Here is a 55423-nt window from a genome sequence, read left to right as displayed (position 1 = left end):
TCCCCACGCCTGCGATCGCGACGCGTACCTTATTGTCACCCATGTTCGGGATCTCCTTCTTTCTGGTGAAGCTCGCTGGATGGCTCAGTAGGCAGGGTGGCATCTGCGCTGCGGCTAGCTGCCCTGGCTTCGGCTGTGATGAGTTCGTTAAGCCACCGCACTTCCCTCTCGCTGGATTCCAGGGAGAGTTGGTGCAACTGGCTGGTGTAGCGGTCGTGGCTCGTGGCGCGGCGAATCGCGTCGCGAAGGCCTTCCCGCCGTTCTTCGACTTGCCTGCGGCGTCCTTCGAGGATCCGCAACCGTGCATCGGCCGGTGTGCGGCTGAAGAACGCCAGGTGAACCCCGAATCCATCATCGCTGTAGTTCTGTGGCCCGGTGTCGGCCACAAGCTCGGCGAATCGGTTCCGGCCCTTTCCGGTGATCTCGTACACCTTCCGGGCGCGTCGCCGAAGCCCTGTCCCCTCGGATTGCGGATCCTCCTCGATGAGCCCGTCCGCCTGCATCCGACGCAGCGCCGGATATAGCGAGCCGTACGAGAACGCCCTGAAGGGCCCGAGGAGTCCGGTGAGCCGCTTGCGCAGCTCGTAGCCGTGCATGGGCGCCTCTTGGAGGAGGCCGAGAATCGCGAGCTCGAGCACTGCCACCTCCTTCAGGCGCTCATGGGACAGACCTAATGTGTATGCCACGTGCAGGCGTGGCGATGCGATGCCCAACTGTATCGCACCGATATATTGACCGCTACCAGAAGTGTCAGCGGGTCGCCATTTGGGAGGCGGTGACACGCCCGGCGGTAGTCCCACTACCGATGCGGCACGATTAATCCCGAATGCCGGAAACAGGCTATTCAAATTGACTGGTGAATTACTATTTCACATCCCGTAACGCCAGGTAGCGCCCGTCGGCATCCGTATTGTGAGGCACTAATTTAAATGGGTGCTTTCTGCCTTTACATCATTCAGGTACGGTGGGGGCAGCAGGGGTCGATTCTGGTTATGGCGGGATCATGCCAGGTGACGTCTCTGCTATAGGTAACGAGCACTGACGACGCGAATAAGGAGAGCCGATGAATTTGAAGAACCCGCGTGTAGCATTTGCCGCGTGCGGTGCTGTCGCCGTGCTGGCACTGTCCGGCTGTGGGGACGACGATGGCACAACGGACGACGGTATTACCGACAACGGCACAAACAATGGCGTGATGAATGACGACGGCGGAATGTACGAAGACCCCGGCATGGACCCCAACGAGGGGGGCATGTACGAAGACCCGGGTATGTATGAAGACCCAGGTATGCAGCCTGAAGATGGCGGAATGGGCACCGAGGGCGGATCCGGCTTCTAGCCGCTGGCGCATGGGATCCTGACCTCGGAGGTGTGTTCTTCCCCCGAGCGTGCGTGCAGGCGCATTCATAATTCCGTGTCGACAATCTGCTGAGCTGGCATCAGGAGTCGCATAACTCCCAGGGAATAGTTTCCCCGGGGGCGAGTAATGGCTTCTTGGCGTGACTCGCGAAAGACACGGAATCGTTTAAACGTTCAGGATAGTTTCACCGCCTGATTAGTTCGTGTATGTTGGCGGGCAGTCAGGGATGGCGGTAGTTGCGTTTGGCTGCATACGTGCACCACGCGTTATTGTCCTGCTGACTTACTGCATTCGGAGATTGCCCGGAACCAGATAAGGAGTGCGAATGAACCTGAAGAATCCCCGCGTGGTTTTTGCGGCCTGCGGTGCGGCAGCGGCGCTCGCGGTGGCTGGCTGCGGTGACGACACGAACGGCAATGACGTGCTCGAGGACACGGGCGACACGCTTGGTGACATGGGTGACACTGCAACTGAAGGCGTCGAAGATTTCTTCGGCCAGGGGGGTGACACCACGTGCGGCGAGTTTGCGGAGCAGGATCCTGAGACCCAGCGGACCACAGTGACGGACTACCTCGAGCAAGAGGGCCAGCAGGACCCCAGCGAGGCGGAAATTGATTCGGCGCTGCTTTCGATCGATGCGATGTGCGCGCTCGAGGGTGACGAAGAAACCCCGATCAGTGAAGCCGGAGTGACCGGTGGTGATACGGGAATGCCTGAGGAAGAAGGGACCGGAGGGACCGGCTACTAAGTCAGGTACTCAGGTTCTCGAAAAAGCAGCCCGGAAGTGCACAAGTATGCACTCCGGGCTGCTTTCGTCTCGCTAGTCGGTGAGTGTCAGACATCACGACGGTGGCTGGTTTACGAATTGCGCCACCAGCCTGACTGCTCGTAAGACCGCGGACGTACTCTGGTCTATGTGCGATCGCAGCGGCAGACCGTGGACTACGCGCTCCAGCGTCGCTCCGTCCTGGCTGAAGTGTTCGCTGGCCGGGTCGGAGTTGCTGAGGTGTGCGATGCGAGCCCTTACCTCCTTAGGGCTGCAAAGTTTCACGGACGGCCAAGTACTGTGGTGTGCCCGATTTGCCGTAAGGAACAGCTAACGATCGTATCCTGGGTGTTCGGTGACCGCTTGGGAACCGTATCGGGTTCCGCGCGGAGCAATGATGAGATCATTCGCCTGGCACAAACAAAAGATGAGTTCACGGTTCACGTCGTCGAGGTTTGCCGGACGTGCAGCTGGAACCATCTGGTGCAGTCGTACGTTCTCGGCGAGGCTCCGCCGCGGCGATCGCGATCGACAAGGACGCGGCGCAGTGCCCGGACCGCCAGTGAGTGACGCGGGCCGGATGTTGACCGCGAGGACTGGAGTTTCATCGTGAGTTCGACCAGAAGTGCATCCGCTGGGAAAAGGCCAGTGGCGACGAAGGGCACATCGCGCAAGGGCCTGATACTACGGCTCATCGCGGTTGCGTTCGTCGTCATGCTTGTGCTTCCCATCGGAACCTTCATGGCCTACTACGTTGCGGCGAGCGTTCCGCGGCCGGGCGACATTCCCACTAACCAGGTGGCGACCATTTTCACTGATGATGGTGAAACTGAGCTCGCTCGCATCGTGCCGCCGGAAGGCAACCGGGTCGAAGTGTCGATAGACCAGATTCCGGACCATGTTCTGAATGCGGTCATCGCCGCGGAGGACCGCGACTTTTACACAAACCCGGGGTTCTCTGTGACCGGCCTCGCGCGAGCTGTTAGGGACAACGTTCTCGGCAGTGACGACGCAGGCGGCGGGTCGACGATCACCCAGCAGTATGTGAAAAACGCATTGGTTGGCGCGGATCGCTCGCTCGTTCGCAAGATGCGGGAACTCGTCATCGCGACGAAGATGGCGCGGGAGTGGTCGAAGGACGACATTCTGGTCGCCTACCTCAATACGATCTATTACGGCCGCAACGCGTACGGAATTGCTTCCGCAGCCGAAGCGTACTTCGGGAAACCCGTCAGCAACCTCACCCCTGAAGAAGGCGCGGTCCTTGCGGCTACCATCCAGCAGCCGTCGCGTCTGGATCCAGCGCAGAACCGCGAAGCCGCCGAAACCCGCTGGGGTTATGTACTCGATGGCATGGTCGCTATTGGTGCTATGAGCGCCAGTGAACGCGCTGCGGCGCAATACCCGGAGTACCGGTCGTTAGAGGAGGCGACGGCCGCAACCACGACGCCGGGGCCGAACGGCCTTATCAGGTCCCGTGTCATTGAGGAACTGCACTCGCTCGGCATCACGGAGCAGACCCTTAACACTGAGGGCCTGCAGATCACGACCTCTATCGACAGCACTGCACAGGAAGGGGCGGTCCGCGCAGTCCAGAACAACCTGTCCGGACAGCCCGACAATCTTCGTTCCGCAGTGGTGTCTGTGGATCCCCGCAGTGGCGCCGTGCGCGCTTACTATGGCGGCACTGACGGTACCGGCTTCGACTACGCGCAGGCACCGTTGCAGACAGGCTCTACCTTCAAGGTGTTTGGTCTCGTTGCAGCCCTGGAACAGGGTATTCCGGTTACCCAGCCCTTCGACAGCAGCCCGGTCACAATGCACGGCATCACCGTCCGGAATGTTGGTGGAGCAAGTTGCGGGCGCTGCTCGATCGCTGAAGCACTGAAACAGTCGCTGAACACGTCCTTTTATCGGCTCATGCTTTCGCTTGATCGCGGGCCGCTCGACGTGAAGGAAGCTGCGCACAAAGCAGGCATTCCCCGCGAGATCCGCGGACTGAACCACGAAGCTCTCACCGAAAATGGTGATCCGCCGAACAACGGTATTGTGCTCGGGCAGTACCAGGTCCGCCCGATCGACATGGCGTCGTCGTATGCGACGCTCGCGGCGTCGGGTGAGTTTCATGAGCCGTACTTCGTCGAGCGGGTCGTTACAGCGGACGGAAATCTCCTGTTCGACCGTGGGAATCCGAATGGTGAACGACGGCTCCGGGCTGCTGTCGCGGACAACGCGACGTCCGCGATGGAACCGATTGCGGCCTACTCGAACGGCAACGCGCTCGCTGGCGGCAGGCCTTCGGCATCAAAAACGGGGACCACGCAGCTCGGTGACACTGGCTTCAACCGCGATGCCTGGATGATTGGTTACACACCCTCGCTCTCCACAGCTGTGTGGGTGGGCACCAACGATGGTGATCCGCTTGTGAACGCTTGGGGCGGCCAGATCTACGGTTCGGGAATCCCCGCGACGATCTGGAAGTCGACGATGGATTCCGCGCTGGTCAACACCGAATGGGAATCGTTCCCGACGCCCGACCCCATTGGTGGTGTCTCTGGTGTCCCAGTCTACGTACCGCCGACTGAGACTGAAGAGCCTGAAGAGACCGAAGAGGCGACGGAAGAAGAGGATGAACCGGCATCCACCGCGACAATCGAGATCGCCCCAGGTCTGACCGTCGAAATCCCGATCCCGGGTAACAACAACGGCGGAACACCAACTGAGCCCGAAGAAGGTGAAGCTGGCGAGGGAGAGGGCACCCCCGGCCAGGGTGGTGCTACGCCGGGCGCAGGCGGCGGCGTCGTACCAGGCGCTGGTCGCAATCCGGCAGGACAGGGTGAGGGCGTGACAACGACGCCCGCACCGGCGACCACTGACGCTGCGTGACGGCCAGTCGGCGACGCCAATCAGGTCAGGCGAGACGATCAGGGCTCACAGAGCCGGATCGGGACCTGCCGAGTCTCACCGACCCGACGGTGCGCCGCCTCAGTACCGTCATCGGCGGCCCGGTGGGCAAGCACGCGCTTATCGGCCGGGCCCGTTTCCTCACGCCGCTACGCGTTGTCCTCGTGATCGCTGTCGCGATTATGGCGCTCGGCTGGCTCGGCAAAGCCGCATGCATCCAGCAGTATCCCGGGGGCCCGGACGGAGCGCAGACGATCGATTGGCGTGACGGGCGGCAGTATGTCGCCTTGTGCTACTCCGACACGGTTCCCCTCTACGGAGTGCATCGTCTTAATCAGCTTGCCTTCCCTTACAAGACCGCTCTGGAACAAGAGGCGGCGGACGGATCGATTACGACCCGGTACATGGAGTATCCGGTGCTCACGGGTCTCTACCAGTTCGCTGCGGCGGCGATCGGGAGCGTCTGGTCAGAGGGTGCCCGCGCAGGTCTTCTACCGGGAGCGCTACCTGTAGTTGTGTACTTCAATGTCTCGGCGGTGGGACTCGCGCTGGCCTGGCTCGTCACGGTCTGGGCGACAGCGCTGCTGGCGGGCCGGCGGATCTGGGACGCTGCGCTTGTCGCGATCTCACCACTTGTGATTGTGCACCTTTTCACCAACTTCGACGCCATCGCGACGGCGTTCGCCGCTACCGCGCTCCTCGCGTGGAGCCGCAAGAAGCCAATGCTCGCGGGCGTCCTCCTCGGGCTGGGTACTGCGGCGAAGCTCTACCCATTGTTCATACTCGGAGCGTTTCTGGTACTCGCGATCCGGTCTGCGACTCTGCGCTCGTGGCTGCAAGCAGTAGCGACGACCGCGGCGACGTGGCTGGCAATTAATTTGCCCATCGCAATGCTGTATCCGAATGGCTGGAATGAATTCTTCCGCCTCAATCGTGAACGTGGAATGGACCCTGACTCCATTTACAACGTCATCCGCACGTTCACAGGGTGGCAAGGTTTCGATGGCCCCCTTCTTCCGGGGGAAAGTCCATCAATCCTGAATTTGGTGTCCCTGCTGCTTTTCTTGCTCGTGTGTGCCGGGGTCGGATATATCGCGCTGACGGCTCCGCGGCGGCCACGTGTCGCGCAATTGTGCTTCCTGCTAGTTGCGGGTTTCTTACTGACGAACAAGGTGTGGAGCCCTCAATACTCTCTGTGGCTCGTGCCTCTTGCAGTTCTCGCTTTGCCGCACATCCGCATCCTCTTAGCCTGGATGGCCGTTGACGCCCTAGTGTGGGCTCCGCGAATGATGTACTACCACGGGATCAGCAACAAAGGGCTGCCAGAGCAGTGGTTTACGGCCACAGTCGTCGTTCGTGATCTCGCGGTTCTTGCCCTCTGCGCGCTGATTATCAGGCAGATCTACCGGCCGCAGGAAGACCTGGTTCGCCAGCATGGTGTAGACGATCCTGTCGGTGGTGTCATCACTGGCAAGCCTGACGCGCCCCCGCGATGGCTGCCGAAGTGGCTGCATCCGAGAGGACATCAGTCGCGGCAGAGGCAGCCAGAACTGCGGCCGTGAGTTTCTGTGCGATTGGGTCGTCGGCTAGCGACACGTTCTGGGTGCGGAGGAGATCGTCGAGCCGGTCCTGAGCCGTCGTCCCGATTATGCGTGCTTCAGGAGGTAGCCATGGACAGGCATCTTGCACCGCAACTACCGTCATGGCGGCCAGGGGCGGCGAGTTCTCAGGCAGGCTAACGTGGCCCGCGAGGGTGCGGGCGTCGTTGCTGTGAACGACGGCTGTATAGCTGGGTCCGGAAGGCAGGCTGCGGTTCTCGAAAGTCGAGTACCAGCGCGCCGCGGCGTCGCCGGAAGCTAGCAGGGGAGTTGAGAAGCGCGGCGCGATGCTGACTACGGCTTTTACTGCGGGGGCGGTGGAAGGCCATTGGTGCAGTGTTCCCAGCGCAATCGTGGCGCCATCGTCGGAACCGACCACGCTGATACGGTCGCCGTGGACCGCCTCCATCGCGCGCACCGCGTTGACGACATACTCGGAGTAGAGATGCGGCTTGCGCGCATGGATATCCGGCGGTGTGAGAACGCACGCGGTGTGACCAGCGGCAAGCAACTCGTCGAGGAGTCCTTGACTCACGGCAGCACCTGCCCCGGGAACGAGGAGCAGTGGTTCGGGCCGCCTGCTCAGCTGTACCTCTTGACCGGCGTGGCACGAGACCGCCTGACTAAGAGCGTCGCTCGGGAGGGTGAGGTCGGGTTCTTCTCTTGCGGTGGCTGGTGGCGCTGACGCGATGAGCAGGCAGATGGTGAGTATGGACATGAGGATTCCTGCGCTCCGCGCGCTTATCGCGCGTATCGGGTTCGCAGGTTCGACCACCATGCCCTCCAAGTGCTGTGGTGCAGATCACATTAACACTTTGCGCCGGGCGGATCATCGATTGGCGTGTGTACGAGACCATCTCGGCTAGGCGGGGCCCTCGCCCCGCAGCAAAAAGAACAAGTTTGACGGGTGTTCAGCAAGTCGCCGCATGAAGTAGGGGTACCACTCCGTCCCGAATGGGACGTAGACGCGCACTTTCGCACCTTCGGCTGCAAGTCGCACTTGCTCTGCAGGGCGGATGCCGTAAAACATCTGATACTCGAAATCGCCGCGCCCGCACTTCGTGCGAGCGGCGAGGCTCGCCGCAAAATCAATGAGAACGGGGTCGTGCGTTGCCACCATCGGGTAGGTATCGGAGCTCACGAGGATCGAAAGGCACCTGCGAAAGGATTCACGGACCTCCTCGCGGGTGCTGTAGACGGCGTCCGCTGGGTGCTGGTACGCGCCCTTGCAAAGGCGCACCCGGGTGCCAGAGTTGGCGATCTCGCGGCAGTCACTTTCGGTGCGGCGCAGGTGGGCCTGCAGAACTAGGCCAGTCTTCGGGAAGTCCCGACGAAGTGCGCGGACAACGGACAACGTGAGATCCGTAGTCCCAGCTCCTTCCATGTCGACGGTCACGCATGTCCCCGCAGCGTCCGCAGCAGCGCAAATCTCCTGCGCCGCAGCCAGCGTCGCAGGAAATGCATCGCGAGTGAGGGCTGATCCAAGTGAGGAGAGCTTGACGGAGAGCTCGACACGATCAGCGATCCCGTCGTCAGCGAGTTTGTCGAGTACATCGGTGTAGAGGGTGACCGCATCACGCACGATTGAGTCGTCAGTTGTGAATTCACCAAGATGATCAAGACTCACGTACCGGTCCTGGACGAGCTCGCGAACTGCGGGCAACGCGGCCTCGAGTGAGTCGCCGGCGATGAACCTGCTAACAAGCGGGCGCGCCATACGGCTGTTCTCGGTGAAGTGCCGGGCGCGCGGCGAATCCGATGCATTCAGCAATAAGCGGCGGAGCATTCTTTTACCCCTGAAGTCAAATTTGTCGGTATTGGTTAGTCAGAAAGTCCTCGTAATTACCAGTAGCTCCTCTCCCGGGTTTTGCTGAAGATTATTCTCGCAGGTGTACCGGACCATCGCGATTGGACCCACGTCCACCGTGGTGTGACCGATTCTGTGGAATTAACTGAAGAGTGCGCCCGCGTTCGAACTGACCGCACGGACCCGACAGCGGTGCCGTGTTGCGGGGTACTAATCGTGCTGCCCATGATCCGATTGTGCGCCTATTTCGGCGATCATGTGTCGGTTCTTTGTCCGACAGCAATATTGCCGGATTGTGCATGTCCGTTCTGTGGCGTTCAATGCAGGTAGCGTACGCGTCCAGCAGATGCCTGCGGCGTAACTGATCCATCGGGACGCGCAAGCGAGAAGGGCAGTGAGGAAGTGAGGCTTGTCGAGGCGGCAGCAGTGGGCAAGTGGATCGGAATCGTGGGACGCGGCGATTTCCTGGATGACGCGCTGGCAGCACTGCTGAGGGAACGCGGATACCGGGCCGCACAAGTAGGCGCGGGAAACGGATCATCGACATTCGACCTCGTCATCTACCGCACAGTCGGTGCAGGGCGTGACGCGGACCGTTTCCGGGTGCTGGCACCCCGCGACGCACCGGTGGTCGTTTTGGGTGCGCGAGACCCCGAGATGGCAACTGCAGTACCAGATGCGGCGTGGCTGCACTATGCAATCGATACAAAGACTGTCGTTTCAACCGTAGAGCGGTTGATCGGACCAGCGGACGATGGATTTGCGCGGCCTGCGCCGCAACTTTCCGCGCGAGAGAAGGATGCGGTTATCGCGTACACAATGGGCATGACAGTGCGCGAAGTTGCTGCGGAACTTGGCGTTGCCCCCACCACGGTGTCCACGCACCTCGACAGGGCGCGAGCAAAGTACATTTCTGCTGGTCGCGCTGCTGAAGGGAAGGTGGGCCTGCTGCGATGCGCGCTGGAAGACGGGCTTATTCCGTGTCCATGCCGCAACCACTGGTCGTCCGTCTAGAGTTCCTCGAGCTGGACGAGTCCATCCTGGAGGGCGCGGGCTACAAGCGCGGCCTTCGTGGGCGCGGTGCGGCCAACCGCTGCGTACTTCGAGCGAACGCGCGCAAGGTGGGTGTTCACTGTACCGAGGGAAACTGAAAGATTACTGGCCACCGTGGTTTTCGAATCGCTTGCGAACCAGGCGCGCAGAACTTCGATTTCGCGGGGGGACAGTGCGGGGCGATTTCGGGCTGAGCGGACGAGTGCGAGGTGCCGAAGGGCGGGCTCAACCGTGCGAGCCTGGCCGGCCTCGTGCTGAGGATGCAGAGGTGATGGGGCACTCATGAGATCGGACCTCACTTCTGTGTTGTCAGTCTTGCCGGAGTGAGGGCAGTACCCGCCTCCGATAATGCCAAACATTAGGCGATGTCCGATTAGTTGGAAATCCCCTAGTTCTAGTGCCCCTAAAACTAGGGGCAACATCCAGGGCGTTTATGGGACGCATTGTTGCGATTAGTTTTGATCGCCGGCCGATCAAATTCTCCGTGTGGTCTCCTGGTCACAATGTTGGAGAGACGCGGGTCGGTTCACGGCTCCACTCTGTTTCGCCGTGTCTGTTAATTGTGATTCTTGTTGTGAAATCGTTGCTTGTACTGAGAATCGTCGCCAATACGTCGCGCCCATTCGGCAATACCCGGGCCGTGACCCGGCCGTTCAGCGCGTCGTCGAGAACTGAACTGATCGCTTTGCGCACCCGGGACACAATTTCGGCGCTGGCTCCGGTAAGACCACCGTCATCGAGCAGGACGACGTCGACCCCGCGCTGCCTGGCGTGCTTCGCTGATTCCTGGATGGGAGCGACGGCGAGTGCCCTCGCCCGGAGCGAGTCCCGCAGCTGGCCTTCGATCAACCTGCACTCTTCTCGCTCGGCCGCAGTGAGCTCCGTGCCTGACGCGATGAGTTCGAGGAGTGGGCGGACAAGCTCATTGAGACGCTGCAGCCGCTGGTCGCGCTCCTCGAGTATCGCGGTTGTCGATGCTTGTTCCGCAGCTCGCTGCAGCGCCCCCTCTTGCAGCGCGAATACCGTCCGCGCGACGGGCCGCATCGTGAATGCGAGGATTGTCGCGAGTAGTAGCAGGTTGGCTGAGAATGCGGTGCGCCAGAACCCGAACGCTAGCCCCTCACCGTGGCTGAGCCCCCACCACGTCAGCACAACAGCCATCATGCCCATGCTGATCCACGCAATCAGGATCCGTCCCCGCAGTGCGGTGAAACACACGATGAAGGTCACAGCGTTGACGTACCAGGTGGCGTTATGCGGGAACTCTCCCGGCGTTAACTGAAACGAGAAAAGCAGTGCCAGCACCGGAGCGATGGCGCCAAGCGGTAGCGCAGCGCGCAGAGGCAACGGGTCGCTCTTGGCGAATACGATGGCGAAGCCGCCGAGCGCGATCGCCGTGATAGCCACTGCTGCGACGACGGGATATTCGAGGCCGCTGGAACTGCGGGCGGCGACGATGACGTATGCCGCCACCACGAACACGACCACAATCCACGCTGCTGAGCTGCGAAGACCCAAGATGGCGGGGATATCACGGTGGCGGAATGGGCTGTCAATCATCGCTGCTCCGCCAGAAAAGTGTGACGTTGGTGCCGCCTCCGGGGGTGCTTTCGACTCGTGAGCTTCCCCCGGGTACACGTGCCATCCTGCCTCGGATACTCACCGCGAGTCCTAGGCGGTCAGCAGGGATGCTCCGTGGGTCGAAGCCTCTGCCGTTGTCGTGCACGGAGACGCGGCACCGTTCTGGGTACATCGATATTGACACTGTCCGGTGCGTCGTGCGTCCCGGCACGTCGGCGTGCCGAATGCTGTTGGTCAGCGCTTCAGCGAGTCCCGCACCGATCGCACGCACGGCGTGCGCGGGGATTGTGAAGCTGTCCATCTCGCGCGGGGCATCGAGGTTGACGATTACATCTTCCGAGATGTCCATTGCCGCTGAGCGTAAGTACGCGACTGCTTCAGAGCCGCGGAAGGCCCGCGCTGCCTCTACGCCGGCGCGCAACCCGTCGATTTGGTCGAGAGTGCGGCGCGACTGGCGCGCTAGCACCGCAGTGTCACCGCCCTGTGAAGCGTTGAGAAGCGTTGAGATCACGCCATCGTGGATCAGCCCGTCGATGCGTTCACGTTCCTGGTTGCGAGCCGCGGTTGCGGCTGCTTTCGCTGCGCGTGCTTGTGCGCTCGCTTTGATTTCGTCCAGCCGCCAGCCTGTGTTGAGACCGATCAGGCCCATCGAGACGTAGACAGTCGCTGCTGTCGTTGCCATCGCAATGTCTTCGATGACGTTGCCCCATTCGGCGTGCTCGGCGGCATACGCGTTCAGCAGCACACTCCCAGCTGGGATCAGCGCCAGGTAGGGCAGAGCTATTCGGGGTGGCCAGGCGACGGCGGCTGCCATTGCCGCGAGCGCGTTAACCGACCATAACCAGCAGCGAAAGTCGTCCTCGAGTGGGGGGCCAGAGTAGGCGAGTGGCCACGTGATCAGCGCCAGGACATAACCGATGGAAATGGTGCGGAGCAGGACGCACAGAATCCGGATTGGAGCGAAGTACGCGGTCAGAGCGAGGACAAGGGTGGAGGCGAACACGGCGGACAAGGCGGGGATGCTCCACCACATCGGCAAGATCTCTAATTCGCGCGTCACACGCTGCTGATTGAGCAGGCCTAGGGAAACACCAGCGACGCCCAGTACCAGCGCGAATGTGCGGAAGACCTTGTGGTACGCGGCCGGAGTTATCGGCTCGGTTTCGGCGGCAGCCGATTGTTCCTGAGAGTGCGGCTTCGCCAGCACTGCGGTAGACACGGCAGCATCCTCACGAGCCGGGATGTTCGGGTACGGGCAGCCAGCCGTCTTCGACCGCCCGCTTGAAAAGATCAGTTTTGGTCGGCGCAGGCCGACCCGCCTCCGCGTACTTTTGACGGATCCGCGCTAGGTAGTCATACACGGTCTGCTCAGCGAGGCCGGTGAGGTGCGCAACGCGGGTCGCTTTCTCGCCGGACGCGTACAGCGCCAGCACTTCCTGCTGGCGTGGGCTGAGGCCCACGTTGGGCAGGTGCGGATCACCATCGATGGCGGCGGCCCAGTCGGTGGTGACGACCTGCCCGCCTGCTGCCGCGCAGCGGATGGAATCAACTACCGCCGCAGCCGGCTCGGATTTGCGGACGACGCCAAGAACGCCAGCTCGGGCAGCGGATCGTACTAGGAAGGGATTTTCCGCCCCGGTGAACGCAAGGACCTTCAGGCCGTGCGAATGCAATGTACTGACGTTGCTTTTTGGCGAGGACCCGTCGCCGAGCCGCAAATCAAGGACGACCAGATCGAGGTCCTGCTCCTTGTCCAGAAGGTTCTGGACGGTGCGGGCCGCGACCACAAGTTCCAGATCTGGGTAATCCGCCAGGATGGTAGCGAGTCCGATCGCCACCGACTCGTGATCCTCAACGAGGCCGATTCTCCGTACGCGTGAGTGTGCCTCCGACGTGTGCCCAGTGCTCGCCGACATCACTACCTCCCCAGCGCGTCCCGCCACGACGCTGCCCATTGTCATTCAAACAAATGATCGTACTACGGCAATGAGAACACAGGATTACGGGCTGTGCGTTTTGGTATATGCGTTCACGGGTGAGGTATCACGCGTTATTGTGTCGTTTTCGTCCGGCACGTAGGACGCTCGCAGGAAGAGTGCGTAGAAGATGACAAGGCCAGCCGCTCGGCCCCAGACCCCCACCTGTGTCACAAGTTCTGAGCCGCCAGTTGGATCGATGCCCGCTCCGAGATCGTAGAAATACCGGAAGACACCGATGCCAATTGCGATGTCGGCGAGAAGATATGCGCCGATCAGTTGCCACGGAACGCGAAGGAGAATGAAGAACGGGATCAGCCACAGAGCAAACTGTGGTGAGTGAACCTTGTGGAAAAGCAGGAAACCGCACAGCATCGCCGCCGAGACTCCTACCCACGGGTACGTTCCGTGCCGGTGGTAGGTCCACCATCCGACTGCGACCGCGACGGCGAAGGAAGTAAGGATCAGTGCAGGTGAAAGCAACTCCACCCAGGCGTCGTAGACAGTCTCGTCTTCCATCCTAGGGAGGAGGCCCCAGTACCAGATCGAGTTTGTTGTGATATCAGCCCGGCGGAGTGACTGGAACTCGAATGATGCCCGCCAGCCCTCGAAGCCAGCAATAGCGAATGGCGCATTTATCGCGGCTACGGTTGCCACCGCGGCACCCGCGACAGAAAAGGCCCCCCGGAAATCGAAGTGCCCGCGCTCTTTCTTCCCCTCTGTCAACACATAGAGAGCCAATGGGAGAACAAAAATTCCGGGGTACAACTTCAGGCACAGGCCAATGCCGAGCAGGACAGCTGCGACAATACCGCGCGTTCGAATGCTCCACGTTTGGGCCGTCGTCACGACGTATATCGCGGCCACAGCGGTGAAGACAACGGGCAATTCCCAATTGTGGAAGCCGTACATAATGAGCGGAGGAGTTGCGACAAACAGCAACACGCGGTGGCCGCCCAGCTTGGCGAGCATCCACGCCGTCAGCAAAGCGAACGGCGTGAGCAAGAGAGCCGAGTAGAAGAGGAACTCCGCGTCGTTGGACGAGGGGATGGCGCCGAGCCACATCAGTACGCCGGAGAGCACCGGGTATTCAACGGTGCCACCGAAAAGCCGACCATCAGGGGTTATGCCGCCCTCGATGAACGGGAAAACGTGGCGGTCGATGTCACGTCCGAGCCACAAGAGCTGAATATCCGAGTAGCAGACCAGCTGATTCTTGTACAGGTCGAAATTCTCGCTGCGCCCGAATTCGCTGAACACGGGCCCGGCACACCGGGCCTTGTTGAGGTATGCCAGCAGCAGGGAGAATGCCGCCAGCACCACCGCAATCAGTGGCAGGTGCCTGCGCACAGCTGTCATCACCACGAAACTCCTCGCAGACGTCTTGATGCAGCTTAATTGCTGGCGGGTTGTGACTGCGAAAGCGTCTCACGCAGAAATTCGATGTCGTCCTCGAGTCCCTCGGCAGGCGTCTCGAGAACCACAGGTGCACCCGCCTGGCGAACGACTTCGGTGAGTAGTTGCGGGTCTATCGTTCCGTCGGCGAGATTCGCGTGACGATCTCGCGCGGAGTTGAACTCATCGCGCGAGTTGTTCAAATGGACGAGGTCGATACGGCCCGTGATCGACCTGATTCGCTCGACGGCGTCGACGAGGTTCTCCCCGGCCGCCCATGCGTGACACGTATCGAGGCAGAAGCCGGCCCCAAATTCGCCGACGTGATCCCACAGCCGAGCGATGGAATCGAAGTACCGCGACATCGCAGAATCCCCGCCTGCGGTGTTCTCGATCAGAATCGGAACAGCGAAACCGCCTTCATCGTCCTGCCGTTCGAAGAGCTTGCGCCAGTTGGTGAAGCCCTCCTCGACGGCCTCGCCCTGGCGCACGTGACCGCCGTGCACTACCAGCCCAAACGCGCCGAACTCCGCGGCCGCTGTGGCCTGCTGCTGGACGGCTTTGCGGGAGGGGATCCGAATACGGTTGTTCAAGCTCGCCACGTTAATGACGTACGACGAGTGAACTACTACGTCAATGCCACTTTTCCGCAGCTGATCGGCTTGGGGGTGCGGCTTGGGCTTGTTCCACTTCTGAGGGTCAGTGACGAAGAGCTGAACAACCTCAGCTCCATATCGCTGAGCGGAACCAAGGGGATCAGCATCATCCCGGACGTGGGCACCGATACGCATGCCACCAGCCTAAGCGACAACTGCCCATGGGGCCGGCCGGAACCCCCTGGGGCGATGGCCGGGCGGGCGAATTCGCTTTGGCCGGGACGAACTGGTAGCTTTCGGGGGTTACTGACGTAACGACCCTCCTGCCACGGAACGTCCGTGGCCGTACAAGCCCGTAGGAGGTGATGTGGTCCCGTGCGTCAATACGAACTGATGGTGATTCTCGATCCTAGACTGGACGAGCGCACCATTGCCCCTTCACTAGATACTTTCCTCAACGTCATCCGTCAGGGCGGCGGCTCCATCGACACGGTCGATATCTGGGGTAAGCGCCGCTTGGCATACGAAATCAACAAGCACAGCGAAGGCATCTACGCAGTCATCAATGTGTCGGCTGAGCCTGCAACCGTGAAAGAACTTGACCGTCAGCTCGGGCTCAATGAGTCAGTTCTGCGTACCAAGGTCCTGCGGGTCGCGAGCTGATTTACCCAGATCTAGACCCAGTGCCCTGTGGCCCACCCGGGCCGTACGCCCGGGGCCGCCGACGAACGGAGGATTCATGGCAGGCGACACCGTAATTACGGTGATTGGCAACCTCACCGCAGACCCAGAACTCCGCTTCACTCCTGCGGGTGCAGCCGTCGCGACGTTTACCGTTGCGTCGACACCGCGGAAGTACAACTCGCAGACCAGCCAGTGGGAGGACGGCGACGCGCTGTTCCTCCGGTGCAACATCTGGCGTCAGGCTGCGGAGAACGTCGCGGAATCACTGCAAAAGGGAATGCGCGTCATCGTGAACGGACGTTTGCGTCAGCGCAGCTTCGAAACCCGAGAGGGTGAGAAGCGCACGGTGATTGAGCTTGAAGTCGACGAAGTCGGTCCCTCGCTCCGTTACGCGACCGCCAAGGTCAACAAGGCGGGCCGTAGCGATGGTGGTCAGGGAGGCGGCGGACGTGGTGGTGGCTTCACAGCCGGTGCCGCAACCGCAGCCAGCGATCCCTGGGGCAGTGCTCCTCCGGCTGGCGGATTCGCTGCACAGGATGACGAACCGCCATTCTGAGCAGGGTCTGGGTCTGACCTTCAGACACCAGGAATACACGGAGAACGACCATGTCCAAAGCGCTTATGCGCCCGGCAAAAACAAAGGTCTGTGCGTTCTGTAAAGCTACAGAAGCGCAGATCAACTACAAAGATTCGACGATGTTGCGGAAATTTGTCAGTGATCGCGGCAAAATCCGTGCACGTCGTGTAACCGGTAACTGCGTCCAGCACCAGCGGGACGTTGCTACAGCAGTCAAAGTTTCACGAGAGATGGCCTTGCTGCCGTACACCTCAACGGCACGCTAAGGAACGGGAGGACCCAAGAATGAAGCTCATCCTCACAGCTGACGTTGAGCACCTCGGCGCTCCTGGCGACACCGTCGAGGTCAAAGACGGCTACGGCCGCAACTACCTGTTGCCCCGCGGATTGGCGATTCGTGCCACCCGCGGTGCGGAAAAGCAGGTCGAGGAATTGCGGAAGGCACGCGAAACGCGCGCTGCCCGCGACCTCGAGGCGGCCAAGGAAGGCCAGAAGAAGCTCGAGGAGCTCGGCACCCTCACCCTTGCTGTTCGTACGGGTGCGGGTGGCAAGCTCTTTGGCTCAGTCAGCGCTGCCGACGTCGCAGACGCACTCAAGGATGCCACCGGCCTTGCGGTTGATCGCCGCAACGTCGAACTGCCCTCAGCTCACCTGAAAGCAGTTGGCAAGTACTCGGTGGCAGTGCAGCTGCACTCGCAGGTATCAGCGAAGCTGAACCTGCAGATTCAGCCAGCTAGCTGAATTAGCCACATCATCTAGCCCCAGGGGTTTCCCCTTGGGGCTAGATGTGCTTGTGGATAATCTCCGTGCGCCGAAGTTTGATCACTCCTCAGCAACGCGTGCGCGTGTCCCCTTTCATTTGTCACATCCGTGTTTCGACGCGCTCATCGTCAGCCGCTCACTACCTCAAAGTGTGGTCTGTATCACTGCAGGTAGACGAACATTTGGAGACAACACGCCGAAATCCTGGAACTCAGCGACACGCCGTACACAGGGTTGTCCACAGTATCAACAGCCCATTTCTTGTCCTTGCCAGCGCTAACAATGTCCAGCGTGCTGATTGTCCCCAAGTTATCCCCAGGCTGTACACAGATCGCTCCTGGTCTATCCACAAACTGTGCACAGGTCTGTGCACAGGTGATCTTGCGGTTATCAACATGAGTCCCTAGCGTCGAGCGCGCAGAGCCGTCCGGCAACATGTCGTACCCCTCGGGTATGAAAGTTTCGAGCGTTCACGATCGGTGCTTAGGAGGGGTGCGTGGGGGTAGTCGACGACCGGGGTTATGTCGCACCGAGCGACGGAGACGAGGCCCCGGGTGATGGCAGCAGCCACAGCAGCAATGGGAACCGCACAGACTCCCGCGCTGACGGCCTGCTTCGTCAGCCGCCGCAGGACCTCGGCGCTGAGCAGGCCGTGCTGGGCGGCATGCTGCTCAGCAAGGACGCGATTGCGGACGTTGTAGAGAAGCTACGCCAAGGGGATTTCTACCGCCCGGCCCATCAGGACATTTACGACAGCATCCTCGATCTGTATGGGCGAGGCGAACCCGCAGACCCGGTCACGGTCGCTGCTGACCTGGAGCGGCGTGGCGACCTGAGACGCATTGGTGGCGCGCCTTACCTGCACACGCTCATCTCCACGGTTCCTACCGCCGCCAATGCGGGTTTCTATGCGGAGATCGTGGCGGAGAAGGCCATTCTGCGTCGGCTGGTCGAAGCTGGGACGCGGATTGTGCAGTACGGCTACGCAGGTTCGGACGGACAGGACGTCGCCACTGTCGTCGACCGGGCACAGGCGGAAATCTTTGAGGTCACTGAACGTCGCACCACCGAGGACTATGTTGCGCTCGAGGAACTCCTCCAGCCCACCATGGATGAAATCGACTCGATCGCTTCCCGCGGTGGCATTTCACTCGGGGTCCCAACAGGTTTTGTGGAATTCGACGAACTCACCAATGGGCTGCACCCCGGTCAGATGATCATCATCGCGGCCAGGCCTGGGGTTGGAAAATCCACGCTGGGAATGGATTTTTTGCGGTCGTGCTGCATCAAGTACGGAAAAGCGGGTGCGCTCTTCTCCCTCGAAATGAGCAAGACAGAGATCGTCATGCGGCTGCTGTCCGCTGAGGCGAAAATCAAACTCGCAGATATGCGTTCGGGCAAGATGAACGATGACGACTGGACGAAACTAGCCCGCCGAATGAGTGAGATCAGCGAGGCGCCGCTCTTCATCGATGACTCACCAAATCTGACAATGATGGAGATCCGGGCGAAAGCACGTCGTCTCAAGCAGAAGAACGACCTCAGTCTCGTCATCGTCGACTACCTGCAGCTCATGTCTTCCGGCAAGAAGCACGAGTCACGGCAACAGGAGGTCTCTGAATTTTCGCGAAGCCTGAAGCTGCTGGCGAAAGAACTCGAAGTCCCTGTTATCGCGATCAGCCAGCTGAACCGAGGCCCTGAACAGCGCACAGATAAGCGCCCGCAGGTCTCTGACCTGCGTGAATCGGGATCGCTTGAACAGGATGCCGACATGGTTATCCTGCTTCACCGGCCAGACGCATTCGAGCCAGACGACCCGCGCGGGGGAGAGGCGGACATCATCGTGGGCAAGCATCGTGCCGGACCGACTGCGACCATCACTGTCGCTCACCAACTGCACTTCTCGCGTTTTGTGGACATGGCCCGGGGGTAGAGCAGCTTCTCTCAATGCTCGCTCTGCGGGTACAAGTCGTAGACGCTAGCGAGCTGGGTGCGAAGCTCAGCAAATGCACGCGCGCCAATATGGTCGCGTATCACCTCATCGATTCGGGTCGTGCACCTACGTGCGATCGCTAGCGCCTCGCGTCCGGCGTCGGTAAGGGTTACGAGACGAGCACGACGATCGGCTCTAGCGACCCGGCGTTCAACGAGGCCGCACTGCTCTAGATGCGTCACCAGCTCACCCATCGACTGCTGTGTCATCCCGGCGGCGTCCGCAAGTTCTGTGACGCGCACGCCCGGCTGGCTGCTTTCACTGTCCGCTTCTTCCATCCGAGCGGAGTCGAAATATCGGAATACGGCGAAATGCGCGGGCCGCAAACTGTCGTCGAGCACCGCGCGCAGCTCACGGTTCAGTTCACGCTCAACGGCCCGCGACGCGAGTGTGAGCAGCTTCAGCAACGATGCATCGGGTGTAGCTATTGACACAATACGAAGGTTACCTTTATATCTTGAAGGATGGAACAGCGGCCCGAACTCGTTTTTCGTAGCGGTCATCGGATCCGGCTGCTTGCGGAGGGCTCCGATGGTGAAGGCGACTATCTGCGGCTCGAACATCAACTGCCACAATGTGGCCGGCAGGCTGGTCCCCACTGGCACCCTGTTCTCGGTGAGCGCTGGACTGTCCGGGAGGGCAAGTTGCGGTTCCGCATCGAAGGAACTGAGACGGTTGCAACTCCGGGAACCACGGTGAGTGCCCCCGCGCGCGCTGTCCACGAGTTCTGGAACGAATCCGCCGGCACAGTCATTGAGCACGAAATTCGCCCACCGCTTCGTCATTGGGAGATGTTCACCCTCTGGCGAAACCTGGACGTCACAGGGAAGACCACACGTTCTGGCGTGCCACGCGACCCGCTGGCACTATCGCTGCTGTGGGACTACCAGGACGGTTACATTGCCGGGATTCCGGTGTGGATTCAGCGTGTCGCGCTGGGAACTCTGGCACTCATCGCGCGGCTAGCCGGCTATGAGCGCCGGTGGGCAACATCAGACGCAGCCTGAGTTGGAACCAGCAGGCCTTGCCGCGGAATGTGTTAGCTGAGCAAAAGGCGGCTGGCGATACGGCGAACGAGGTCGCTCGCTCTATGTGGCACAGAATCTCCCGACTGCAGGTGGCTGCCGACGATGGCGAGTGGCAGGCCGAGCATCGCGAAGGCAACCTCGTCACGGCGGTGCCCGGATCGTTCTGCGATTGCGGCGACGACCGTTGCGAACTCGCGGTCACGTGCGCATTCCTCGGCCTGGTTGGCCGCAATCTGGTCGGCTGACCAGGTCTCGGGTGAGAACGCCCGCATCCCGGAATGCAGCACCGCCGCGCGCTCTGGATGGATGCGGCACCACTCGACACACCAGACGGCTACGGTGATGGCGGCGTCGGGCGAGGGGTCCGAACCGAGCTGGTCGCGGTAGCCTGCTTCAAAATCGCGGGCCGTGTGACGCCACACTGCCGAGAGCAGCGACGGCCGATCTGGAAAGCGGTGGTACACCGAGCCGCTTGGCGCGCCGGTCATACGCGCGATCGCCGCCATGGTTACCTCGCGTGCTCCACCACGGGCGAACAACGTTATTGCCGCTTCGATCAATGTCTGTGCGGTGTGCACTGAGTGTCGGCCCATATTTTAGAGGATAGTCTCTAGCCGTTATAGAGATAAGTCTCTATTTTGGTAGTTATGAGGATCGCCAACACGTCGGTTGCTTCCGACTCACTCGCACTCGCTCAAAAGGTCCTGGCGGCGCAGCCCTTCAATGGACAGATCGGTGCCAGAATCACGGCGTTCGGTGAGGGTGCCGCTGTTCTGGAGATAGATATTGAACACAGGCATCTTCAGCAGTACGGCCTCGTCCATGGCGGTGTGCTGGCGTACGCGGCAGACAATGTCCTCACGTTCGCGGCTGGAAGCGTGCTGGGGCCGAATGTGGTGACAGCCGGAATGACGGTCAACTATTTGCGCCCTGCACGTATCGGCACGCTTCGCGCTACAGCCACCGTGGCCCACCACACCCGGAAACAGGCGGTCGCGACCGCATCCATCGAAGCGATCCAGCCAGACGGGACCGTCACACTCTGCGCAATTGCGCAGGGCACCGTATGGGCAACCTCTGGGGAACGCTAGAGACCAAGCGTCCGAAGAGATGCCGCTAGAGTGTCGGCGGAGCGGTGGAGCAGCGTGAGTTCATCTGCTGCGAAGGGTGTTTCGGTGACTGGGACGGCGCCTGATGCGCTGACTACGGATGGCACTGACAGCGCAATGCCATCGACGCCGTACAAGCCGCCCAGGACCGTACTCACCGGCATGATTGCGTGCTCGTCCCCGAGGAGGGCTTCGACGATGCGTGCCCCCGCGAGACCGATTGCGTAGTTCGTTGCGCCTTTTCCCTTAATCACCTTGTATGCCGCGTCACGGACATCAATCGCGATGCGATCGAGTTCCTCAGCGGCGAACGGTGGGACGCTTTCCGGGCTGCGCCAATCGAGGATGGGAACTGACCCGATTCTTGCGTTTGACCACACTGGGAATCCGGTGTCACCGTGCTCACCCGCAATGTAGGCGTGCACGCTGGCGGTTGAGATTCCGGCACGGTCGGCGAGCAGTCTGCGTAAGCGTGACGTGTCGAGGACCGTCCCAGATGAGAACACCCGGTGCGGGGGGAGCTCGGACATGCGGTGCGCGGCCACCGTGAGCACGTCGCACGGATTCGTCACGAGTACGTAGAACGCCTCGGGCGCATGCTGAACAAGGTCAGGCATGAGTTGCTCGAGCAGACGGACGTTCGTTGCGGCGAGGTCCAGCCGGGTCTGTCCGGGATGCTGCTTCGCGCCCGCGGTGATGACCACGACGTGCGCGCCTTCGACGGCGATGAGGTCCTTGGAACCCACGATGTCGCTCACGCCGGTGAACTGGGTGCCATGCGCGAGGTCCAGCACCTCCGCATCTACCTTCGCCTCATTGATGTCGTACAGCGCGACGTGTCGTGCCGAACCGCGGATCAGCGCCGCATAGGCAAGGCTCGCCCCGACGCTGCCTGCGCCGACAATCGCTAGTTTCGAATTCTCCACCACGCCCATGAAGATCATTGTCTCAGTCATTCTCACTGAAGCGAGATACGCGCCCGGGGTAGGCTGGCAACCTGATGACGACGCTGTTGCTGGCGCTACTGGGGTTTTCGCTCCTTGATTCCCTTGACGTTCTGTTAGTGGGGGCGACCGCTGCGATCGTCTACGATGCACGCCTCGCCCGCAGGTCGCCAGTCCCAGGTGGGGTCGGTTTTCTGCTCGGCGTTTTCATGGTCACTACTGCCTTTGGTCTTCTGACTGTGCTGGGCGTGAGCTTCCTGGCTGACCACTTTGAGGTCAGCTTCACCCCAACGATGCGCTACTGGGCCGAGTTATTGGTGGGCGTCGTACTGATCGTCATTGCGCTGCTCCCGGCTTCGGAACGAAAGCAGCCCCCGGAATGGACGGCTCGGCTTCGCCGGAACCCCTTACTCCTCCTCGGCGTCGGTGTCGCGATCGGTATGGCTCAAGCCCCCACGGCGGTTCCGTACCTTGCGGGATTAGGCATGATTGTGGCTCACCAGCCGCTGCCGGGGTGGTGGCCACTCATCGTTGTCGTGTACTGCCTGGTCGCTCTGATTCCGCCAGCTGTTGTCCTCATCATGGCGACTCGTTCAACAACCGCCGCCCGACGTCGGTACCTGGCGGTCATTCGTTTCGTGACTCGCTACGGACCACGAGCGGTACGTGTCGTGTTTCTGGTTGCGGGCACGGCACTACTGGCCGATGCAGCGATGAACTACCAGCATTTGCTGTGATTGAGCACCGGCCGGCAAATTTTGAAGAAATTTTGCGGGAATGTCGATCCACTCGTTTCCCAGTCGACGTCAGAGTAGAAGGAGCCACGAGGGCACCTCAGAGAGCAAAGGGAACGACGATGAAGTACATGCTGATCATGCGATCCACCGATGCGGCTATCGAAGCGTCGAAGGACATGCCGTTCGAAGAGATCATCAACGCGATGGGCGCCTACAACGAATCCATGATGAAGGCAGGAGTGCTGCTTGGTGGTGAGGGGCTTTCCGGGGCTGAAGAAGGTTTCGTCGTTGACTTCTCCGCTGAGGAACCCATCGTGACTGACGGTCCGTACGGTGAAACGCACGAACTCTTCAACGGTTTCTGGCTCATTCGGGCATCGTCGAAGGAAGAGGCTGTGGAATGGGCCAAACGCTGCCCGTTGGGCCCCGGGTCGAAACTCGAGGTCCGTCGCGTCACGGATGAAAGCGATTTCGAAGACTTCTCCGACAATGAGTACGTCCAGAAAGAAGCTGGATGGCGGGAAGAACTCGGCACCAACTGATGAAGCGAGCTGCGAGATGACTGATATCCGCCGAACCCTCGATGCGATCTGGCGCATCGAGGGGGCGCGAGTGGTCGCCGTACTCGCGCGGATGGTCGGAGATGTCAGTCTCGCTGAGGACCTCGCGCAGGAAGCCGTGGCCGACGCGCTGGTCCAGTGGCCTGAGTCGGGTGTGCCCCGAAATGCCGGGGCTTGGCTCACCGCTGTAGCGAAACGCAAGGCAATCGACAGTTGGCGTCGGCGTGAGCGGCTTGACGAGCGCTACCGCACGATCGCTCGTGACCTTGAAGCGCACATCAGCGGCGAGTGGGAACCGATTGATGATGACGTGCTGCGGCTCATCTTCACTGCGTGCCATCCGGTGCTCGGCCGGGACGCTCAGGTGGCGATGACCCTCCGCATAGTCGGTGGCCTGGCCAGCGAGGAAATCGCGCGGATGTTCCTAGTCGGAGTGCCGACGATGCAGCAGCGGATTGTGCGGGCAAAGAAGACTCTCACGGCCGCTCGAGTGCCGTTCGAGGTGCCCGAACCTGAGGAATGGTCCACTCGCTTGAGTGGAGTGCTGAGCGTAATTTATCTGATCTTCACTGAGGGTTATGCCGCGACATCGGGCGACCGCTGGATTCGCACGGATCTCGCCAACGAGGCGTTGCGTCTCGGGCGTATTGTTGCGGAGCTTGCGCCCGGAGAACCGGAGGTACATGGACTCGTCGCACTCATGGAGTTCCAGGCTGCACGGTTCGCGGCGCGCATAGCGCCGGACGGATCACCAGTTTTGCTCGCCGACCAGGACCGGGCTCGATGGGATCATGGTCAGATCGCTCGCGGAGATGCGGCCCTCGCCCGAGCGGATGCGCTCCACAGGGGGCGCGCCAACTACGCACTGCAAGCGGGGATTGCGCAATGCCACGCCCACGCGGCGAGTGTTGAGGCCACCGATTGGGATCGGATTGTGCTGCTATACGAGGCACTGGGAGAGCTCACAAAGAATCCAGTTGTCGAACTCAACCGTGCAGTCGCGGTCTCGATGACCTCGGGGCCTTTAGCGGCGCTGGAGATTGTTGATCGGCTCTCCGCTGGCGGCGCGCTGCGCGGCTCGCACCTGCTGCCGAGCGTGCGCGGGGAATTGCTGGCGAAACTGGGTCGCATCAGCGAGGCACGCGCCGAACTCACGACGGCGGCAGAACAAGTGACCAATGAGCGCCAGCGCGCCGTGCTCCTGGCAAAGGCGAAGGCACTGTGACCAGGGAGCGATGAGATCTGTGTGATCCCCTGGTCTACATGACATCACCGAAGCCGAACCGGAGGTCTTGAACGTGAGCAGCGCACCAATAACCCAAACCCTCGATGTCTCCGGCGCAGTGCTGCACTACGACATCCGGGGCGAACTGCCCGAACGCGGTGCTGCCGACAGGGTGCTCCTACTCGCAGGCTCACCGATGGACGCGTCAGGTTTCGGTACCCTCGCGTCGCATTTCGAGGAACGCGCCGTTGTGACGTACGACCCCAGGGGCACCGGCCGGAGCCGCCGGACAGACGGAACTGGTGAACTGACGCCCGAAACCCACGCGGACGACTTGCACCGTCTGATTGTTGAGCTGGGCGTCGGACCAGTGGATATCTTCGCGAGTAGCGGCGGCGCTGTGAATGCGCTCGCACTGGTTACCGCACATCCAGATGATGTGCGCACTCTCGTTGCGCACGAACCGCCGCTCGCGACTGTGGTGCCTGATAGCGACGTCGTGCTGGCGGTATGCGAGGACATTTACCGCACCTATCAGCGCTCTGGCAGTGGCCCTGCGATGGCGAAGTTCATCGCCCTGACCGGCGTGAAGGGCGAGCTTGCGCCGTCGTATCTGGACGAGCCAAGTCCCAGCGCCGCGGACTTCGGTTTGCCGACGGAAGATGACGGCGCCCGCGACGATCCGCTTGTGGGACAGAACCTTCGAGGCTGCTGCGGATATGAGCCTGACTTCAATGCGCTAGCAAACCACCCCGCGAGGATCATCGTGGCCGCTGGTGAGGAATCCGCGGGTGAGTTCGCTGCGCGTGCCGCCGCTGCGCTTGCCCATCGACTTGGGACCGAACTAGCTGTGTTCCCCAGCCATCACGCTGGTTTTCTCGGTGGCGAGTATGGCATGACGGGAGAGCCAGAAGCGTTCGCGCGCACCCTTCGTGACGTCTTGACGGCGCAGCGGTGAGCTCAGTCCGTGCAAATATTGACGACATGGGGATATCGAGGTTGATGATCCGCGATGCCACCGCTGCGGACGCCGCAGCGTGCGCTGCGATCTACGCACCATATGTCACCGAAACGGCGGTTTCTTTCGAGACCGAGGCCCCATCCGTTGCTGACATGGCAGCGCGCATCGCGAGCGCCCGCGATGAGTATGCGTGGATTGTCCTGGAAGATGACGGCGTCGTGGTCGGATACGCACATGGGGGTTCGCACAAGGTGCGCGCTGCTTATCGATGGTCGTGCGAGGTGAGTATCTACATGCAGATGGGGCGGCGCCGCACGGGAGGTGGCCGCCTGCTTTATCGCGAGCTCTTCACGCGACTGGCAGCCCGCGGCTACCGCACGGCGGTAGCGGGCGTGGCACTTCCGAACGACGCCAGCGTGGGCGTTCACACGGCGATGGGCTTCGAGCAGGTCGGTGTGTACAAGCGGATCGGATGGAAGAACGGCGCGTGGCACGATGTTGCCTGGTTTCAGCTGGCCCTCACGGATCACGAGGACGAGCCACCGCAGGCGATTAGCTGAGCAGCCGTCGGCCACCACTTGTCCGATTGGGACAAATGCGAGGTAACTCTTGCGTGTGGCCACAAATAGGCAGAAACTGAACTACATGGTTCAGTATCGGGAGCAGCTCGACTGGGGTTTCGCGGCACTGGCCGATCAGACCAGACGCGGCATCCTCGAGCATCTCGGTGCCGGTGATGCATCGATTTCCGAACTCGCAGAAATGTTTCGAATGACCCTGACGGGGATGAAGAAACACATCCAGGTTCTCGAATCAGCTCAATTGGTCACAACGCACAAGGCCGGAAGGGTCCGGTACTGCAGCCTCGGGCCCCGGCGGCTAGACGCCGAAACCGCGTGGATCGAAAACTACCGCCAGATGCTCGAGATGCGCCTTGACCGACTCGGCGACTTTCTCGAGCAAACGAAAGGACAAATGTCATGACTACCTCAACGCCCGCGGACTCACTCAGTGTGTCAACACCAGGCGACCGCGAAATCCAGATCGCACGAATCTTCAATGCGCCTCGTGTCATAGTCTGGCGCGCTATGACCGAGCCGCAGCTCGTCGCGCAGTGGTGGGGGCGGGGCAACAAACTCGAGATTGAAAGGATGGTTGTAGAACGTGGCGGGCACTGGCGGTTCGTCGAGCACGCTGACGGTGAGCAGCACGGATTCGAGGGCCGCTATCGCGAGGTCACGCCACCCGAACGGCTTGTGTACACCTTCGAGTGGGACGGCATGCCCGGCTATGTCGTCGTCGACAGCGTGACTCTCGAGGACCTCGGCGATGGGCGAACCCGCGTAGTCACGCACTCGATTTTCCATACCAGCGCAGAACGCGACGGAATGCTCGAGTCTGGGATGTCGCAGGGACTCAGTGCAAGTTACGTCGCACTCGACCAGCTCCTCGACTCCCTGAAGTAGCAGCCCTTTGGAGATCCGCCCGCACATCTGAATAATCAACTCCAGCAAGCTATTTCAGAATGAGGGGTTGTTGTGGCCGTATCTGCACGCTGGACTGTCGGAGCTGTTGTTGGAGCGGTTGCCCTGGGAGTTGTCGCTTGCCAGCCGTCGAGCTTCGAGGACACGCTGGACGAGTGGTTCGATTTCATCGATACCGGAAGCCTCACGCCCGAGGAAGCACCCCCACACTATCCCGATGATCGGGGAGTCCTGGCCCTCATCAGCGAGCTCGAGATGGCTGCTGAATCGACCATGGCCGATTACGACCGAAGCGACTTTCCCCACTGGGAACGCCTGGACCCGCAATTCGGGTTCGGCGCCACTTACAGCTTCATCGAAGGGCGCTGTACCTCCCGTGATGCTGTCCTCCTGCGCGACGCTACCGGCGATGTCACCCTCGATCCGGACACCTGTGACTTCGCCGTCGGACCAGGTGGCGGGTGGTTGGATCAGTACGGGGTGATCGACCGGGAATCTGGCGAGTTGCGCGACTACAAGTGGATGACCAACTCTTCCGATGTCGATGCGGAACACATTGTTGCCCTCGGTGAGGCATGGCGTTCAGGTGCAAGCGAAATGGATCTGGAGACGCGAACGCTGATTGCGAATGACGCGCTGAACGTGGTGATTTCGGACCCCTCAGCAAACCGGTCGAAAGGTGATCAGGATCCGTCGACGTATTTGCCGCCGGGAAACTTCCGTTGCGAGTACGTTGAGCGCTACACGCAGGTCAAGGTCAAATACGGCCTGACGGTAGATCCGGACGAACACAGTGCGCTGAGAAATGCAGCGACAGAATGCATCACGAAGGGAGAGCTTGAATGAGCGAGTGCGTTCCCGTTCCCGGCAAAGTGGTGGTGATGACTGACGAGGAAGGTTCGATCTCCGGCGAACTCGACGTTCAGCTCGACGGGGACGGCCATGGCCTGGTGCGCTACCGCAACAATGCAACCTGGCTGACTATTGGCAACCTCGACGGACGGCCGCCGCGCACCTGGGACAGTATCGACGAACTCGCGAACGCGATCGACGCCAACAAGGGAGCCGTAGACGCGGCAGGCAACACCATCCCGTTCGAGGCGTGAGACCACCGGGGCAGTCTCCAGCTACGAAAATCCATCTGCGGTAGTCGCTTTTGTCGGCGATTTCGGGCAGGTTCTGTTGACTTACGCAGATGGATTCGGGGAGGTCTGTTGCTGCTTGAGGACAGCTGAATGTATCTCGCGGACTTCCTTCGCGATTGCATCGAGTTCCCCAAATTTCGCAGTGAGTTCCGGAACTTTGCCCAGTACTTCTCGCTCCTCATCCAACCGGGAGAGCAGCTTCTTGACATCACTGAGCGTTGCGGACGATTCAGTGAGGGTCGTGTCGACGTTGCCGAGCACGCTGCTCAGAGTCCTGCCGATCCCGGTGAGGGTCGTGTCGACGTTCTGCAGTGTGCGGCCCACGTCAGTCATGAGTTTGTCGACTTCAGCTAAGGTTTGGGCGACCTCGCCCATCGTGTGCTTGACCTCGCCAAGTGTGGCGTCGACTTCCTCCCGAACATCCTGGAATTCCCGGATTGTCCGACTGGGTCTGCTGAGCGCATCGGATAGAGCCTGGGGCAGAAATCGTGCCATCACGACTCCTTCGCTGTACGTATGTCGTGACCAAAGGTGCGATGCGCTAGCGGGGACTTACCCTAGCACGCGGCCGGTGACGGGATCCGCCGTTCTCACGCTCATCTGCGCGGTGTCGACAGTAGCTGCCGCCGGTAGCTATTGCGCCACGGCCCGGAGGAATCGTCCAGACGCCGCGACAGCAGGTGCGGAAGAGTCTCCACCTTCGACGAACGTAGCAAAAGCGATGTCCCCGGCGATGCCGACGAACCAGCCGTTGGAAGCGGCACCGCCGACTTCCGCGGTTCCAGTTTTTCCGCCGAGGCCGGCAATGTCGGCGAGCGCGGTGGCGGTTCCGCTGCTGACGGTTTCGCGCATCATTTCGCGGATAGCGTCGACGACACTTACCGGGAGCGCGGCGGGTTCTGCATCCCCCGTCGTCTCCTCATCCTCGAGGAGGCCAGGCATGATCATGGTGCCGTCGTTTGCGAGCGATGCGACTGCGACTGCCATCCCGAAGGGGCTCGCGAGTACTTGTCCCTGTCCGATCGCAGCCTCGACGCGCGCGGGACCACTTTCGGTGGTGGGGACGCTGCCCGTGACTGTAGTGAGCCCTGGGATATCGAAATCCACTCCGAGGCCGAGTGATTCAGCAGTCTGTGTCAGCGCTTCAGGCTCCAGCTGGACGGCAAGCATCGCCTGTGTGGTGTTGCATGACCGCGCGAACGCCGTATGTAGCGGTACTTGCCCCAGGTCGAAGCCTTCATCGTTGGGTATGGTGCGGCCTTCGACAGTCGCCTCACCGGGGCAGGGCAGCAGCTCATCGGGCGAAGTGATGCCAGCGTTGAGCGCTGCGGAGGTCGTGACGATCTTGAATGTCGATCCGGGTGCGTATAGCCCGGTAAGGGAGATCGGACCCTGCGAGTCTGCGGCGGAGTTTTGTGCCACCGCGAGGATTCCGCCGGTAGAAGGCTCGATAGCGACGATTGCCGCTGGCTGGCCTTCACCGTCGACGGCAGCCTGTGCGGCCTGCTGGTATTCCAGGTCCAGGGAGGTCGGCACGTTGGCGACCACACCTGCATCCTCCCCGGCGATGCGTTCAAACGAGTCAGGATTACTCGCGATGACGGACCAGCCTTGCTCGGCGCGCAGTGTCTCTTCCCACGCGTCGGGCAGGCCACGCAGGACGGGTGTCGTGAGTGCCCGGTCCTCTGTCAGCAGCCGGCCCTGCTCGCTGAGCTGCACACCCTCTATCGCGGCGAGTTGGTCACGGATCGGTGCTGCCGCGTCCTCCCTGAGCGTAACGACGGCATAGCTTTGTCCCTCAGCTTCGGCCATTCCCTCGCGGATGGAGCTCCCCGTGATTGTCGGCGCCGCATCAGAAACCGCGGATGCGACTGAATCTGCGCTTGCCTCCGCTCCAGCTGCCAGCGTGACCACGGTGACGGTTTGCCAAGTCATGACTGGCACATCGTTGCGGTCCACGACCGGGGTGTCATAGTCGAGGAGATCCGAGTAGACAAGGCGGCCTCCAGGTTCGAGCCTGGTGTCGATGAGCTGGGGCGACCACACCAGACGCATGCCCTCCGCGGTTTCTGCGAAGTCGGCCTCGCCGACAGTTTCTGCGATACGCCCCTCCCCGAGGTCCCACACGGTCACTGTCTGCGCGACGTCTTCTTCGATGCCGATACTCATCGTCCTGCCTGCCGTGACCATTCCGTCAAGGCTGGCCTGGATGGCTTCGGCAGCGGAGTCCGGGTCGGTCGTCATGGCTGCTGCCGTTTCGACGTCGCCAGCGTTCACGGCATCGGCGAACGCCTCGAGGGTGTCGCGCCGCTCGTCCGTGAAGAGCCCGCAGGAGGTTGCGCTGATCATGACGAGCGCGAGCCCAGCCGCGAGAACAAGCCTGGAGCGGAGACGAATGTGCAGCGAGGAGTTCAGTCGCGGTGCGCGCATAGAGCCATCGCACCACGCGATCTTGCTGGTGTCGAGTGCGCAGGCGTCTGAGATATGCCGAGACGTCGACTGAGGCAAGGCTATGACCTTGCTTGGACCAGCTTCGGGCGGCGCCCGGCCGTATCTCGATCGTGTGGGCATACCCCGCGGCGCCGAGGAGGAGCCTTATAGATCCCGACGCATACAGGCGCGTGGCCAGCGGTCGAGACCGCGGGCTGCTTCTTCTGTTCTGATCGCTCGCAGGCCTGGTGTCATTTCGTCTTCACTGAGGTACCGGAAGCCGAGTTTCCGATAGTAGGGACCGTTCCACGGAACCTCAGTGAACGTGGTGAGCGTCAGCGTAGAGAGCCCCGCTTTTCGTGCCCAGTCCGCCACGTGCTCGATCAGCTGTCTGCCAAGCTTCTGGCCTGCACGATCAGGGTGGACAGATACCTGCTCAATGTGAGCGCAGTCGTCGACGACATCCGCGATGAGATAGGCGACCGGAACATCCCGATCATCGGTATAGACCCAGGCGCGGCCCGCCGATTCGTACCGCAGCAACTCGTCGAGGGAAGGCGGGTCATCTTCGGCCACTGCCCCCATACCGATGTCCGCGAATGCAACCCCCGCGGCTCGTTCAATAGCTTGCACGACCGGAAAGTCAGCCCTGCGGACTGGCCGAATCATGTTCACCGCCCCTCACATGTGCTTGAGTGAAGTATGCCTTCTGCTGTGACTTTGATCCGCTCTTCCTCATTGTCCGATATTGCCGAATACGCCTATGCCGCAACTGCTCCTGCTGACGCTCGGCTGGTTTTCCTCGCCGGCGCGTGCCCCCTTAACGCTGACGGCTCGACGGCCGCAATTGGCGACTACGCCGGCCAGGCAGTGAAATCGATCGAGAACATGAAGGTCGCGCTGGCTGAGGCGGGAGCGTCGATGGCGGATGTCATCCGTACTCGTGTGCTTGTCGCGTCCTCATCCCAGACCGACCTGGTCACCGCCTGGGAAGTGGTGCGGGACGCGTTCGGAGACCATGACGTACCGAGCACATTGTTGGGCGTAACGGTCCTCGGATATGACGACCAACTTGTCGAGATCGAGGCGATCGCGGCAATTCGCGAGCCGAACGCGTGAACTGCGGGAGCCACTTAGCGGAAGAGGGGCCTGATGCTTGAGATTGACGGGCTGTGCAAAAAGTATGGTGACATCACTGCGTTGCGGGACGTCACCTTTGACGTTCGTCCAGGGGAGATCCTTGGGTTCGTTGGCAGCAACGGGGCAGGAAAATCAACCACCATGCGGATCGCGCTGGGGGTGCTGACTGCGGATTCCGGCCAAGTGCGACTCGACGACCGGCCGATCGATTTCGCCACCCGGAAGACGATCGGTTACATGCCGGAGGAACGCGGCCTCTACCCGAAAATGAAAGTGGCCGATCAGTTGGTCTTCCTGGCCGAACTCCATGGGATGACCCGCAAAGAGGCTTTCCTCAGTATGGAACGCTGGACGGACCGTCTCGGTCTTGAAGACAAGCGGGGCCGTGATGTTCAGGAACTGAGTCTAGGGAATCAACAGCGTGTGCAGCTCGCGGCGGCTCTCGTTCACGACCCGGTAGTTCTGGTTCTCGATGAGCCCTTCTCCGGTCTTGACCCGGTTGCTGTCGACGTGATGAGTGAGGTACTTCGCGAGAAGGCACGACTCGGTGCGCCCGTGGTTTTTTCGAGTCACCAGCTGGATCTCGTGGAGCGCCTGTGTGACCGGGTAGGCATCATCGTTCGTGGTGAGATGCGAGCTATCGGCTCGGTCGAGGAATTGCGTGCGCGGGGAAAGCGTCAACTCGCCGTGAGCGCGCCGAACGCCCCGACCGTGTGGGCCGAGCAGATTCCAGGGGTTCGGCTGCTGTCATCCAACGGAAATGCAGTGTCTTTGCTTGAACTTGAGGATCACGTCGACGACCAGTCGGTCCTTCAGGCCGCGCTGGCTCACGGCCCGGTGCGGCATTTTGCTGCGCATCGCCCGACGTTGACTGAGCTCTTCCGAGAGGTGGTTTCCGAATGACCCGAAAGAATCAGTCCCGCAATGTCATATGGCTCGTATTCCGCAGAGAGTTCCTGGCGCAGGTTCGAACGAAATCATTTGTCGTAGGCACTCTGGTGACGGTCGCCATCATAGTGGGCGCCCTAGTTGCGTTCTCGATCTTCCGGGGCGACGGGGAAGCGGAGCCATCTCAGATTGCGCTGACTGGCGACGCGCCACAGTTGGCGCAGGTGATCGGTGAGACGGCAACCGCGATGGAGGTACCCGTCGAGGTCGAGGAAGCCGCCTCCGATGAGGAGGCTCGAGCGCTGGTCGAATCGGGCGATGTCGAGGCTGCACTGCTGGCCAATGCCGATGGCAGTTACACGATCGTGAGTGACGACGAACCGGATCCGATGCTGCGCACCATCCTCGAGACCGCAGTCTCGGCCCTTGCGCTGGATCAGGCTTTAGGCGCGCAGGGCGTTGATGCTGCGGCGTTGCAAAATGCAGTCGACACTGCCCAGGTTTCCGTGGAAACCATCGCCCAGCCGGATCCAGAGCGTGGTGAGCGGATCATCATGTCCTGGGTGGCGTTGTACCTGCTTTTCGGCACGGTCATGGGATACGGCATGTATGTGGCGATGGGTGTGACCGAGGAGAAGTCGAGCCGGATCGTCGAGCTGCTTCTCTCGACTATCCGGCCGCTGCAGCTGCTGTGGGGCAAGATCCTCGGAATCGGCGCTGTCGCGCTGCTGAGCGTGGTGACATATGGCGTCGTCGGAATCGTGGCCGCTCAGCTGCTTGGCTTGCTCACCGTGACGACGACGGCACTATCGGTCTTCGCTGCCACCGTCATCTGGGTAGTGCTCGGGTTCGTGTTCTTTGCGACGCTCTATGCGGCCGCGGGTTCGCTGGTTTCGCGTCAGGAGGAGATGCAGCAAGCCGCATCGCCGCTGATGATCATTCTCATGGCGTGCTTCGGCATCAGCATTCCCGCAATTTTCAACCCAGAGGGGACGTTGAGCAATGTGCTGGCTTGGATCCCGCCGTTCTCCGCGTTCGTGATGCCGGTTCGGACCGCTGCGGGGGTGACGTCACCTCTCGAACTAGCAGGTTCGATCGCGGTCATGGTGATTGCATGCCTGGTCGCGTCGATTCTCGCAGCACGGATCTATCAGCGGACGGTGCTGACGACCGGCTCGCGAATTTCGTGGGTGAAGGCGTTGCGCGGCTGAGTCATCACGAGTGTCATGGATCAGACCGGTAGTGACGCTGATACCGCGCTTTCTCAGCTTCGAACTGCTGAATCTTGCGTCCGTTTTGCAGGTCAGCGGGAAGGCCATGCCGTTGGAGCCGCCTTTTGCGGTTGGGCTCCATGTAGGCGGCGGAATAGAAGAGGGCAAGAAGCAGGCCGAGGAGGACGACCCCGCCTCTCAGAGCTAGCGGGCCCGGTAGGAGAAGACCCGCGCCAAACAGGGGCAGAAATGGGACCATGCCGCGAATGAGATGGCGGGCCACCGCGTGGTCGCCAGTGAGGTCGTTACGCACCCACTCCTGCATCGAGGGCGGCAGGGTGCGCCCGAATGAGTAGCCGATCCACTGGAGGGGTCCGGGTCGTTTCCTTGTGGGCTTTCGCGTTGCTGTCATCGTGGGAGGGCACCTGCTTTCAGGGCAGCTTGATTGATGTGTGTGAGTGCCCGGTGCAGGTCTTCGAGTGCAGCTTCGCTGACTCCTAGTCGCCCCACTACCGCTGGAGGAATCTTCTCGGCCTCCGCACGTAGCGCCCGGCCCTTTTCTGTGAGCGTGACGGCGAGTTGCCGCTCGTCGTCCCTGCTGCGTTCCCGCATGATCAGGTCCGCCGCCTGGAGCCGCTTGAGTAGCGGCGATAGCGTCGTCGAATCCAATTGGAGCGCCTGGCCGATGCTCTTGACCGTGCGTGGTGATTGCTCCCAGAGGGCAAGCATCACAAGGTATTGCGGGTGTGTGAGACCCATCGGCTCGAGCAGGGGGCGGTAGACAGCGAGTACGCCACGGTTCGCGACTGCGAGGGCGAAGCACACCTGCCGGTCGAGTGCGAGAGGGTCAGTTTCGGGGTTGCTCACGAAGGTAGCATAGCATAGCGCACGATTAGATGGTGCACGATCTAATCGTGTACCTGGCTGTTTACTCCTCGGCGGGAAGGCCGCATGCTTGCCGGCCACGTTCGGCTGCGCTGATTGAATGCTCTATTGCCATCCTTTGGTCCCCCAGCTTGTGGATTCTGTCGTCGGAAGATGGTGCGGAGTCGGGGATTGGGGTGGAAGCCACGGGGTAGACCAGATCCATGAAGTCTCCGGTGCCTGACTATCTCGAGCACGTTCTCAAGCGCTACGCGCCTGACCACAGTGGTGAGGTGAAAGATGCGTACCGGAATGCCCCCGAGTGCGACCCTGACCAACTGGCGATCGCAATAACCACGGTCGAGGGCGCGACGTATTGCGCCGGTGACGCCGACAACCACTTTCCTATCGAGTCGATGTCCAAACCCTTTACCTACGGACTCGCGCTCGAGGATTCGGGAGAGGACGCAGTACATCGCAAGATCGGTGTCGAACCGTCAGGCGATGCGTTCAACGAGATCTCTCTGGAGCCCTCGACCGGACGCCCATTTAACGCGATGATCAATGCAGGTGCGATAGCCGCACATGCTCTCGTTTCCGGTGCCGATTGCGACGAGCGGACAGCCCGAATCCGGCAGCACTACAGTCAGCTTGCGGGCCGGGAACTTAGCTTTGATGAGTCGGAGCACAACGTGGCGCATCGCAACCTCGCGATCGGGCATATGCTGCGCACAGTTGACGTGCTCGAGGAAGAACCAGCCGAAGTGGTGCGCGGCTATACCTGGCAGTGTGCCTTCTCGGTGACGACGCGTGATCTGTCGCTGATGGCTGCGACGTTCGCGAATGGTGGCCTGCAGCCCATCTCTGGGGACCGACTGCTCAGCCGCGCCACGGTGCGTCAGGTGCTCAGCGTGATGCTGACCTGCGGCATGTATGACGCCGCCGGGGACTGGATGTCAGCTGTTGGAATCCCGGCGAAGAGTGGCATCGCTGGCGGCATCATCGGCGTCCTGCCTGGCCAGTTGGGTATCGCCGTCTACTCGCCGAGGGTGGATAGCCGCGGCAACAGCGTTAGGGGCGTCGAACTATTCGAACATTTGTCCCGGGACATGGAGCTCCACTTGATGGAGACCCCGCCGATAGGCCGCTCGGTGTTCCGCGCCAGCGGTGTTCGCGGCACTGCGCTGTGCTATCAGCTACAGGGTGCAGTGCGGTTTGCAGGTATTGAAGCCGTGGTGCGCGAGGTTGAGCAACGCGAACAAGAGGACCTCGCGATCATTTTCGACTTCGTCCGCGTCACCGGCTTCAGCGATGTAGCGCGTCGCCTGACGTTCGAACTGGTTCGCCGACTTGTGACAGATGATCACGCGTCGATAGTGCTTGTTGATCCCGATGGCGTGCTGGGGACACCCGAGGACGGTGCCGAGCGCTGGCCGACTGTGGTCGATTCACTGGAAAGAGCTGATGCCCTGATCGGTCAGTGAGCGGCATCGCAATGTGACCTTGGTTGCAAAGCTCTTCAACTTACCTTTACGTGCGCATAACTTTCTAAGGGGATTCTTAAGTCATCGCGCATAAAAAAGGGAGTTGATCCGATGCAGTCGGCACAGCCAACGCAGAGTTCTCTGCCGCTACCGACTGTTGCCGTGGATGCTCCCGAACCCCAGAGAATCAAGCCACGAGTTGAATGGGTAGACCTTGCGAAAGGTCTGACGATCACACTTGTCGTGCTGCTGCACGCTGTGGGAATGCTGGTCCGGAAGGACCTCACGCCTGAGTTCTGGCGTGACATCAACGCGTTTCTTCAGCCTATCCGGATGCCCTTGTTCTTTGCGGCTTCAGGATTGTTCGCGCAGGGCATGATCTCGATGACCTGGACGAAAATGATGCGCAGCCGTGTCGCACACCTCTTTTACCTGTACACGGTGTGGTTGTTGATGTTCTTCGTTGCCCACAACTTGCTGCCTGAGGAAGTGCGCCACGGGGGTTATGCGAAATTCGAGGCGGTGATTCGCGGCCTGTATCTGCCGAGCAGTGCCTTGTGGTTCATCTACGGGCTCGCGGTTTTCGCGATCGTCGCGAAGCTGATCTCGCGGTTCCCGCTGGCCGTGCAGTTCGGGTTCGCCGTTGCCTTGTCGATCTCCGCGTACGGGCGGTACGGCTTCTTCGCCGACATCGGTTTCGGATGGCGGAACATGGCGATGTATTTCGTCTACTTCCTTCTGGCGCTGCACGCGAAGCAGCTTGTCGTAGCATTCAGTCGTCTCGCGAAGGGCTGGACGGTCCTGGTAGCGCTGGCCGCCTATGCTGCCGTGTACGTCCCCATCGTCAAGCTCAATGTTTTCGACGCGCGCGAACTGCGGCTGCTCGTCACCACCATTGGCCTGGGCCTTGGCGTTCTGGTCGCAGCCTGGCTTGTCGGCACTATGGTCGGCAATGTATTCCAGAGCATCGGGACCCGGACACTGCCGGTCTACGTGATGATGGACATTCTCATCGCGGTCGTCGTGGCGCTACTGCTGAAGGTGCCGGTCCTCACCGCACTGCCAGGCGTGGGCGCCGTGCTTCCACTGCTCGTCACAGCCTCGGTGGTCATCCTCGCGCTGACCGCACACAAGCTCATCCTCCTAGCGCGGATGGATTTTCTCTTCGAACTGCATCCGCGACTCAGGGGTATCGCTCCGGCGAAGCCGCGTGCGCAATTAACAACTCCGTAGCGGAGTACCGCGACGATTAGAACTCCTCCAGTCGGGTACACGACAAAGGACGCCCGTTTGCACTTAAGCAGTTGGCGCTGAGCCGCCTGGAGGAGGCACTGATGGCTGATGCCCCACAACCCCGCAACGTTGCCCAGAAGCTCATTGCTGAGCATCTTGTCTCGGGCGAGATGACGCCCGGGGAGGAAATCTCGCTACGTATCGACCAGACACTGACGCAGGATGCGACTGGAACGCTGGTCATGCAGGAACTCGAAGCACTCAAACTCGATCGTGCCCGCACCGAAGTCAGTGTGCAGTACGTGGATCACAACCTACTGCAGGCCGACGAGAAGAACGCGGAGGACCACGAGTTTCTGCGTACCGCGAGCCAGCGTTACGGATTGTGGTTCTCAAAAGCGGGGAACGGTGTTTCCCACCCGACCCATATGCAGCGGTTCGGCATTCCGGGGAAGACGCTTGTGGGTTCTGATTCACACACCCCGGCCGCCGGCTCACTGGGCATGCTCGCGATCGGAGTCGGAGGTCTCGAGGTCGCTTTGGCTATCACGGGGGAGCCGCTCTATCTGCGCATGCCGGAAATCTGGGGCGTCGAGGTTACGGGAGAGCTACCGCCGTGGTGTTCGGCGAAGGACGTTATTCTCGAAATGCTTCGCCGCCACAGCGTGAAGGGCGGGCTTGGCCGCATCATCGAGTATCACGGACCGGGCCTAGCGAATCTCACCGCTATGGACCGCCATGTCATCGCGAACATGGGGGCGGAACTGGGCGCGACCACCTCCGTGTTCCCCGCGGACGATGCGGTACTGGAATTTCTGCGCGTGGAGGATCGTGAAGGCGATTTTCAGGAGCTTCTTGCTGACGAGGGCGCCACGTATGACGTTGAGGAACACATCGACTTGTCGGAGATCGAGCCGCTCATCGCGAAGCCGTCCGCGCCTGACAACGTGGTTCCCGTCCGCGAGGTCGCAGGTGAGCCAGTAAGTCAGGTAGTTCTCGGCTCGTCAGCCAATCCCGGTCTCCGTGATTTCGCGATCGCGGCTGCGATGGTCGCGGGGCGCCAAATTGATTCTTCCGTGAGTTTCGACGTCAATCCGACCTCTCGCGAAATCCTGACGGACCTTACGAACATGGGGGCCACCGCGGAGCTCGTGATCGCTGGGGCGCGAATCCACCAGTCCGGTTGCATGGGTTGCATCGGGATGGGGCAAGCACCGGCAGTCGGCCGAAATTCGCTGCGGACATTTCCGCGGAACTTCCCGGGGCGCTCGGGGACAAAGGAAGATTCAGTGTGGTTGTGCTCTCCGGAAACGGCGGCTGCTTCTGCGCTGACGGGCAAAATTACTGATCCCCGCGAGTGGGCGAAAGACGTTGGTCTTGATTATCCGGCACTTGATTTGCCTGCGCGCGCCGCAGTCAACACCGCGATGCTCGTCGCGCCTCCCGAAAAGGAGGAAGCGCTGAAGATTGAGCCAGTGCGGGGCAAGAACATCAGCGCGCTGCCTGATTTCCCGGCTTTGCCGGACAAGCTTGAAGCCCCGGTGATGCTCAAGGTGGGCGACAACGTGTCGACCGACGAAATTTCACCAGCAGGAGCGCAGGCCCTGCCGTTCCGCTCGAATGTTCCAAAGCTAGCCGAATTCACGTTCACGAGGGTGGATGAGACGTATCCCGAGCGCGCCGCAAAAACCGCAGGGAAGGAGGGGCACATCATTGTCGGTGGCGACAATTACGGCCAGGGATCGTCGCGTGAACACGCGGCAATAACCCCGCGGTACCTGGGGTTACGCGCGGTTATCGCGCAGTCGTTTGCCCGTATCCACTGGCAAAATCTCGCCAACTTCGGCATCGTTCCCCTCGAATTCGTCAATCCCGAAGATTACGAGCAGATCGACGCTGACGATGTGATCGTCATCGACGGAGTTCGTGACGCGCTGCAGAGCGGTAAGGAACTAACTGTGCACAACGCGACAAAAGGGGTTGATATCCCGGTGCGTCACCGCATGTCGACGCGCCAGGTTGAGGGCGTCGTTGCGGGCGGTCTTATTCCCTCACTCGCCTTCAAAGACGCTCCGCCTCACGCTTGAGCTTGGCAAGGCCCTTCTCGAAGTCCTTCCCGATCATCTTGTCCATTCCGCCGAAGAGCACCATGACGCGCGAGAAGATGCTCTTGGCTCCCACCATTGTCCAGGTCACTTCAGAATTGTCGCCTTTCCTGGTGATGGTGAATGAAGTTGTGTTCTCCGATTTGAACGGTTTCACGAAGGTGAGCGCGATGCGGACCTTGGAGGGTGTGATGGCCTCGATGATTCTCATCCGGCCTTTGCCTGCTTTCTTGTTGCCGGACCACGAGTACTCGGCGCCCTCTCCGGCCTCCGCGCCCGAAAAGTTCCGTTCCATGTTGGGATCCAGTTCCTCCCACGGTGACCATTTCGGCCAGTTGTGGAAGTTCGACAGCAATTCGTACACGGTGGTCGGCGGCGCACCGATCGTGGCGGAACGGCTAACTGTGAAGGTGTTTTCGCCCATGATGACTCCTGATGGATCGCCAAGCGACTGGATCAGTGCTGCAGCTCAAATCTAGTGCGAGGATGGTTTCAGCACCTAACACACAAGAGTATTAAGGAGTATTGGGAAAAGCCAAGATTTTCCAAGAGAGGCGGATAATCATGAGTTCTGAGAGTGCGCCGGTGACGAGGCTCCTGCTCGATTCGTTTGGGCGAATCCGCGAGCTCGTCGAAGACATCACCGCGGACCTGCCGGATGCGATTGCGGTCTACCGTCCCGACCCCGGCGCCAACTCGATGTCGTGGTTGCTGTGGCATCTCGCGCGTGTGCAGGACGACCACATTTCAGGGTTAGCGGGGGTGGCGCAGGCCTACACCGAGTGTGGCTGGGCGGGACGTTTCGGCCTCCCGTTCGACGACGCGGACATCGGCTATGGCCACAGCAGCGACGACGTAGGCAAGGTGACCGCAGGGGCGCAACTAGTTGCGGAATATCACGCCGACGTCCACGAGCTAACTCGGCGCTACATCGAAACTCTCACCGCCGACGAGCTGGACCGCGTCGTCGACGAGGCCTGGGACCCTCCTGTCACCGCCGCCGTGCGGATCGTCAGTGTCGAAGGTGATTGTCTGCAGCACTTAGGGCAGGCAGCGTACATCAAAGGGATGGCGCTGCGTGCGGGCATCCGTTAGCTAGCCCTGGAGATCGTTCCTGTCCAGGCTGCTCCGCCGCCGATGACAATCGCAAGGTATGTGCCTTTCTAAGGTGAATCGTAGATTCCCCAAGAAAGGCATCACGAGTTTCAGTTCAGGCGCCAGGGAAGTCCGGGGGAAGTGGCGCGAAGTCTTCCTTGACTCGCGGTCCCGGTGGCAGCCCTCGCAGGATCTCGCTGATCCATACCAATGCAGGCGGGTATCCGACGACGGCGTTCGTGATGTGTTCCGGTATTGGCGAGGTGTAGAAACGCAGGTCCGCTCCGTTATCCCAATACTTTTGCACGGTCGGCAGGACCGTGGATTGTGGAACGAGTTCATCCCATACCGAGTGCCACCACAGGACGGGACTGTCCGGAACGTGCTGGCCGAGGCTGTTCGCTCGAAGAACCTCCAGAACGGCTGGGGTAGAGGCGAGCGACCTTCCCGGCTGGAAGTACTCGTCGATCGGCCGGTACACGCCGGTAAGGGCTGCGGTGTACACGCAGCGGCTCTGCAGGTCGGCCACGATCTGCTGGCCCTCGACAGTCAGAAGTTCGCTGGCGTCGAACGCATCCGGATAATGGTGTGAAAGGGCCGCGAACCCCAGCCACATTGTGAAGTTGGCAGTGCCAGTGAGTCCGGGCTGCGCTGTCGTGGCGAATTCTGACAATGCCACGAGATCTCCGGGGGTGCCCCCGATGGCGGTGCCACTCAGATGCACATCCGGTGCGTAGCTCTGCCGGAGTTCGGCAGCGCGGATCGATCCAGACCCGCCACCCGAGTAGCCGTACAAGGCTATTGCTGAATCCGACAGCCCTAACGTGGTGTCATTCTTCACCGCCCGGAGGCTGTCGAGGACCATTTTCCCCTCGTCATATGTGTTGAATGTGTTGAACTTTCCGCCGAAGTCAGGAACGTTGATGGCGAAACCTTGCGCTAGCCAACCGGCTAATAGCGGCATTTCTTTCATCGTGCCGACCTGGAGCGTATGCGAGGGGTTGCACGATGAATCGGTCGAATCGATGGCTTCCTGAAACGAGACAACTGGCCGAGGACTTCCGGTCCACGGAATGCCGGGAACAATAACCGAGGTGGCGGTCACGATCGGATTGCCGTGAACATCGGTCGAGCGAAACAGCAGTTGCCGGGTGTGGACGGGGAATGGTACACCCAGTATCCGGGTTTGGACCTCCCGTGTTCGTACGATTTGGCCAGGAGCCAGATCTGCCATATTCGGCGGGTCGGCGTACCAGGGATCTTTGTCAGGAACCGGAATGGGGAGAAGGTCGTAGAGTTCTGGTTCGGAGGGTAGCTGGGGCAGCTGATTCTGGCTGGGTGGGAATGACGGAGGGAACTCCGGGTCGGCGGCGGCTACCCCGCCACCTGCCACAACGCCCACGACGGTGAGCAGGGCCACCGTCCGCATTGCCCACCATCGGCTCGTACTGATCATCTCGGGGTATCTCCTATCTGTTTCCGAATCACCCTTCGGCGGCTCGCTTGGTGTGGATCGTGACGCTCCGGGATTCAGCGACCGGCAGGAAATCGGTGGCAGCGCCCGCGTATCACTCAGTTCGGGCTTCTGCTGTGAGCGTGGTCATCGCCCGACGATCGATTTTCCCGGCGGTGGTTCGCGGTATCTCGTCCACGAACAGAACGTCGCGGGGAACCTTGAATCGCGCGAGTTCGGAGCGGACGTAATCGCGGACAGCGTGAGCATCCAGGTCTGGATTGGACCGGACAATCACTGCCGACAAACGCTGTCCGAACTCCTCGTCGGGCACTCCCGTGACAGCAGCCTCCGTGATTTCGGGATGCGCATAGAGGGCGGCCTCCACTTCGCCCGGGAACACGTTCTCACCGCCAGAGACGATCATGTCGTCGTCGCGTCCATCCACGAAGAGCAGTCCCTGTGAATTCCAATGCCCGACATCACCGGTGGACATCAGGCCGTGAGCAACGCTCTTGCTTCCACCTGAGGAGTACCCCTGGAACGAGATCGAGTTACCGACGTGGATGGTGCCTTTGCGGCCGGGGCTGTTTACGATCTTGCCGTCCGTATCGACCAGTGCCACCGTGATGCCGAGCGGTGGTCGACCGACGGTTCCCGGCGCCGCGATCCAATCCTCGGGCGTAGCAATGGAGGCGGTTCCCGTCTCAGTGCACCCGTAGTAGTTGTAGACGACGGATCCGAAGTGGGCTATGGCCCGATCTCCGAGGCTTGGCGCCAGTGCAGCTCCGGCTGTGAAAATGACTGACACACTGTCGGTTCGCCGACGGTTGATGTCCGAGCAGTCGAGGATACGTCGGAGCATCGTTGGTACGAGCACCACTGCGTCGCATCGGTGTGCCTCGATTTGTTCTAAAGCGAGCGCGGCATTGAACCGCCCGTGAAGAACGATCGTGCAGCCAAGATTCACGGCAATGATGAATTGTGACAACGCAGTTCCGTGAAACAGTGGTGCGCACAGCAACACTGTCTGTGCGCTACGAAGCGGGACGCGGTCCAGGAACTGCGCAGCGGCGAAGGTGGACCCGACCTCGCGAGGAGCGCCTTTAGGAGTCCCGGTCGTCCCTCCGGTGAGGAGGACAAACTGGCCCTGTCTCGAAGGGCGGGAAACGGCGTCGCTGTTCTCGAAGTCTCGGTTATGGGGGACTGCAGTACTCAGCCTGGTGATGTCCGGCGGAAGTGCGGCGACCATCGCGTTGAATTCGTCATCTGATACCACTGCCGATATGCGTTCACGAGCCGCAACATCAACGAACTGCCTAGAGCTGAATCCAGTGTTCATGAGTACCAGCCTGGATCCGACTTTCGCGGCGGCGACCATCCCCTCGACGAGTCCACGGTGATCCCTGCACATCACCGCGATCACCGACGTCTCATCGATGCCAAGGGCGCGCCATCGGTGTGCGATCCCGTTGGTGAGAAGATCAAGCTGCGCGTAGGTGAGGGCGCCCTCCCTGTCTACGAGTGCGATTCGATCACCATGCCACCGCGCGCCGGTCGTGATTCCACTCGCAATTGGGCCGAGAGTTTTTAGCGCGCTAGATTTTTGCCGCACCCGCAGCGGACGTTTGAGGTCGATGATTCCACTGCGCTGCATCACGGCAATCTGTTGTCCTCGAAGCCGGGCTGATTCGACGACCGTGCGCATTGAGATCAAAGTATGTACTCCCTTGTAAACGGCTGCTGTGCTACTGATCACACATCAGGCCGGTTCGTTGCGACAATGACGAATCGACAAACTTGCGGAGCCGCGGTTGTGCAAATTGGCAACGGCTGGGAGTGTGCATTGATGGAAGCGAATTCGACGGCCGTGCCGAACTCGACATTGCGTAGCCGGCTGAAAGCCGCAATCGATTGGTATGCGAGCCAGGGCGGACCGACTTATCAGCGTGTGCCGAGCGAGCTGGTGGCAAGTGACTTTTTCGCCGGGATTTCACACAACGTGGAAGCGTTGGTCACATTTCTCGAAACCGGGAAGCTTCCGACGGCGCATGAGCTGCGAACTATCACCGACCTGGCAATGACCCGTCTAGCCAGCGGTGCCACGCTCAGTGAGCTCACTGGTGCCTACCAGGCCGTATCCGCGGCTTTGTGGCGTCGTGTAGTGGCCGAATCGAGTCCTTCTGAGCGCGCCGCGCTGGCGGAGCAAATGCCACGGGTAGCCGAGTACATTTTTCAGGTGGTATCACTCATTGCTACTGAGGCAGCGTACCGATCCGGTGACCCGCTATCGGATGTGCGTGAGCGGAACCGCGCCGCCGCCGATGCACTTCTGCAGTCGGGAGAAGCCACGGGGCTATTCGATGTCGGGCCCAACGCGAACTACACGATTGCAGTGTTCCAACTCGTCGGCTCCTCATCCGCCGGATCTGACATTGGGGACCTAAAGGCTCGGATCGAAGCTATGGCGAATGCGTATTTGCGCCTCGACCTGAACGGGTGGGTCGTCGTGCACTGGTCCTCCGGGAGCGCCGCCTCCGCGGTAGCTAGCTTCCGCGAGAAGCTCGAACATGCGCGCGCACACACATCAGTTCAGTGCTGGGCCGGCATCGCATCATCCACAACTGCCCACGGCGTGCCCGGAGCGTATCGCAGGGCAGCCGGCCTTGCGGCAACCGCGCAGAAGCTCCGACGAGCGGATTTCGTAGTGGACCTAGCGCAACTGGCGATCGAATACCTCAGTGCAACAGCAGGACCAGACATTCCGGCACTGGCCGCGATCGTGGAGCCGCTCTCTCACTCCGACCCAGTTTTCGGGGAAACGCTGCGGATCTTCTTCGACACGAACTGCAACCAGCTCGCAACTGCCCGGGCAATGCACGTCCATCGCAACTCCGTCACTTACCGATTGGCAAAAGTTCATGCCCTGACTGGCCTGAATCCGCTGAACTTCGCCGAAGCAGCATCGCTGCATGCTGCCTTGATCGCACTGCGAATGCTGCAGGAGTAGCCGACCCTCTACGTTGTTGCTGAAATGCACAACCACTGACCGTTCTAGCCAAGCACTTTGCTCATACGGCGCCGCGGTAGCAGCTCAGACTGGCCCAGAGTCATCTCGCATCACCAGTGTGAACTCCTGCGATCCACGTGAAATCCCGTTGACCTGGAGTTCAAGGAGATGAGCTCCGGGGTAGTATCGGCGCGTGGAGATTGGCCGTATGGGGTGCCGCCGCCTCACGCTCCACGTGTCGCCCGGTGCGACAGTGCGAGATGACAGCTTGAAGACCTTCGGTGAGCGTGATCCGTTGGCCTTCACGTGATGAATAATGTAGTCCACCGCGATGGGTGCATCGGATTTCCCACGATTCGTGATCGCGAAGCTGAACTTCAGTGCCTCGCCGAGATGAATGACGTCCTCGTCCACGACAGGTCCACTGACATCAATCTCAACGTCGGACGAGTAGCCGAGCAGCGCCAAGGCACCAAGGTCACCTGCCTTGATCCGCGAACGCAGCCCGTGCCGGACCGTCTTCAGGGTGTTGCCGTCCGGTTCTGCCAGCCACCGCGCGGCTGTTTTCACGGCGACCTGCGGATGGTCTTTGCTGATGTCATTGAGGTGATTCGCCACAGAGCGACGGACATACTCCGACGAATCGCGGTAAAGCGCATCGAGGATCGGCAGTGCTGGCGACGGATCAGCCATCAGCGCTGGTATTCGCGCTGCCCACGGCAGCCTAGGGCGCGTTCCTTCCGAAGCGAGGCGCCGCACGTGCGGGTCGTTATTCTCGGTCCAGGGCACGATTACGTCGAGCGCACGATTCAGGTCAGCGTTGAGGAAATGCCTGATCGCGGTCTCAGCCGTTAAACGTGGGGTCAGCTGGGCAAGGAGCTTCAGCGCCGGTTCGAATTCTTGGAGCCCGCGCGCCGCTACCGCCTCTGTGACAGGCATGATCATCCAGCCGTTGAATGCCGGATCGGTCAACGCTGTCTCGATCGCTGTTTTAAAGCGCAGAAAATCAGCAGGGAGGTCGACCAGGATCGCATCTCGGACAAGCGCAACGCGCTCGCTGAAAGTCTTGCCGGATAGCGCAACCGATGCCGAGTCGACGGCTTCCGCGCGACTACCAGTGTCTCGCAGACATTCCGAAAGTTGCTTGACCGCATCTGAACTGAGCATCTCATCTGCTGTGGGCACGCCTACAGCCTTCCTGATCTAGGACGATTTGTCGCTCAAAGGCGGGCCGAACGTTCTCAGTACTCCCGTCCAGAATCAGCGGCACTGTTCAGCACCCCGGCCATCTCCGTCGCTTGAGAAGCGGTGACGGTGAAAGTCTGATCCGACGCCGTGGTAACAACGACCGCAGGGCCGCGGCGAAAAACTAAGCCGTACTGGCCTTTCCCCCGAATGCGCAGTCCGTAGCCGCCAAACTCCGCTGCCGGTGACACCTGTTTGACTTCCGCTTTGACGATTTCCTCCGTGCGAATGTCGAACGCGGTCAGTCCCGCCATGCGGGCCCGCATCCCCGATCCGTCGACGTCGACTTGGCTCCGCAGCAAAAGCAGGATGAGAAGAGCGAGCGGAATGAAAACGAAAAGAGCCCAAAGGGTCTCGGACACCACAGACAACACGAGGCCGAGACCCACCAGGGGCACAACGATAAGTGCCTGGAGTTTCGCTGACGCAGTGAGCGACTCGTGGATGCGCGACACGGCCTGTCGAGGCAGATGGGACGGTGGCCGCCTTTTCGCTTGCACTCGTACACGGCCGTCTCTCAGTTGGCGCGCAAATAGAACGCCTACCGCCAGGCCCGCGAGCGTGTACAGACCCGCAGGCCAGAGGGGCAGGGCCGCAGCGGCAGGATCAGCGAGATCAAGCTGGACGGCAAGGGAACTAATCCAGATACCTGTGAGGAGAGCAGTGACAGTTATCGCGACGATGAGCATGATCTGCCGCAGGGCCAGAAGGGAACGCCCCATCGCCGCGATACCGCCACACGCCGCGCCGGTCAGCGCAGTGATCCCCGCCATCATCCAGGCGCCCGGCCACAACGCGCCAAAACGATCGGGACTGCCTGCCGCATCCCAGTGCTGGGCGACTTCAGCCGGCAGCCGTGGCTCCCACACCCGCGTCAGGACGAGAATGAGCACCGCCGCACCAATGGGTATCAGTAGACCGCCAGCAAACCCAATCGGGTCGAAACGGCGTGCATGCATTTTGCCCCCTGGTAGTGCCACAAACTTTCGTTGTATATCCCGAATGTAGTCGCGGATCTGCGAGTACATTCCGGTAGCACTACCAATTCTTTCTGTTTCCCGTCCTCACTGCCCGCTCCTAGCGTGGAGTCGGCAAGCATGCCGCGAGGAAAGGAATTTGTGATGACTGCAAGATCTGTTTCAGGCAAGGTCGCGCTGATCGCCGGTGGGGCGAAGAATCTAGGGCGGCTGTTGAGCACCGGATTCGCCGAAGACGGGGCACGTGCAGTGGTGATCCACCACCACAATGCGGAAACGAAGGATGCAGCTGCAGAGACAGCAGAACTTGTGCGGGCAGCGGGCGCCGAGGCACTCGTTGTCGACGGCGACCTGACGAGACCGGGCAACGTGACGGCCCTCTTCGAGCGGGGAATCGAGGAGTTCGGCGGGATCGATATCGCGGTGAACACGGTAGGCCGGGTACTCCGTAAACCGATCGCCGAAACCACAGAAGACGAGTACGACTTGATGTTCGACATCAACGCCAAGTCGGCGTTCTTCTTCATCAAAGAAGCTGGGCTGAAGCTCAACGACAATGGATCGATCATCACAGTGGTCACGTCGTTGCTGGCAGCCTTCACCGACGGGTACTCGACGTATGCGGGCGGGAAAGCGCCTGTCGAACACTTCTGCCGGGCTGCCGCGAAAGAACTCGCGCCCCGGGGGATCTCAGTGTCGAACGTTGCTCCAGGGCCAATGGATACGCCGTTCTTCTACGGTCAGGAGACGCCCGAGCGGGTTGCCTTCCACAAGTCGCAAGCGATGGGAAATCAGCTCACACAGATCGACGACATCGCTCCGATCATCAAGTTCCTGGCAACGGATGGCTGGTGGATCACGGGACAGACGCTGTTCGCCAACGGCGGCTACACAACTCGTTAGCGTCTCCGCGACTCATTCGACTGGGGTTGCTGCGCGAACGTCGTCGAGGAAGGTCCTCGCCCACGAAGAAAGCCCGGCGCGCAGCCACACAGCCTCGATTGGGGCGTACGCGGGCGGCTCGAGTTCCACCACCTGGACTGCTCCATCAAGCATGAGGCCAGGTCTTTCTGTGACAAATGCGACCCGTTGATTCCCGGCGACTGACGTAGCTGGCGGCAACCCCTGATTCGGTGAAATCGACACCCTCGGCTCGAAACCCGCAGACCTGCACAGCGCCGTGAGGAAAGCGGTATACCCGGAAGCGCCGGGCGGAGCCCAGATGACAATCTCTTGATCTCGGAGGTCGCTGAACTGAACCTTTTCTCGGTGGGCGAGTGGATGATCGGCCGCCATAGCGATACGTAGGCGGTCGAAGCGCACAGGCGCGGAGGCGAAAGCCGATGATTCCGGGGTGAGGCTAGGCGCTATTCGCAAGAGGGCAACGTCGGCGCGGCCACTTGTGAGACTACCTTCGAGTTCTCGCGGGTAAATCTGCTCAACGATGATCGTGGTGTCTGGATGCGCTGATCGGAACCCGTCGAGCAGTCGATACACCTCATCCGTGGTGATGGCGGGCGAGTGTGCGAGTCGCAGTTGAGGCGGTGAATTTGCCGCGACGTCGCGTAGCCGCCTCTCGACCGCGTCGGCCGCAGCCAGCAGCGGTTTAGCTTCGGTGTAGAGAAGTTTGCCAGCTTCAGTCAGGAGCAGCTGGCGAGGCGACCGGTCGATCAGTGTGACTTTGAGCTGCCGTTCGAGTTCGCTCAACGACGCGCTGAGCGCCTGCTGACTGGTGTGCAAGCGCTGGGCTGCTCGTGTCACATTGAGCTCTTCCGCGATGACGACGAACGCGGCGACCCGTCGGAGGTCCAGCGTCATTCCTGGCCGTTCTTCCGCGGGTCTTCTCTGCCTTTGCGGCGCTGTTCCTCGGCACGTTCACGGCAGCGGCGCAAGAATTCCTCATCCGCTTCCGTGTTCTGCGCGATATGCCGCCCAGGCCGGTCGTACTCCGGGTAGCGCGACCCGAAAGGGTCCTTTCGGCGCGCCGAGAAACCGTCGTTCGGGCGTCCCGCGACAACCCACGCGACGCCACCAGCGAGGGGGAGAATAACGACCAGCAGGATCCACGCGATCTTGGGCATATTGCGGACGCGGTGCTCATCGGTCGTGATGACGTCGATAAGGCAAATGATCCACACAGCGGTGACGATGAGCATCAGGTACGGCACAGATTCTCCTCCGAATTCCCGCTGAGATCGAAACGATCACACCACGAGCTCACGTAATCGGCAACTAGGTTCGGAAAACCGCTTCAGTGAGTGGGCTTCTGGTTCTGTGTGCAGTGTTCCCGCCACAAGACGTCCAGGAACAGGTGAACTGAATCGAGGACGCGGATGGTACGCACGGAGGGGATCATGTCGAAAGCGTGCTGTCCGCCGGGGAGTTCCGTGTAGTGCGTCGGCTGGGCGGAGATCTCCTGCAGCCTACGTACGAATCGTCTCGCTTCTTCAACCGTGATGAGCGAATCGTTCACTCCGTGAATGACGAAGAAAGGGGGAGCGCCGCGCGTGATCCGATGGAGCGGTGATGCCTGCCGAAACGGTTCGGGATCCTCGCCACGGCGGCGTTTGAACACCATGCGCTGCACGACCCAGCGCACCCCTGGACTTAGCACACGCTCGTCGTCAACGAAATCGTAGACACCGTAGAACGGCACACACGCGGCGACAGTTGTGTCCTCGTCCTCGAAACCTGGTTGCAGTGCAGGGTCGTTGCCGGTCAGGGCTGCCAGAGAGCTGAGGTGTCCCCCGGCCGAACCCCCAGTGATCGCGATGAAGCCCGGGTCGATGCCGAACTCGTCTGCATGTGCGCGGACGTACGCGATGGCCCGCTTGACGTCTGTGATGTGCGCTGGCCAAGTGGCGCGGGGACTTAACCGGTAGTCGACGTTGAAGCCGACCCACCCGTTAGCGGCGAGATGCCCAATTAAAGGCAAGCCCTGCTGTTTCCGCGAGCCAGTCGTCCAGCCGCCACCGTGCACGTTCATAATCGCGGGCCGCTTACCGGGGTACGGCTTCTTAGGGAGGGTGGCATCGAGTTTGAGTTCGAGATTTCCGATGCGGTGGTAGGTGATGTTGTTTCGTTTCTCCACGTCTCGCCGCCACCACGCCAACGGGGGCAGAAGCACATGGAGACGCGGGTACTGGTGGCGTTCTTCGATGAACTGTCCCGGGAGACGAGGATTCACTGTAACGGGTGTCGTGAGCGCTTTGACACCGGGTGCAAGTATCAGCGTCACACCGGCGAGGAGCGTCACCGCGCCGGCCCAGCCTACCGTTGATCCCAATGCGCCAGCCCAGATAAGAACCGCGCCTACGAGCACAAACAACACGCTGAAGTGCAAAGCGAGCTCAGTGAGGAACCATGCGAGTGGCCAGCTGAAGAACATGATGCGGCCGCGTGTCCGCGGCCACCGCGAGTTCACTGCCAATACCACCGCGATAACCCCGAGGGTCAGCAGCAAAAAAGAGGGAACTGGCACACCAAGAAACACGGTCGCTCCTATAGGGCCCGCCACAGCATCCGGGTTACCGTTCCCGCGACCGCTGCGAGTGGGTCGTGCCGTCGAAGTTCGCGCGCTTCGGGGGCGGTCTCAGGGGTGCCCTGAAATGAACCGAGGTGACTGAGGACCAAGCTCGTGCGCGGTGCGATGGCTTGAGCGGCGTGCAACACGGACCCCGCAGGCACACCTACAGTATCCCCGCCCTTCTCTAAGGCCCGAATCACGAGGCTCGCCGCTTGTTCGGGTGCGAGGCGCGGAATCCCCCGATTGGCCGCTTCGCTGGGAGCGATCATTTCAGTCCCCACCAGAGGCATGCGGACGGACGTGAACGTCACGCCGTCGGCGAGCAGGTCCCTGCCTGCGATGCGTCCGAACTCTTCGAGGGCAGCTTTTGACGCCAAGTATGCGGAGTAGCGCGGTGGATGCCCTTGCAATCCCTGCGTGGATACGTTGATGACGCGGCCGTACCGCTGGCTGATCATGGCGGGAAGTAGCGCGAGTGTGAGGCGCACGGCTGCAAAGTAATTAAGCGCCATCGTGCGTTCGTAGTCGTGGAAACGGTCAGTCGACAACTGAACGGAGCGCCGAATCGATCTGCCTGCATTATTCACCAGTACGTCGACGGCGCCGAAGTCGTGCAGCACTTGCTTGGCGAGGTCGTCGATGGCGTCGCTATCAGTGAGATCGCAGGGGTAGGCGGTGGCTTCGCCGCCCGCTGCGACGATCTCGCGGCATAGCTCGCTCAACTCTTCGGCGCGGCGGGCCACGAGGATGAGGCGCGCGCCGCGTCGCGCTGCGCGGAATGCGGTTGCCCGGCCGATACCGGACGATGCACCGGTTATCAGGACTGTGCGCCCCTTTAATGGATCACGGTGCGATCGTTTGCGGGCCCTGTCCGGATCGAGGTTTGTCGCCCAGTAGCGGTAGAGAATGTCCGCATACGTGCGGAGTTCCGGCGCGACGATGCCGCTTCCACTGAGGTGTTGCTGAGTCGCTGTCGTATCAAACCGCACTTCACCGAACAGGATCGGCAGCAGGTCTGGGGGTAGTCCGATCTCGGTGAGCACCGCCGTCGTCGCGCCCGATGTGCGTGAGTTCTTGTGGGACGCGCGGGCCAGGCGCTTGCTGGAGTCCTGCAAGATCCGAGTGGCGGCGCGACTGACTGCTCGGGGCGCGTTCGCTCTGATACGTGGGGCACCAGCAGCTTTCGCGAACGCGTTGTACACCTCGGTGGTGGACTGCGGCTTCGGGGCGCCTAAGTGGTAGGTGGCGCCAGAGGGTGCGTCCATGTGCGCAAGGTGGTCGATTGCTGCAGCGACGTAGTCGACCGGCACGATGCTCGTCACGCCCACACGTGGTGCCGCGATGGGTAGCTGCGACGGAAAATGCGCGAGACGGGAAAATATGGGAAACAGGTAGTACGGCCCATCGATCTTGTCCATCTCCCCGGTTCGCGAGTCACCGACCACGGCCCCCGGCCGGTAGACGCGGTACGGCACCTTCCCTTGCTCTCGCACCAAGCGTTCGGCTTCGTACTTCGTGGCATGGTAGGGCGAAGGGAAATCCTGTCCTAGGTCGAAATCCGACTCTCGGAAGGGTCCTCGATAGTTGCCCGCTACAGCAATCGAAGAAACATGGTGGAGCAACTTTGCGCCGTTGTGCTCCGCGAACCCAATGACGTTGCTCGTGCCGACGGCGTTGGCTGTGTGGTTCTCGTCAGCCGATGCCGTCACGTCGTAGAGTGCGCCGAGGTGGAACACATGGTCGTATGCGGGCAGTTTCTGTGCGTCGGCGATGCCTAGTGCGTCGCTGCTGAGATCACCGATGACCGGTGTGACACGCGAACTGTCTGGCCACTGTGTCTTCAGTTCGTTGAGTCTCTGAACGGATTGTGCCCGGACGAGAACGTGGACGTGTGCGTCCGTTCTCTGGAGCAGCAAAGGGATGAGACGTCTCCCGATGAAGCCGGTGCCGCCGGTAACAAAGTAGTTAGGCATCGCAACCTCCGTTGGTGCGGCCTCGTAGCCGATGAGTACCAACATAGGTGAGACATCGTGTCTCGGCAATACCTGCTTCCGCGTTTGCGGGGCTAGGCGATGACCTCTTTCGCGATCAGATCGAGGTGATCAAGATCGGAGAGGTCGAGAACCTGCAGGTAGAAGCGTTCGCAGCCTTGTTCAGCGGCCCGGCCGATAACCTCCGCTGCCTCAGCGGGCGTCCCCGCGACGCCGTGTTTGCGCAACTCATCCGGCTCACGCCCGATCGCCGCCGCCCGACGGCGGAATTCCGCCTCGTCGCGGCCCACGCACACGACTAGCGCGGCGGAGTACACCAAGTCATCAGGGCTGCGTCCGAGTTCTTCGCACGCATCACGAATTACCGTGAACCGGCTCCGGATACTGTCGATTTCAGGGAACGCTGCGTTGTATTCATGCCCAAACTGGGCAGCAAGAGCAGGTGTCCGCTTCGGGCCCTTGCCGCCGACGATCACCGGTAGTTGTGACTGCGCAGGCTTAGGAAGTGCGGGACAGTCGATGAGTTCGTAGTACTCCCCCTTGAAGGTGAACGTCTCACCAGCGGGCGTTTCCCACATGCCGGTAATCAGGGCCAGCTGCTCCTCGAGTCGGCCAAACCTCTTGCTCGGGAAGGGGATTCCGTAGGCCTTGTGTTCTTCCTCGAACCAGCCCGCCCCGAGGCCGAGTTCAACGCGTCCACCTGACATCTGGTCTACCTGCGCAACCTGGATGCCGAGGACACCTGGGTGCCGGAACGTTGCCGACGTGACAAGCGTGCCCAAACGGATGCGTGAAGTCTCTCGCGCAAGCCCCGCGAGGGTTGTCCAGGCGTCCGTCGGGCCGGGCAGTCCTGATGCGCTGCCCATACTCAGGTAGTGATCGGAGCGGAAAAAAGCATCAAAACCGAGGTCTTCGGTGGCTTTAGCGATCGCTAGGAGGTCATCGTAAGAAGCCCCCTGCTGGGGCTCAGTGAAAATACGAAAATCAAGCGGCATGTCTATAGCGTTCCACATGCGCCGAAATCCTCAACCGAACGCCGCGACGCTAGCCCAACTCCTCGACCGCCTCACCGAAAGGCACCTCGCCCTCGGTGAGCATCAGCACTTTGTGCGCCGTGCCGGGCGCACGCAGCAACTCCGCGATCACCAGCGCAACATCTTCGCGGGTGACGTCCCCTTTTGGGATAGTCGGCTCAGCCAAGTTGACCAGCCCGGTCGCTGTGTTGTCGGTCAGCCGCCCCGGCCGCAGTATCGTCCACTCGAGATCACTGCGCCGGACAAGATCGGATTCGGCTGCTGACTTCGCCCTCAAGTAAGCAGCCCAGACCTCGTCGGCGTCGTCGGGGATCGGCTCTCCCGCACCAAACGCTGAAATCTGGATGAAGCGCTTCACGCTCGCCGCCTCAGCCGCATCCGCGAGGAGCACAGCCGCTGCGCGATCGACGGTGTCTTTGCGGGCCGCGCCGCTTCCCGGCCCGGCACCAGCAGCAAAAACCACTGCGTCCGCGCCATCAAGAACGGATGCGACATCATCGACCGAGGAAGATTCGAGATCGAGGACAATCGGCTCTCCACCGATAGCGCGAAGGTCATCGGAATGATCGGGGTTCCGGATAAGTCCTACAGCCCGGTCGCCACGCGCATCGAGCAGGCGGGTGAGGTAAAGAGCGATCTGGCCGTGTCCCCCGGCAATGACGACTCGTTGCATATCCCTACCCTAACCGCACCAGGAGGAGGCGCTTTGAACGCAAACGATAATTACGCACCAATCCAGTGGTAGCGGCGTTCGGGACGGCCCGCTGTGCCGTACCTCAGCCGCACTTCCGCTGTGCCTGATTCCGCGAAGTACTCGAGGTAGCGGCGCGCGCTCACGCGAGAAAGTCCCGTGCTCGCCGCGCATTCTGTCGCGGACAGGTCGTCATCGGCGCTGTGCAAAGCGTCGCGAACGAGCTCGGCAGTCTGCACGCTCATTCCTTTCGGCATTATCTCGGGCGTCGTAGGTGCACCGAAGACCCGGTCGATGTCGGACTGGTCGGCGATATCAGCGGTATCAATGTGCTGCAGCTCGTTTCGTTGCTGCTGGTAGTGCAGCAACCGTTCACGCAATGTCGACCATTCGAACGGTTTGATGATGTAGTGCGCCACCCCGCCACGCAGCGCGGTGCGAATCGTCTCAGCGTCGCGAGCAGCCGTGATGATCAGGACATCGACGGGGTTATCGCTGTTGCGTAGTCGACGAAGCACATCGATCCCGCTCAGGTCGGGCATGTATACGTCGAGGAGGACGAGATCGGGTGTGAGTTCGTTGACTATTGTCAGCGCGGCCGTACCCGTATGCGCGACACCCACGACGGTGAAGCCAGGCACTCGTTCGACCATGCCGCGGTGCACGCGCGCGACCATGAAGTCATCGTCAACCACCAGAACTCGGATCACCGGTCCTCCTTCCTTGCCCCGGAGTCATCCTCGGGAGTCCGCGGCAGGTAGGCGGTGAACTCCGCACCCCAAAGTGCGGAACTCGTACCGG

Annotated in this window: 62 protein-coding genes (2 of these 62 cut by a window edge); 31 read left to right on the top strand and 31 right to left on the bottom strand. The window is 61.1% G+C overall.

What is annotated here, in order from left to right; genetic code table 11:
- Both AS9A_RS21735 and AS9A_RS21730 read right to left on the bottom strand, forming a co-directional pair.
- On the bottom strand, positions 1 to 43 hold the 5' portion of the coding sequence (locus AS9A_RS21735) for an inositol-3-phosphate synthase (RefSeq protein WP_013809327.1). The gene continues 1034 nt to the left of window position 1, outside the view; 43 of the gene's 1077 nt are visible here — the first part of the coding sequence; the start codon lies at positions 41 to 43; its stop codon lies beyond the left edge, outside the window.
- Positions 36 to 638 (bottom strand): PadR family transcriptional regulator, encoded by a 603-nt coding sequence (locus AS9A_RS21730; protein ID WP_013809326.1) that lies wholly within the window; start codon positions 636 to 638, stop codon positions 36 to 38. Before AS9A_RS21730 ends, AS9A_RS21735 begins: the two co-directional genes overlap by 8 nt.
- 425 nt (positions 639 to 1063) lie before the next feature.
- Here AS9A_RS21730 and AS9A_RS21725 point away from each other — a divergent pair, with 425 nt between their 5' ends.
- The 5 genes from AS9A_RS21725 (at position 1064) to AS9A_RS21705 (ending at position 6592) form a co-directional block, all read left to right on the top strand.
- Complete coding sequence (locus tag AS9A_RS21725; RefSeq protein WP_013809325.1) at positions 1064 to 1339, top strand: hypothetical protein; 276 nt, start codon at positions 1064 to 1066, stop codon at positions 1337 to 1339.
- A gap of 346 nt (positions 1340 to 1685) precedes the next feature.
- Positions 1686 to 2108: a hypothetical protein gene (locus AS9A_RS22965; RefSeq protein WP_013809324.1), complete on the top strand. Its 423-nt coding sequence runs from the start codon at positions 1686 to 1688 to the stop codon at positions 2106 to 2108.
- 168 nt (positions 2109 to 2276) lie between these two features.
- The gene (locus tag AS9A_RS23720) at positions 2277 to 2696 is read left to right on the top strand and encodes a DUF5318 family protein (RefSeq protein ID WP_085930626.1); all 420 of its coding nucleotides are present in this window, start codon (positions 2277 to 2279) and stop codon (positions 2694 to 2696) included.
- Between the two features lie 144 nt (positions 2697 to 2840).
- Complete coding sequence (locus AS9A_RS21710) at positions 2841 to 5012, top strand: transglycosylase domain-containing protein (protein WP_085930655.1); 2172 nt, start codon at positions 2841 to 2843, stop codon at positions 5010 to 5012.
- Positions 5013 to 5077: 65 nt separating this feature from the next.
- Positions 5078 to 6592 carry a glycosyltransferase family 87 protein gene (locus AS9A_RS21705; RefSeq protein ID WP_237707984.1) on the top strand — a complete coding sequence of 505 codons (1515 nt, stop codon included), beginning with the start codon at positions 5078 to 5080 and terminating at the stop codon, positions 6590 to 6592.
- On the opposite strand, the gene AS9A_RS21700 is transcribed toward AS9A_RS21705, so the two are convergent.
- On the bottom strand, positions 6495 to 7346 hold the full coding sequence (locus AS9A_RS21700) for a hypothetical protein (protein WP_148262529.1): 852 nt from the start codon (positions 7344 to 7346) through the stop codon (positions 6495 to 6497). The genes AS9A_RS21705 and AS9A_RS21700 overlap by 98 nt on opposite strands.
- A gap of 144 nt (positions 7347 to 7490) precedes the next feature.
- Positions 7491 to 8414, bottom strand: a complete 924-nt coding sequence (locus AS9A_RS21695; protein ID WP_013809319.1) for a proline dehydrogenase family protein — start codon at positions 8412 to 8414, stop codon at positions 7491 to 7493.
- A gap of 423 nt (positions 8415 to 8837) precedes the next feature.
- On the opposite strand from AS9A_RS21695, the gene AS9A_RS24725 reads away from it, so the two are divergent.
- Positions 8838 to 9449, top strand: coding sequence for a helix-turn-helix transcriptional regulator (locus AS9A_RS24725; protein WP_013809318.1), 612 nt, complete (start codon positions 8838 to 8840; stop codon positions 9447 to 9449).
- Here AS9A_RS24725 and AS9A_RS24720 read toward each other — a convergent pair.
- The 6 genes from AS9A_RS24720 to AS9A_RS21660 form a co-directional block, all read right to left on the bottom strand.
- Positions 9446 to 9772, bottom strand: a complete 327-nt coding sequence (locus AS9A_RS24720; protein WP_013809317.1) for a LuxR C-terminal-related transcriptional regulator — start codon at positions 9770 to 9772, stop codon at positions 9446 to 9448. The two genes, AS9A_RS24725 and AS9A_RS24720, sit on opposite strands and share 4 nt — an antisense overlap.
- 214 nt (positions 9773 to 9986) lie before the next feature.
- The gene (locus tag AS9A_RS21680) at positions 9987 to 11048 is read right to left on the bottom strand and encodes a hypothetical protein (protein ID WP_013809316.1); all 1062 of its coding nucleotides are present in this window, start codon (positions 11046 to 11048) and stop codon (positions 9987 to 9989) included.
- The gene (locus tag AS9A_RS21675; RefSeq protein WP_013809315.1) at positions 11041 to 12288 is read right to left on the bottom strand and encodes a sensor histidine kinase; all 1248 of its coding nucleotides are present in this window, start codon (positions 12286 to 12288) and stop codon (positions 11041 to 11043) included. The genes AS9A_RS21680 and AS9A_RS21675 overlap by 8 nt, the downstream gene beginning before the upstream one ends.
- Positions 12289 to 12298: 10 nt before the next feature.
- Complete coding sequence (locus tag AS9A_RS21670; RefSeq protein WP_013809314.1) at positions 12299 to 12985, bottom strand: response regulator transcription factor; 687 nt, start codon at positions 12983 to 12985, stop codon at positions 12299 to 12301.
- Positions 12986 to 13069: 84 nt separating this feature from the next.
- On the bottom strand, positions 13070 to 14404 hold the full coding sequence (locus AS9A_RS21665; RefSeq protein WP_049793813.1) for a glycosyltransferase family 87 protein: 1335 nt from the start codon (positions 14402 to 14404) through the stop codon (positions 13070 to 13072).
- Positions 14405 to 14439: 35 nt separating this feature from the next.
- The gene (locus tag AS9A_RS21660) at positions 14440 to 15231 is read right to left on the bottom strand and encodes a deoxyribonuclease IV (RefSeq protein ID WP_013809312.1); all 792 of its coding nucleotides are present in this window, start codon (positions 15229 to 15231) and stop codon (positions 14440 to 14442) included.
- Between the two features lie 180 nt (positions 15232 to 15411).
- On the opposite strand from AS9A_RS21660, the gene rpsF reads away from it, so the two are divergent.
- The 5 genes from rpsF to dnaB all read left to right on the top strand — a co-directional run bounded on the left by rpsF (position 15412) and on the right by dnaB (position 18992).
- Positions 15412 to 15699 (top strand): 30S ribosomal protein S6, encoded by a 288-nt coding sequence (rpsF, locus tag AS9A_RS21655; RefSeq protein ID WP_013809311.1) that lies wholly within the window; start codon positions 15412 to 15414, stop codon positions 15697 to 15699.
- 76 nt (positions 15700 to 15775) lie between these two features.
- Entirely contained in the window at positions 15776 to 16276 is a 501-nt protein-coding gene (locus AS9A_RS21650) for a single-stranded DNA-binding protein (protein ID WP_013809310.1), read from the top strand.
- A gap of 50 nt (positions 16277 to 16326) precedes the next feature.
- Positions 16327 to 16563, top strand: coding sequence for a 30S ribosomal protein S18 (rpsR, locus tag AS9A_RS21645; protein WP_013809309.1), 237 nt, complete (start codon positions 16327 to 16329; stop codon positions 16561 to 16563).
- 19 nt (positions 16564 to 16582) lie between these two features.
- On the top strand, positions 16583 to 17038 hold the full coding sequence (gene rplI / locus AS9A_RS21640; RefSeq protein ID WP_013809308.1) for a 50S ribosomal protein L9: 456 nt from the start codon (positions 16583 to 16585) through the stop codon (positions 17036 to 17038).
- A gap of 631 nt (positions 17039 to 17669) precedes the next feature.
- The gene (dnaB, locus tag AS9A_RS21635; protein ID WP_237707983.1) at positions 17670 to 18992 is read left to right on the top strand and encodes a replicative DNA helicase; all 1323 of its coding nucleotides are present in this window, start codon (positions 17670 to 17672) and stop codon (positions 18990 to 18992) included.
- Between the two features lie 11 nt (positions 18993 to 19003).
- Here the strand turns inward: dnaB and AS9A_RS21630 are convergent, their stop codons facing one another.
- The gene (locus tag AS9A_RS21630) at positions 19004 to 19486 is read right to left on the bottom strand and encodes a MarR family winged helix-turn-helix transcriptional regulator (protein ID WP_013809306.1); all 483 of its coding nucleotides are present in this window, start codon (positions 19484 to 19486) and stop codon (positions 19004 to 19006) included.
- Positions 19487 to 19516: 30 nt separating this feature from the next.
- Between AS9A_RS21630 and AS9A_RS21625 the strand changes: the two genes are divergently transcribed.
- On the top strand, positions 19517 to 20059 hold the full coding sequence (locus AS9A_RS21625) for a cupin domain-containing protein (RefSeq protein WP_013809305.1): 543 nt from the start codon (positions 19517 to 19519) through the stop codon (positions 20057 to 20059).
- 32 nt (positions 20060 to 20091) lie between these two features.
- On the opposite strand, the gene AS9A_RS21620 is transcribed toward AS9A_RS21625, so the two are convergent.
- Entirely contained in the window at positions 20092 to 20673 is a 582-nt protein-coding gene (locus AS9A_RS21620; RefSeq protein ID WP_041451284.1) for a TetR/AcrR family transcriptional regulator, read from the bottom strand.
- 54 nt (positions 20674 to 20727) lie between these two features.
- Here AS9A_RS21620 and AS9A_RS21615 point away from each other — a divergent pair, with 54 nt between their 5' ends.
- Positions 20728 to 21171, top strand: coding sequence for a PaaI family thioesterase (locus AS9A_RS21615; protein WP_013809303.1), 444 nt, complete (start codon positions 20728 to 20730; stop codon positions 21169 to 21171).
- Here the strand turns inward: AS9A_RS21615 and AS9A_RS21610 are convergent.
- Positions 21168 to 22145, bottom strand: a complete 978-nt coding sequence (locus AS9A_RS21610; RefSeq protein ID WP_202798179.1) for an L-lactate dehydrogenase — start codon at positions 22143 to 22145, stop codon at positions 21168 to 21170. The two genes, AS9A_RS21615 and AS9A_RS21610, sit on opposite strands and share 4 nt — an antisense overlap.
- 44 nt (positions 22146 to 22189) lie before the next feature.
- Here AS9A_RS21610 and AS9A_RS21605 point away from each other — a divergent pair, with 44 nt between their 5' ends.
- From AS9A_RS21605 to AS9A_RS21565, 9 genes are all read left to right on the top strand, one after another.
- Positions 22190 to 22870, top strand: a complete 681-nt coding sequence (locus AS9A_RS21605; protein WP_013809301.1) for a GAP family protein — start codon at positions 22190 to 22192, stop codon at positions 22868 to 22870.
- A 119-nt stretch (positions 22871 to 22989) separates the two neighbouring features.
- Positions 22990 to 23412: a YciI family protein gene (locus AS9A_RS21600; RefSeq protein ID WP_013809300.1), complete on the top strand. Its 423-nt coding sequence runs from the start codon at positions 22990 to 22992 to the stop codon at positions 23410 to 23412.
- Positions 23413 to 23428: 16 nt separating this feature from the next.
- Positions 23429 to 24655 carry an RNA polymerase sigma factor gene (locus AS9A_RS21595; RefSeq protein ID WP_013809299.1) on the top strand — a complete coding sequence of 409 codons (1227 nt, stop codon included), beginning with the start codon at positions 23429 to 23431 and terminating at the stop codon, positions 24653 to 24655.
- Between the two features lie 73 nt (positions 24656 to 24728).
- Positions 24729 to 25613 (top strand): alpha/beta fold hydrolase, encoded by an 885-nt coding sequence (locus AS9A_RS21590; RefSeq protein WP_013809298.1) that lies wholly within the window; start codon positions 24729 to 24731, stop codon positions 25611 to 25613.
- A 41-nt stretch (positions 25614 to 25654) separates the two neighbouring features.
- Positions 25655 to 26176, top strand: coding sequence for a GNAT family N-acetyltransferase (locus tag AS9A_RS21585; RefSeq protein ID WP_202798235.1), 522 nt, complete (start codon positions 25655 to 25657; stop codon positions 26174 to 26176).
- 85 nt (positions 26177 to 26261) lie between these two features.
- Positions 26262 to 26600 carry an ArsR/SmtB family transcription factor gene (locus AS9A_RS21580; RefSeq protein WP_041451283.1) on the top strand — a complete coding sequence of 113 codons (339 nt, stop codon included), beginning with the start codon at positions 26262 to 26264 and terminating at the stop codon, positions 26598 to 26600.
- Positions 26597 to 27082, top strand: coding sequence for an SRPBCC family protein (locus AS9A_RS21575; RefSeq protein ID WP_041451282.1), 486 nt, complete (start codon positions 26597 to 26599; stop codon positions 27080 to 27082). Before AS9A_RS21580 ends, AS9A_RS21575 begins: the two co-directional genes overlap by 4 nt.
- A gap of 72 nt (positions 27083 to 27154) precedes the next feature.
- A complete protein-coding gene (locus tag AS9A_RS21570; protein ID WP_013809293.1) occupies positions 27155 to 27946 on the top strand; it encodes an HNH endonuclease family protein in 792 nt (263 codons plus the stop codon).
- Positions 27943 to 28206, top strand: coding sequence for a hypothetical protein (locus tag AS9A_RS21565; RefSeq protein ID WP_013809292.1), 264 nt, complete (start codon positions 27943 to 27945; stop codon positions 28204 to 28206). Before AS9A_RS21570 ends, AS9A_RS21565 begins: the two co-directional genes overlap by 4 nt.
- A gap of 81 nt (positions 28207 to 28287) precedes the next feature.
- Here AS9A_RS21565 and AS9A_RS21560 read toward each other — a convergent pair whose 3' ends face one another.
- The 3 genes from AS9A_RS21560 to AS9A_RS21550 all read right to left on the bottom strand — a co-directional run bounded on the left by AS9A_RS21560 (position 28288) and on the right by AS9A_RS21550 (position 31344).
- Positions 28288 to 28740: a hypothetical protein gene (locus AS9A_RS21560; RefSeq protein ID WP_013809291.1), complete on the bottom strand. Its 453-nt coding sequence runs from the start codon at positions 28738 to 28740 to the stop codon at positions 28288 to 28290.
- Between the two features lie 138 nt (positions 28741 to 28878).
- Entirely contained in the window at positions 28879 to 30675 is a 1797-nt protein-coding gene (locus tag AS9A_RS21555) for a penicillin-binding transpeptidase domain-containing protein (RefSeq protein WP_013809290.1), read from the bottom strand.
- A 165-nt stretch (positions 30676 to 30840) separates the two neighbouring features.
- Entirely contained in the window at positions 30841 to 31344 is a 504-nt protein-coding gene (locus AS9A_RS21550) for a GNAT family N-acetyltransferase (RefSeq protein ID WP_041452363.1), read from the bottom strand.
- Between the two features lie 33 nt (positions 31345 to 31377).
- On the opposite strand from AS9A_RS21550, the gene AS9A_RS21545 reads away from it, so the two are divergent.
- From AS9A_RS21545 to AS9A_RS21535, 3 genes are read left to right on the top strand one after another with little or no spacing between them, the layout of a single operon-like run.
- Positions 31378 to 31794, top strand: a complete 417-nt coding sequence (locus AS9A_RS21545) for a RidA family protein (protein ID WP_041451281.1) — start codon at positions 31378 to 31380, stop codon at positions 31792 to 31794.
- A 33-nt stretch (positions 31795 to 31827) separates the two neighbouring features.
- A complete protein-coding gene (locus tag AS9A_RS21540) occupies positions 31828 to 32718 on the top strand; it encodes an ABC transporter ATP-binding protein (RefSeq protein ID WP_013809287.1) in 891 nt (296 codons plus the stop codon).
- Positions 32715 to 33914 (top strand): ABC transporter permease, encoded by a 1200-nt coding sequence (locus AS9A_RS21535; RefSeq protein WP_013809286.1) that lies wholly within the window; start codon positions 32715 to 32717, stop codon positions 33912 to 33914. Before AS9A_RS21540 ends, AS9A_RS21535 begins: the two co-directional genes overlap by 4 nt.
- 13 nt (positions 33915 to 33927) lie before the next feature.
- Here the strand turns inward: AS9A_RS21535 and AS9A_RS21530 are convergent, their stop codons facing one another.
- Positions 33928 to 34326, bottom strand: a complete 399-nt coding sequence (locus AS9A_RS21530; RefSeq protein WP_041451279.1) for a DUF5313 family protein — start codon at positions 34324 to 34326, stop codon at positions 33928 to 33930.
- Positions 34323 to 34781 (bottom strand): MarR family winged helix-turn-helix transcriptional regulator, encoded by a 459-nt coding sequence (locus AS9A_RS21525; RefSeq protein WP_013809283.1) that lies wholly within the window; start codon positions 34779 to 34781, stop codon positions 34323 to 34325. The genes AS9A_RS21530 and AS9A_RS21525 overlap by 4 nt, the downstream gene beginning before the upstream one ends.
- A gap of 221 nt (positions 34782 to 35002) precedes the next feature.
- Between AS9A_RS21525 and glsA the strand changes: the two genes are divergently transcribed.
- The 3 genes from glsA to AS9A_RS21510 all read left to right on the top strand — a co-directional run bounded on the left by glsA (position 35003) and on the right by AS9A_RS21510 (position 39582).
- A complete protein-coding gene (glsA, locus tag AS9A_RS21520; protein ID WP_041451278.1) occupies positions 35003 to 36262 on the top strand; it encodes a glutaminase A in 1260 nt (419 codons plus the stop codon).
- A gap of 111 nt (positions 36263 to 36373) precedes the next feature.
- Positions 36374 to 37495, top strand: coding sequence for an acyltransferase family protein (locus tag AS9A_RS21515; protein ID WP_013809281.1), 1122 nt, complete (start codon positions 36374 to 36376; stop codon positions 37493 to 37495).
- A 101-nt stretch (positions 37496 to 37596) separates the two neighbouring features.
- Complete coding sequence (locus AS9A_RS21510) at positions 37597 to 39582, top strand: aconitate hydratase (protein ID WP_013809280.1); 1986 nt, start codon at positions 37597 to 37599, stop codon at positions 39580 to 39582.
- Here the strand turns inward: AS9A_RS21510 and AS9A_RS21505 are convergent.
- Positions 39557 to 40024, bottom strand: a complete 468-nt coding sequence (locus tag AS9A_RS21505; protein ID WP_013809279.1) for an SRPBCC family protein — start codon at positions 40022 to 40024, stop codon at positions 39557 to 39559. The two genes, AS9A_RS21510 and AS9A_RS21505, sit on opposite strands and share 26 nt — an antisense overlap.
- A 140-nt stretch (positions 40025 to 40164) precedes the next feature.
- Here AS9A_RS21505 and AS9A_RS21500 point away from each other — a divergent pair, with 140 nt between their 5' ends.
- Positions 40165 to 40695, top strand: a complete 531-nt coding sequence (locus tag AS9A_RS21500; protein ID WP_041451277.1) for a mycothiol transferase — start codon at positions 40165 to 40167, stop codon at positions 40693 to 40695.
- A 115-nt stretch (positions 40696 to 40810) separates the two neighbouring features.
- On the opposite strand, the gene AS9A_RS21495 is transcribed toward AS9A_RS21500, so the two are convergent.
- Both AS9A_RS21495 and AS9A_RS21490 read right to left on the bottom strand, forming a co-directional pair.
- Complete coding sequence (locus AS9A_RS21495; protein WP_013809277.1) at positions 40811 to 42151, bottom strand: lipase family protein; 1341 nt, start codon at positions 42149 to 42151, stop codon at positions 40811 to 40813.
- Between the two features lie 112 nt (positions 42152 to 42263).
- On the bottom strand, positions 42264 to 43856 hold the full coding sequence (locus tag AS9A_RS21490; protein WP_041451276.1) for an AMP-binding protein: 1593 nt from the start codon (positions 43854 to 43856) through the stop codon (positions 42264 to 42266).
- Positions 43857 to 43931: 75 nt separating this feature from the next.
- On the opposite strand from AS9A_RS21490, the gene AS9A_RS21485 reads away from it, so the two are divergent.
- Entirely contained in the window at positions 43932 to 45158 is a 1227-nt protein-coding gene (locus tag AS9A_RS21485; protein ID WP_237707853.1) for a PucR family transcriptional regulator, read from the top strand.
- Between the two features lie 84 nt (positions 45159 to 45242).
- Here AS9A_RS21485 and AS9A_RS21480 read toward each other — a convergent pair whose 3' ends face one another.
- Positions 45243 to 46343, bottom strand: coding sequence for a DNA alkylation repair protein (locus tag AS9A_RS21480; protein WP_013809274.1), 1101 nt, complete (start codon positions 46341 to 46343; stop codon positions 45243 to 45245).
- 56 nt (positions 46344 to 46399) lie between these two features.
- Positions 46400 to 47362, bottom strand: a complete 963-nt coding sequence (locus tag AS9A_RS21475) for a DUF1648 domain-containing protein (protein ID WP_041452361.1) — start codon at positions 47360 to 47362, stop codon at positions 46400 to 46402.
- Between the two features lie 162 nt (positions 47363 to 47524).
- Between AS9A_RS21475 and AS9A_RS21470 the strand changes: the two genes are divergently transcribed.
- Positions 47525 to 48283 carry an SDR family oxidoreductase gene (locus AS9A_RS21470; protein ID WP_049793812.1) on the top strand — a complete coding sequence of 253 codons (759 nt, stop codon included), beginning with the start codon at positions 47525 to 47527 and terminating at the stop codon, positions 48281 to 48283.
- 12 nt (positions 48284 to 48295) lie between these two features.
- Here the strand turns inward: AS9A_RS21470 and AS9A_RS21465 are convergent, their stop codons facing one another.
- From AS9A_RS21465 to AS9A_RS21430, 8 genes are all read right to left on the bottom strand, one after another.
- Positions 48296 to 49198 (bottom strand): LysR family transcriptional regulator, encoded by a 903-nt coding sequence (locus tag AS9A_RS21465; RefSeq protein WP_013809271.1) that lies wholly within the window; start codon positions 49196 to 49198, stop codon positions 48296 to 48298.
- Positions 49195 to 49548, bottom strand: a complete 354-nt coding sequence (locus tag AS9A_RS21460; RefSeq protein ID WP_013809270.1) for a PLD nuclease N-terminal domain-containing protein — start codon at positions 49546 to 49548, stop codon at positions 49195 to 49197. The genes AS9A_RS21465 and AS9A_RS21460 overlap by 4 nt, the downstream gene beginning before the upstream one ends.
- A gap of 83 nt (positions 49549 to 49631) precedes the next feature.
- Positions 49632 to 50873 carry an alpha/beta hydrolase gene (locus AS9A_RS21455; RefSeq protein ID WP_013809269.1) on the bottom strand — a complete coding sequence of 414 codons (1242 nt, stop codon included), beginning with the start codon at positions 50871 to 50873 and terminating at the stop codon, positions 49632 to 49634.
- Positions 50874 to 50881: 8 nt separating this feature from the next.
- Positions 50882 to 52879: an SDR family oxidoreductase gene (locus tag AS9A_RS21450; RefSeq protein WP_041452358.1), complete on the bottom strand. Its 1998-nt coding sequence runs from the start codon at positions 52877 to 52879 to the stop codon at positions 50882 to 50884.
- A 92-nt stretch (positions 52880 to 52971) separates the two neighbouring features.
- Positions 52972 to 53892 carry an LLM class F420-dependent oxidoreductase gene (locus AS9A_RS21445; protein WP_041452357.1) on the bottom strand — a complete coding sequence of 307 codons (921 nt, stop codon included), beginning with the start codon at positions 53890 to 53892 and terminating at the stop codon, positions 52972 to 52974.
- Between the two features lie 49 nt (positions 53893 to 53941).
- A complete protein-coding gene (locus AS9A_RS21440) occupies positions 53942 to 54604 on the bottom strand; it encodes an NAD(P)H-binding protein (RefSeq protein WP_013809266.1) in 663 nt (220 codons plus the stop codon).
- Positions 54605 to 54654: 50 nt separating this feature from the next.
- Positions 54655 to 55332 carry a response regulator gene (locus AS9A_RS21435; protein WP_013809265.1) on the bottom strand — a complete coding sequence of 226 codons (678 nt, stop codon included), beginning with the start codon at positions 55330 to 55332 and terminating at the stop codon, positions 54655 to 54657.
- A protein-coding gene (locus AS9A_RS21430) for a sensor histidine kinase (RefSeq protein ID WP_013809264.1) crosses the window boundary here: on the bottom strand, positions 55329 to 55423 show its 3' end. The gene runs 1534 nt beyond the window's last position; only the last 95 of its 1629 coding nucleotides appear in the window; its start codon lies beyond the right edge, outside the window; it ends in the stop codon at positions 55329 to 55331. The genes AS9A_RS21435 and AS9A_RS21430 overlap by 4 nt, the downstream gene beginning before the upstream one ends.

It is taken from the genome of Hoyosella subflava DQS3-9A1 (genome assembly GCF_000214175.1).
Lineage (GTDB): Bacteria > Actinomycetota > Actinomycetes > Mycobacteriales > Mycobacteriaceae > Hoyosella > Hoyosella subflava.
This window is presented reverse-complemented; position numbering and strand designations above follow the sequence as displayed.

What these genes read in the sequence shown, in the direction of transcription:
- AS9A_RS21725 (WP_013809325.1), top strand. Translation starts at nt 1,064, where the DNA reads ATGAATTTGAAGAACCCGCGTGTAGCATTTGCCGCGTGCGGTGCTGTC.
- AS9A_RS22965 (WP_013809324.1), top strand. Translation starts at nt 1,686, where the DNA reads ATGAACCTGAAGAATCCCCGCGTGGTTTTTGCGGCCTGCGGTGCGGCA.
- AS9A_RS21710 (WP_085930655.1), top strand. Translation starts at nt 2,841, where the DNA reads ATGCTTGTGCTTCCCATCGGAACCTTCATGGCCTACTACGTTGCGGCG.
- AS9A_RS21700 (WP_148262529.1), bottom strand. Translation starts at nt 7,346, where the DNA reads ATGTCCATACTCACCATCTGCCTGCTCATCGCGTCAGCGCCACCAGCC.
- AS9A_RS21695 (WP_013809319.1), bottom strand. Translation starts at nt 8,414, where the DNA reads ATGCTCCGCCGCTTATTGCTGAATGCATCGGATTCGCCGCGCGCCCGG.
- AS9A_RS24720 (WP_013809317.1), bottom strand. Translation starts at nt 9,772, where the DNA reads ATGAGTGCCCCATCACCTCTGCATCCTCAGCACGAGGCCGGCCAGGCT.
- AS9A_RS21680 (WP_013809316.1), bottom strand. Translation starts at nt 11,048, where the DNA reads ATGATTGACAGCCCATTCCGCCACCGTGATATCCCCGCCATCTTGGGT.
- AS9A_RS21670 (WP_013809314.1), bottom strand. Translation starts at nt 12,985, where the DNA reads ATGTCGGCGAGCACTGGGCACACGTCGGAGGCACACTCACGCGTACGG.
- AS9A_RS21665 (WP_049793813.1), bottom strand. Translation starts at nt 14,404, where the DNA reads ATGACAGCTGTGCGCAGGCACCTGCCACTGATTGCGGTGGTGCTGGCG.
- AS9A_RS21660 (WP_013809312.1), bottom strand. Translation starts at nt 15,231, where the DNA reads ATGCGTATCGGTGCCCACGTCCGGGATGATGCTGATCCCCTTGGTTCC.
- AS9A_RS21650 (WP_013809310.1), top strand. Translation starts at nt 15,776, where the DNA reads ATGGCAGGCGACACCGTAATTACGGTGATTGGCAACCTCACCGCAGAC.
- rpsR (WP_013809309.1), top strand. Translation starts at nt 16,327, where the DNA reads ATGTCCAAAGCGCTTATGCGCCCGGCAAAAACAAAGGTCTGTGCGTTC.
- rplI (WP_013809308.1), top strand. Translation starts at nt 16,583, where the DNA reads ATGAAGCTCATCCTCACAGCTGACGTTGAGCACCTCGGCGCTCCTGGC.
- AS9A_RS21625 (WP_013809305.1), top strand. Translation starts at nt 19,517, where the DNA reads ATGGAACAGCGGCCCGAACTCGTTTTTCGTAGCGGTCATCGGATCCGG.
- AS9A_RS21620 (WP_041451284.1), bottom strand. Translation starts at nt 20,673, where the DNA reads ATGGGCCGACACTCAGTGCACACCGCACAGACATTGATCGAAGCGGCA.
- AS9A_RS21615 (WP_013809303.1), top strand. Translation starts at nt 20,728, where the DNA reads ATGAGGATCGCCAACACGTCGGTTGCTTCCGACTCACTCGCACTCGCT.
- AS9A_RS21610 (WP_202798179.1), bottom strand. Translation starts at nt 22,145, where the DNA reads ATGACTGAGACAATGATCTTCATGGGCGTGGTGGAGAATTCGAAACTA.
- AS9A_RS21605 (WP_013809301.1), top strand. Translation starts at nt 22,190, where the DNA reads ATGACGACGCTGTTGCTGGCGCTACTGGGGTTTTCGCTCCTTGATTCC.
- AS9A_RS21600 (WP_013809300.1), top strand. Translation starts at nt 22,990, where the DNA reads ATGAAGTACATGCTGATCATGCGATCCACCGATGCGGCTATCGAAGCG.
- AS9A_RS21595 (WP_013809299.1), top strand. Translation starts at nt 23,429, where the DNA reads ATGACTGATATCCGCCGAACCCTCGATGCGATCTGGCGCATCGAGGGG.
- AS9A_RS21580 (WP_041451283.1), top strand. Translation starts at nt 26,262, where the DNA reads ATGGTTCAGTATCGGGAGCAGCTCGACTGGGGTTTCGCGGCACTGGCC.
- AS9A_RS21575 (WP_041451282.1), top strand. Translation starts at nt 26,597, where the DNA reads ATGACTACCTCAACGCCCGCGGACTCACTCAGTGTGTCAACACCAGGC.
- AS9A_RS21565 (WP_013809292.1), top strand. Translation starts at nt 27,943, where the DNA reads ATGAGCGAGTGCGTTCCCGTTCCCGGCAAAGTGGTGGTGATGACTGAC.
- AS9A_RS21560 (WP_013809291.1), bottom strand. Translation starts at nt 28,740, where the DNA reads ATGGCACGATTTCTGCCCCAGGCTCTATCCGATGCGCTCAGCAGACCC.
- AS9A_RS21555 (WP_013809290.1), bottom strand. Translation starts at nt 30,675, where the DNA reads ATGCGCGCACCGCGACTGAACTCCTCGCTGCACATTCGTCTCCGCTCC.
- AS9A_RS21550 (WP_041452363.1), bottom strand. Translation starts at nt 31,344, where the DNA reads ATGATTCGGCCAGTCCGCAGGGCTGACTTTCCGGTCGTGCAAGCTATT.
- AS9A_RS21545 (WP_041451281.1), top strand. Translation starts at nt 31,378, where the DNA reads ATGCCTTCTGCTGTGACTTTGATCCGCTCTTCCTCATTGTCCGATATT.
- AS9A_RS21540 (WP_013809287.1), top strand. Translation starts at nt 31,828, where the DNA reads ATGCTTGAGATTGACGGGCTGTGCAAAAAGTATGGTGACATCACTGCG.
- AS9A_RS21535 (WP_013809286.1), top strand. Translation starts at nt 32,715, where the DNA reads ATGACCCGAAAGAATCAGTCCCGCAATGTCATATGGCTCGTATTCCGC.
- AS9A_RS21530 (WP_041451279.1), bottom strand. Translation starts at nt 34,326, where the DNA reads ATGACAGCAACGCGAAAGCCCACAAGGAAACGACCCGGACCCCTCCAG.
- glsA (WP_041451278.1), top strand. Translation starts at nt 35,003, where the DNA reads ATGAAGTCTCCGGTGCCTGACTATCTCGAGCACGTTCTCAAGCGCTAC.
- AS9A_RS21515 (WP_013809281.1), top strand. Translation starts at nt 36,374, where the DNA reads ATGCAGTCGGCACAGCCAACGCAGAGTTCTCTGCCGCTACCGACTGTT.
- AS9A_RS21510 (WP_013809280.1), top strand. Translation starts at nt 37,597, where the DNA reads ATGGCTGATGCCCCACAACCCCGCAACGTTGCCCAGAAGCTCATTGCT.
- AS9A_RS21505 (WP_013809279.1), bottom strand. Translation starts at nt 40,024, where the DNA reads ATGGGCGAAAACACCTTCACAGTTAGCCGTTCCGCCACGATCGGTGCG.
- AS9A_RS21500 (WP_041451277.1), top strand. Translation starts at nt 40,165, where the DNA reads ATGAGTTCTGAGAGTGCGCCGGTGACGAGGCTCCTGCTCGATTCGTTT.
- AS9A_RS21495 (WP_013809277.1), bottom strand. Translation starts at nt 42,151, where the DNA reads ATGATCAGTACGAGCCGATGGTGGGCAATGCGGACGGTGGCCCTGCTC.
- AS9A_RS21490 (WP_041451276.1), bottom strand. Translation starts at nt 43,856, where the DNA reads ATGCGCACGGTCGTCGAATCAGCCCGGCTTCGAGGACAACAGATTGCC.
- AS9A_RS21485 (WP_237707853.1), top strand. Translation starts at nt 43,932, where the DNA reads ATGACGAATCGACAAACTTGCGGAGCCGCGGTTGTGCAAATTGGCAAC.
- AS9A_RS21475 (WP_041452361.1), bottom strand. Translation starts at nt 47,362, where the DNA reads ATGCATGCACGCCGTTTCGACCCGATTGGGTTTGCTGGCGGTCTACTG.
- AS9A_RS21470 (WP_049793812.1), top strand. Translation starts at nt 47,525, where the DNA reads ATGACTGCAAGATCTGTTTCAGGCAAGGTCGCGCTGATCGCCGGTGGG.
- AS9A_RS21465 (WP_013809271.1), bottom strand. Translation starts at nt 49,198, where the DNA reads ATGACGCTGGACCTCCGACGGGTCGCCGCGTTCGTCGTCATCGCGGAA.
- AS9A_RS21450 (WP_041452358.1), bottom strand. Translation starts at nt 52,879, where the DNA reads ATGCCTAACTACTTTGTTACCGGCGGCACCGGCTTCATCGGGAGACGT.
- AS9A_RS21445 (WP_041452357.1), bottom strand. Translation starts at nt 53,892, where the DNA reads ATGCCGCTTGATTTTCGTATTTTCACTGAGCCCCAGCAGGGGGCTTCT.
- AS9A_RS21440 (WP_013809266.1), bottom strand. Translation starts at nt 54,604, where the DNA reads ATGCAACGAGTCGTCATTGCCGGGGGACACGGCCAGATCGCTCTTTAC.